This window comes from Bordetella genomosp. 7 (assembly GCF_002261415.1).
Classification (GTDB): Bacteria; Pseudomonadota; Gammaproteobacteria; order Burkholderiales; family Burkholderiaceae_B; genus Bordetella_A.
The window spans coordinates 224,769-280,786 of sequence record NZ_NEVI01000014.1; the positions used below are offsets into that span (position 1 = coordinate 224,769).

Annotated in this window: 55 protein-coding genes and 3 tRNA genes (2 of these 58 cut by a window edge); 29 read left to right on the forward strand and 29 right to left on the reverse strand. The window is 65.9% G+C overall.

Features of this window, described 5'->3' with window-relative positions; genetic code table 11:
* Both CAL18_RS07965 and clpS read right to left on the reverse strand, forming a co-directional pair.
* A protein-coding gene (locus CAL18_RS07965; RefSeq protein ID WP_081745592.1) for an MG2 domain-containing protein crosses the window boundary here: on the reverse strand, window positions 1-1,839 show its 5' portion. 3,336 nt of this gene lie to the left of the window's left edge; 1,839 of the gene's 5,175 nt are visible here — the first part of the coding sequence; its start codon is at window positions 1,837-1,839; the stop codon falls past the left edge of the window.
* A gap of 89 nt (window positions 1,840-1,928) precedes the next feature.
* Window positions 1,929-2,249: an ATP-dependent Clp protease adapter ClpS gene (clpS, locus tag CAL18_RS07970; protein ID WP_026638004.1), complete on the reverse strand. Its 321-nt coding sequence runs from the start codon at window positions 2,247-2,249 to the stop codon at window positions 1,929-1,931.
* Between the two features lie 218 nt (window positions 2,250-2,467).
* Here clpS and CAL18_RS07975 point away from each other — a divergent pair, with 218 nt between their 5' ends.
* Both CAL18_RS07975 and CAL18_RS07980 read left to right on the forward strand, forming a co-directional pair.
* Window positions 2,468-2,713, forward strand: a complete 246-nt coding sequence (locus tag CAL18_RS07975) for a cold-shock protein (RefSeq protein WP_012249572.1) — start codon at window positions 2,468-2,470, stop codon at window positions 2,711-2,713.
* Between the two features lie 118 nt (window positions 2,714-2,831).
* Entirely contained in the window at window positions 2,832-3,320 is a 489-nt protein-coding gene (locus tag CAL18_RS07980) for a DUF192 domain-containing protein (protein WP_026638005.1), read from the forward strand.
* Window positions 3,321-3,376: 56 nt separating this feature from the next.
* On the opposite strand, the gene pcaF is transcribed toward CAL18_RS07980, so the two are convergent.
* The 4 genes from pcaF to xseA all read right to left on the reverse strand — a co-directional run bounded on the left by pcaF (window position 3,377) and on the right by xseA (window position 8,354).
* Entirely contained in the window at window positions 3,377-4,582 is a 1,206-nt protein-coding gene (gene pcaF, locus CAL18_RS07985; protein ID WP_026638006.1) for a 3-oxoadipyl-CoA thiolase, read from the reverse strand.
* A 132-nt stretch (window positions 4,583-4,714) separates the two neighbouring features.
* Window positions 4,715-6,100: a chloride channel protein gene (locus CAL18_RS07990; RefSeq protein ID WP_051423587.1), complete on the reverse strand. Its 1,386-nt coding sequence runs from the start codon at window positions 6,098-6,100 to the stop codon at window positions 4,715-4,717.
* A 155-nt stretch (window positions 6,101-6,255) separates the two neighbouring features.
* On the reverse strand, window positions 6,256-6,834 hold the full coding sequence (gene sodB / locus CAL18_RS07995; protein ID WP_026638008.1) for a superoxide dismutase [Fe]: 579 nt from the start codon (window positions 6,832-6,834) through the stop codon (window positions 6,256-6,258).
* A 152-nt stretch (window positions 6,835-6,986) separates the two neighbouring features.
* The gene (gene xseA / locus CAL18_RS08000; RefSeq protein WP_038851862.1) at window positions 6,987-8,354 is read right to left on the reverse strand and encodes an exodeoxyribonuclease VII large subunit; all 1,368 of its coding nucleotides are present in this window, start codon (window positions 8,352-8,354) and stop codon (window positions 6,987-6,989) included.
* A gap of 344 nt (window positions 8,355-8,698) precedes the next feature.
* Between xseA and CAL18_RS08005 the strand changes: the two genes are divergently transcribed.
* From CAL18_RS08005 to rpsT, 10 genes are all read left to right on the forward strand, one after another.
* Entirely contained in the window at window positions 8,699-9,319 is a 621-nt protein-coding gene (locus tag CAL18_RS08005) for a MotA/TolQ/ExbB proton channel family protein (RefSeq protein ID WP_026638009.1), read from the forward strand.
* A complete protein-coding gene (locus tag CAL18_RS08010) occupies window positions 9,316-9,729 on the forward strand; it encodes an ExbD/TolR family protein (RefSeq protein ID WP_026638010.1) in 414 nt (137 codons plus the stop codon). Before CAL18_RS08005 ends, CAL18_RS08010 begins: the two co-directional genes overlap by 4 nt.
* Window positions 9,726-10,778 (forward strand): tetraacyldisaccharide 4'-kinase, encoded by a 1,053-nt coding sequence (gene lpxK / locus CAL18_RS08015; RefSeq protein WP_094796648.1) that lies wholly within the window; start codon window positions 9,726-9,728, stop codon window positions 10,776-10,778. Before CAL18_RS08010 ends, lpxK begins: the two co-directional genes overlap by 4 nt.
* A 29-nt stretch (window positions 10,779-10,807) precedes the next feature.
* Window positions 10,808-10,993, forward strand: a complete 186-nt coding sequence (locus CAL18_RS08020; RefSeq protein ID WP_026638012.1) for a Trm112 family protein — start codon at window positions 10,808-10,810, stop codon at window positions 10,991-10,993.
* Window positions 10,994-10,996: 3 nt separating this feature from the next.
* Window positions 10,997-11,758: a 3-deoxy-manno-octulosonate cytidylyltransferase gene (kdsB, locus tag CAL18_RS08025; RefSeq protein WP_094796649.1), complete on the forward strand. Its 762-nt coding sequence runs from the start codon at window positions 10,997-10,999 to the stop codon at window positions 11,756-11,758.
* Window positions 11,759-11,851: 93 nt separating this feature from the next.
* Complete coding sequence (adk, locus tag CAL18_RS08030; RefSeq protein WP_026638014.1) at window positions 11,852-12,508, forward strand: adenylate kinase; 657 nt, start codon at window positions 11,852-11,854, stop codon at window positions 12,506-12,508.
* Window positions 12,509-12,585: 77 nt separating this feature from the next.
* Complete coding sequence (locus CAL18_RS08035) at window positions 12,586-13,344, forward strand: 3-hydroxyacyl-CoA dehydrogenase (protein WP_026638015.1); 759 nt, start codon at window positions 12,586-12,588, stop codon at window positions 13,342-13,344.
* A 45-nt stretch (window positions 13,345-13,389) separates the two neighbouring features.
* Entirely contained in the window at window positions 13,390-14,949 is a 1,560-nt protein-coding gene (gene murJ, locus CAL18_RS08040; RefSeq protein ID WP_094796651.1) for a murein biosynthesis integral membrane protein MurJ, read from the forward strand.
* Between the two features lie 141 nt (window positions 14,950-15,090).
* The gene (locus tag CAL18_RS08045) at window positions 15,091-16,095 is read left to right on the forward strand and encodes a FecR family protein (protein ID WP_094796652.1); all 1,005 of its coding nucleotides are present in this window, start codon (window positions 15,091-15,093) and stop codon (window positions 16,093-16,095) included.
* Window positions 16,096-16,185: 90 nt separating this feature from the next.
* Window positions 16,186-16,449 (forward strand): 30S ribosomal protein S20, encoded by a 264-nt coding sequence (rpsT, locus tag CAL18_RS08050; protein WP_026638018.1) that lies wholly within the window; start codon window positions 16,186-16,188, stop codon window positions 16,447-16,449.
* A gap of 103 nt (window positions 16,450-16,552) precedes the next feature.
* Here the strand turns inward: rpsT and garL are convergent, their stop codons facing one another.
* The 6 genes from garL to CAL18_RS08080 all read right to left on the reverse strand — a co-directional run bounded on the left by garL (window position 16,553) and on the right by CAL18_RS08080 (window position 23,336).
* Window positions 16,553-17,320, reverse strand: a complete 768-nt coding sequence (garL, locus tag CAL18_RS08055) for a 2-dehydro-3-deoxyglucarate aldolase (protein ID WP_026638019.1) — start codon at window positions 17,318-17,320, stop codon at window positions 16,553-16,555.
* A gap of 51 nt (window positions 17,321-17,371) precedes the next feature.
* A complete protein-coding gene (gene araD / locus CAL18_RS08060; RefSeq protein ID WP_026638020.1) occupies window positions 17,372-19,120 on the reverse strand; it encodes an L-arabinonate dehydratase in 1,749 nt (582 codons plus the stop codon).
* Window positions 19,121-19,183: 63 nt separating this feature from the next.
* Window positions 19,184-20,296, reverse strand: a complete 1,113-nt coding sequence (locus CAL18_RS08065; RefSeq protein ID WP_283162340.1) for an Ldh family oxidoreductase — start codon at window positions 20,294-20,296, stop codon at window positions 19,184-19,186.
* 50 nt (window positions 20,297-20,346) lie between these two features.
* Window positions 20,347-21,102, reverse strand: a complete 756-nt coding sequence (locus CAL18_RS08070) for a FadR/GntR family transcriptional regulator (protein ID WP_051423598.1) — start codon at window positions 21,100-21,102, stop codon at window positions 20,347-20,349.
* Window positions 21,103-21,254: 152 nt separating this feature from the next.
* Window positions 21,255-22,319 (reverse strand): SMP-30/gluconolactonase/LRE family protein, encoded by a 1,065-nt coding sequence (locus tag CAL18_RS08075; RefSeq protein WP_432759140.1) that lies wholly within the window; start codon window positions 22,317-22,319, stop codon window positions 21,255-21,257.
* An 87-nt stretch (window positions 22,320-22,406) separates the two neighbouring features.
* Entirely contained in the window at window positions 22,407-23,336 is a 930-nt protein-coding gene (locus tag CAL18_RS08080; RefSeq protein WP_026638025.1) for a dihydrodipicolinate synthase family protein, read from the reverse strand.
* Window positions 23,337-23,548: 212 nt separating this feature from the next.
* Between CAL18_RS08080 and CAL18_RS08085 the strand changes: the two genes are divergently transcribed.
* The 3 genes from CAL18_RS08085 to CAL18_RS08095 all read left to right on the forward strand — a co-directional run bounded on the left by CAL18_RS08085 (window position 23,549) and on the right by CAL18_RS08095 (window position 26,637).
* The gene (locus CAL18_RS08085) at window positions 23,549-24,547 is read left to right on the forward strand and encodes a Bug family tripartite tricarboxylate transporter substrate binding protein (protein WP_026638026.1); all 999 of its coding nucleotides are present in this window, start codon (window positions 23,549-23,551) and stop codon (window positions 24,545-24,547) included.
* A gap of 73 nt (window positions 24,548-24,620) precedes the next feature.
* Entirely contained in the window at window positions 24,621-25,592 is a 972-nt protein-coding gene (locus CAL18_RS08090; RefSeq protein WP_026638027.1) for a Bug family tripartite tricarboxylate transporter substrate binding protein, read from the forward strand.
* 88 nt (window positions 25,593-25,680) lie between these two features.
* Window positions 25,681-26,637, forward strand: a complete 957-nt coding sequence (locus CAL18_RS08095; protein ID WP_094817654.1) for a 2-hydroxyacid dehydrogenase — start codon at window positions 25,681-25,683, stop codon at window positions 26,635-26,637.
* Window positions 26,638-26,672: 35 nt separating this feature from the next.
* On the opposite strand, the gene CAL18_RS08100 is transcribed toward CAL18_RS08095, so the two are convergent.
* Complete coding sequence (locus CAL18_RS08100) at window positions 26,673-26,963, reverse strand: DUF3579 domain-containing protein (RefSeq protein ID WP_026638029.1); 291 nt, start codon at window positions 26,961-26,963, stop codon at window positions 26,673-26,675.
* Between the two features lie 111 nt (window positions 26,964-27,074).
* On the opposite strand from CAL18_RS08100, the gene argF reads away from it, so the two are divergent.
* Both argF and argG read left to right on the forward strand, forming a co-directional pair.
* On the forward strand, window positions 27,075-28,016 hold the full coding sequence (gene argF / locus CAL18_RS08105) for an ornithine carbamoyltransferase (protein ID WP_026638030.1): 942 nt from the start codon (window positions 27,075-27,077) through the stop codon (window positions 28,014-28,016).
* Window positions 28,017-28,190: 174 nt separating this feature from the next.
* On the forward strand, window positions 28,191-29,525 hold the full coding sequence (argG, locus tag CAL18_RS08110) for an argininosuccinate synthase (protein ID WP_026638031.1): 1,335 nt from the start codon (window positions 28,191-28,193) through the stop codon (window positions 29,523-29,525).
* Window positions 29,526-29,582: 57 nt separating this feature from the next.
* Here argG and CAL18_RS08115 read toward each other — a convergent pair whose 3' ends face one another.
* From CAL18_RS08115 to CAL18_RS08145, 7 genes are all read right to left on the reverse strand, one after another.
* On the reverse strand, window positions 29,583-31,484 hold the full coding sequence (locus CAL18_RS08115) for a potassium transporter Kup (protein WP_026638032.1): 1,902 nt from the start codon (window positions 31,482-31,484) through the stop codon (window positions 29,583-29,585).
* Window positions 31,481-32,593 carry a sensor histidine kinase gene (locus tag CAL18_RS08120; protein WP_094817655.1) on the reverse strand — a complete coding sequence of 371 codons (1,113 nt, stop codon included), beginning with the start codon at window positions 32,591-32,593 and terminating at the stop codon, window positions 31,481-31,483. The genes CAL18_RS08115 and CAL18_RS08120 overlap by 4 nt, the downstream gene beginning before the upstream one ends.
* 50 nt (window positions 32,594-32,643) lie before the next feature.
* The gene (locus tag CAL18_RS08125; RefSeq protein WP_094796659.1) at window positions 32,644-33,315 is read right to left on the reverse strand and encodes a response regulator transcription factor; all 672 of its coding nucleotides are present in this window, start codon (window positions 33,313-33,315) and stop codon (window positions 32,644-32,646) included.
* A 56-nt stretch (window positions 33,316-33,371) separates the two neighbouring features.
* Window positions 33,372-33,884, reverse strand: a complete 513-nt coding sequence (locus CAL18_RS08130) for an ExbD/TolR family protein (protein ID WP_094817656.1) — start codon at window positions 33,882-33,884, stop codon at window positions 33,372-33,374.
* A complete protein-coding gene (locus CAL18_RS08135) occupies window positions 33,884-34,846 on the reverse strand; it encodes a MotA/TolQ/ExbB proton channel family protein (RefSeq protein ID WP_094817657.1) in 963 nt (320 codons plus the stop codon). The genes CAL18_RS08130 and CAL18_RS08135 overlap by 1 nt, the downstream gene beginning before the upstream one ends.
* A 1-nt stretch (window position 34,847) precedes the next feature.
* Entirely contained in the window at window positions 34,848-35,681 is an 834-nt protein-coding gene (locus CAL18_RS08140) for an energy transducer TonB (protein WP_026638037.1), read from the reverse strand.
* Window positions 35,682-35,824: 143 nt separating this feature from the next.
* The gene (locus CAL18_RS08145; RefSeq protein WP_026638038.1) at window positions 35,825-36,124 is read right to left on the reverse strand and encodes a SelT/SelW/SelH family protein; all 300 of its coding nucleotides are present in this window, start codon (window positions 36,122-36,124) and stop codon (window positions 35,825-35,827) included.
* Between the two features lie 251 nt (window positions 36,125-36,375).
* Here CAL18_RS08145 and CAL18_RS08150 point away from each other — a divergent pair, with 251 nt between their 5' ends.
* The 7 genes from CAL18_RS08150 to CAL18_RS08180 all read left to right on the forward strand — a co-directional run bounded on the left by CAL18_RS08150 (window position 36,376) and on the right by CAL18_RS08180 (window position 42,467).
* Window positions 36,376-37,602: an ATP-binding protein gene (locus CAL18_RS08150; protein WP_094817717.1), complete on the forward strand. Its 1,227-nt coding sequence runs from the start codon at window positions 36,376-36,378 to the stop codon at window positions 37,600-37,602.
* Window positions 37,599-38,150: a response regulator transcription factor gene (locus CAL18_RS08155; protein ID WP_026638040.1), complete on the forward strand. Its 552-nt coding sequence runs from the start codon at window positions 37,599-37,601 to the stop codon at window positions 38,148-38,150. The genes CAL18_RS08150 and CAL18_RS08155 overlap by 4 nt, the downstream gene beginning before the upstream one ends.
* 243 nt (window positions 38,151-38,393) lie before the next feature.
* A complete protein-coding gene (cyoA, locus tag CAL18_RS08160; RefSeq protein WP_094817658.1) occupies window positions 38,394-39,302 on the forward strand; it encodes a ubiquinol oxidase subunit II in 909 nt (302 codons plus the stop codon).
* Window positions 39,302-41,278 (forward strand): cytochrome o ubiquinol oxidase subunit I, encoded by a 1,977-nt coding sequence (cyoB, locus tag CAL18_RS08165; RefSeq protein ID WP_094817659.1) that lies wholly within the window; start codon window positions 39,302-39,304, stop codon window positions 41,276-41,278. The genes cyoA and cyoB overlap by 1 nt, the downstream gene beginning before the upstream one ends.
* Window positions 41,279-41,281: 3 nt before the next feature.
* Complete coding sequence (gene cyoC / locus CAL18_RS08170; RefSeq protein ID WP_094817660.1) at window positions 41,282-41,893, forward strand: cytochrome o ubiquinol oxidase subunit III; 612 nt, start codon at window positions 41,282-41,284, stop codon at window positions 41,891-41,893.
* The gene (cyoD, locus tag CAL18_RS08175) at window positions 41,893-42,261 is read left to right on the forward strand and encodes a cytochrome o ubiquinol oxidase subunit IV (RefSeq protein ID WP_094817661.1); all 369 of its coding nucleotides are present in this window, start codon (window positions 41,893-41,895) and stop codon (window positions 42,259-42,261) included. Before cyoC ends, cyoD begins: the two co-directional genes overlap by 1 nt.
* Before the next feature lie 130 nt (window positions 42,262-42,391).
* Window positions 42,392-42,467: transfer RNA gene (locus tag CAL18_RS08180), tRNA-Val, on the forward strand.
* A gap of 142 nt (window positions 42,468-42,609) precedes the next feature.
* Here CAL18_RS08180 and CAL18_RS08185 read toward each other — a convergent pair.
* From CAL18_RS08185 to rnr, 5 genes are all read right to left on the reverse strand, one after another.
* Window positions 42,610-42,882, reverse strand: a complete 273-nt coding sequence (locus tag CAL18_RS08185) for an HU family DNA-binding protein (protein WP_003812968.1) — start codon at window positions 42,880-42,882, stop codon at window positions 42,610-42,612.
* Between the two features lie 322 nt (window positions 42,883-43,204).
* Complete coding sequence (locus tag CAL18_RS08190; protein ID WP_094817662.1) at window positions 43,205-43,885, reverse strand: Fe2+-dependent dioxygenase; 681 nt, start codon at window positions 43,883-43,885, stop codon at window positions 43,205-43,207.
* Window positions 43,886-43,913: 28 nt separating this feature from the next.
* A complete protein-coding gene (locus tag CAL18_RS08195; protein ID WP_026638046.1) occupies window positions 43,914-45,155 on the reverse strand; it encodes a cystathionine gamma-synthase family protein in 1,242 nt (413 codons plus the stop codon).
* Between the two features lie 61 nt (window positions 45,156-45,216).
* On the reverse strand, window positions 45,217-45,954 hold the full coding sequence (rlmB, locus tag CAL18_RS08200; RefSeq protein ID WP_026638047.1) for a 23S rRNA (guanosine(2251)-2'-O)-methyltransferase RlmB: 738 nt from the start codon (window positions 45,952-45,954) through the stop codon (window positions 45,217-45,219).
* 147 nt (window positions 45,955-46,101) lie between these two features.
* Window positions 46,102-48,579, reverse strand: coding sequence for a ribonuclease R (rnr, locus tag CAL18_RS08205; RefSeq protein ID WP_026638048.1), 2,478 nt, complete (start codon window positions 48,577-48,579; stop codon window positions 46,102-46,104).
* A 138-nt stretch (window positions 48,580-48,717) separates the two neighbouring features.
* Here rnr and CAL18_RS08210 point away from each other — a divergent pair.
* Window positions 48,718-48,802: transfer RNA gene (locus tag CAL18_RS08210), tRNA-Leu, on the forward strand.
* A 104-nt stretch (window positions 48,803-48,906) separates the two neighbouring features.
* On the opposite strand, the gene CAL18_RS08215 is transcribed toward CAL18_RS08210, so the two are convergent.
* Window positions 48,907-49,524 (reverse strand): tRNA-uridine aminocarboxypropyltransferase, encoded by a 618-nt coding sequence (locus tag CAL18_RS08215; protein WP_038851878.1) that lies wholly within the window; start codon window positions 49,522-49,524, stop codon window positions 48,907-48,909.
* Between the two features lie 111 nt (window positions 49,525-49,635).
* Here CAL18_RS08215 and CAL18_RS08220 point away from each other — a divergent pair.
* A tRNA-Leu gene (locus CAL18_RS08220) sits at window positions 49,636-49,720 on the forward strand.
* Between the two features lie 118 nt (window positions 49,721-49,838).
* Here CAL18_RS08220 and CAL18_RS08225 read toward each other — a convergent pair.
* Window positions 49,839-50,279, reverse strand: a complete 441-nt coding sequence (locus CAL18_RS08225) for a GNAT family N-acetyltransferase (protein WP_026638050.1) — start codon at window positions 50,277-50,279, stop codon at window positions 49,839-49,841.
* A gap of 126 nt (window positions 50,280-50,405) precedes the next feature.
* On the opposite strand from CAL18_RS08225, the gene CAL18_RS08230 reads away from it, so the two are divergent.
* Genes CAL18_RS08230 through CAL18_RS08240 form a run of 3 tightly spaced genes read left to right on the forward strand, consistent with a single transcriptional unit; the run spans window position 50,406 to window position 54,358 of the window.
* Window positions 50,406-51,347 carry an AEC family transporter gene (locus CAL18_RS08230; protein WP_094817663.1) on the forward strand — a complete coding sequence of 314 codons (942 nt, stop codon included), beginning with the start codon at window positions 50,406-50,408 and terminating at the stop codon, window positions 51,345-51,347.
* 11 nt (window positions 51,348-51,358) lie between these two features.
* Window positions 51,359-52,645 carry an arsenic transporter gene (locus CAL18_RS08235; RefSeq protein ID WP_026638052.1) on the forward strand — a complete coding sequence of 429 codons (1,287 nt, stop codon included), beginning with the start codon at window positions 51,359-51,361 and terminating at the stop codon, window positions 52,643-52,645.
* 51 nt (window positions 52,646-52,696) lie between these two features.
* Window positions 52,697-54,358 carry an FMN-binding glutamate synthase family protein gene (locus tag CAL18_RS08240; protein ID WP_026638053.1) on the forward strand — a complete coding sequence of 554 codons (1,662 nt, stop codon included), beginning with the start codon at window positions 52,697-52,699 and terminating at the stop codon, window positions 54,356-54,358.
* Window positions 54,359-54,391: 33 nt separating this feature from the next.
* Here the strand turns inward: CAL18_RS08240 and cls are convergent, their stop codons facing one another.
* Together cls and CAL18_RS08250 are read right to left on the reverse strand one after the other, a co-directional pair.
* Window positions 54,392-55,771 (reverse strand): cardiolipin synthase, encoded by a 1,380-nt coding sequence (gene cls, locus CAL18_RS08245; protein ID WP_026638054.1) that lies wholly within the window; start codon window positions 55,769-55,771, stop codon window positions 54,392-54,394.
* Between the two features lie 15 nt (window positions 55,772-55,786).
* Window positions 55,787-56,018, reverse strand: partial view of a hypothetical protein gene (locus CAL18_RS08250; RefSeq protein ID WP_051423590.1) — the 3' end only. It continues 353 nt past the right edge of the window; only the last 232 of its 585 coding nucleotides appear in the window; the start codon falls outside the window, past its right edge; the stop codon is at window positions 55,787-55,789.

The following is a 56,018-nucleotide window of genomic DNA, read 5'->3' on the forward strand; positions in this document are numbered from 1 at the left end:
ATGGCGCAGCGTGTCATCGGCGGCGTCGCCGAACAGAAAACCGGGCCACTGCTCGGCCAGGGGATAGCGGTCGCGGCGCACCTGGAAGCTGGCAAGCAGGCGGTTGCCCGCCGCCGGCGCGCCGTACAGATAGTCGCCTTGCACATCGATGTGCCAGGGTTCGCCCGGCGACAGCACGGCCTGCCGGGATTCCAGCCGCAGCTTCATGCGTTCGGGCAGGAATTCTTCCACCTGGAACCACCACGCTGCATCGGGAACGCGGCTGGCCGGATCCACCCGCAGCTCCAGCAGCCATTTGCCGGTTTGCGCATCGGGCGGCAGGTTGATCGGGTGCTCGACATACCCGCCCGCCTGCCCGGAAGGCTGCCACAACTCGCTGCGCACCACGCGGCCGTCAGGACGCTTCAGGGTGGCGGTAAGCGGCGCCGCCGCAAGCGCGCGGCCATCGGGGTCGCGCGGCAGCACCGACACCTGGAAGGATTCGCCGGGCCGGTAGAGATCCCGGCCGGCATACACAAACAGATTGTTGGGCCTGGACGGATGGCCGCCTATGTCGTATTCGGACAAATCGAGCGCGGGCTCGCCCAGCGCCAGCACGGTCAGCTCGGCTCCGCGCACCGCGCGCAGCAGGCGGGCGCGCGACGAGTCGCCGTCAAAGCTCACATGCCCCGAAGAATCGGCGCGCGTCCGCCCCAACACCTTGCCCGATGCGTCCACCAGCTCGACCTCAGTATCGGTCAGCGGCTGGCCCGAACGCAGCGACATGGTAAAGGCTTCGATGCGATCGGCGTAGCGCCGCGCATGCAGCCCGATGTCGCTGACGTAGAAGTACGTGACCTGGTATTCGTAGCGAAAGCGCCCCGGCTCGCTCATGACCGCCACATAGATGCCCGGCTCGCGCAACTCGGCAATGTTCTCGACCGGAAGATATGTGACATGCCGGCGGTTGGGACGGTCATCGGTCAGGAAACGGCCCTGGTAGACACTGGTGGTCAGGCTGTGCAGCCGGTCCAGGTCCCAGTTGCTGACCGAGCCCTTCAGGCTGCGGTTATCGGCATAGCGCCATTCGTCGTCCTCGTTGTCCTCGCCGTTATCGGCCCGGCTGTCGCGCAGGCCCAGCACCCTGTCGAAAAAGTCCGGCATGCGCTCGGGCGCGACGCGCAGGAACTGCACGTCTACCTCGGGGATATTTACGGTAGTGATGGGAAGGCCGCCGTTCTGCCCGGCCGGCAGCACCACGCCACGGCTGGCAAAATAGAACGAAGGCGGCATGGCCGGAGTCTGCACCGTGCATTGGTGGCCGGCGCCCAGCGTCGCACCCTGCGCACCCGGCATAGCGGCCTGAATCCGCACCGCGTAGCTGCGCTGCGGCTGCACGTAGGGAAAGTACACCATGCGCGGGTTGTCACCCACTACCCAGGCGCCCTGCACCGGCTTGCCCGGGCCGGGGTTCGTATCATTGCCCTTGCCTGCGGCAGCGGAACCGGTCGTGCCGCCTTCGCCCTCGTCTTTGGCAGGCCCCGCGTCCATCACCGAAAAAAAGCTGTCCAGCGATGCCCGGCGATCCACCAGCTGGGTGAAAGTCACGGCCAGGGCCAGGGTATCGTTGTACTCGCGCGCCTGGCAGTCCAGCACGCCAAACGGATCGGCGCGCCCCACCGTGGCAGCCGGCGGCATGGCAGGCGAAGCCGCCGAAGGCGGTTTGTCTGCGGAACTGCCGGCCTGGCCGGAGGTGCCGTACGTGGGCGGCACGACAGCGCGGCCCGCCAGCCACCCCATTCCCAGCGCGACGGCAAGCAATACCGCCAGGATACCGAGTGTTCCCCTTTTCTGACTCATGACATGCCTTATGCAGCGTATGCGGGCGCGGCGCGCCCCGGACCGGCGACAGGCATGCGCCCGCGGCCAAGCAGGTACAGCGGGTCTTTCTATTCTTGTACGGGTTCCATGACACACTGCAGCGGATGCTGGCGCGCGCGCGCGTACTGGGATACTTGCGCGATGCGCGTGGCGGCCACGTCGCGGGGATACACCCCACAGGCGCCGCGGCCTTCATGGTGCACCTGCAACATGATGCGCGTGGCGTCTTCCGGGTTCTTGCCGAAGAACTTCTGCAGGACCTTCACGACGAATTCCATCGGCGTGTAGTCATCATTGAGCAGCACCACTTGATACATCGGCGGCGGCGCGGCGCGGGCGGGCGCCTTCTCCACATGCAAGTCGTGCTGGCTATCCAAGGTGGTACTCATAAGGCGGGATTCTATTGAAACTGGGGCCGACAACGCCAGTACTTAGCCAAAGTTATACGGAGAAATGCGTAGTTTCCATACTTGACTCGTTACAGAAAAGCAGAGCATTATCGGCGCATTCGGGGGCGGGTCGCCGCGGCGACGTGCGCCCGGAAGCCGGAAGGCTCCGGTGTGGCCGCTGCCTTCTGTCAAACATACGATTCAATGAGGCAGTCCGCATGTCTGATACGACCGCAACCGCCGTCCAAGGGGACAATCCCAAATCGACGGGTACCGTCAAATGGTTCAACGATGCGAAGGGTTTCGGCTTCATAACGCCCGATGACGGCGGTGAAGATTTGTTCGCGCATTTTTCGTCCATCCAGATGAACGGTTTCAAGACCCTGAAAGAAGGCCAGAAAGTGGCTTTCGAAATCATCCAGGGCCCTAAAGGCAAGCAGGCACTGAATATTACGTCGGCCTGACGCCCATTATCTGCTGTACAGCGCCGCACGCGGGCCGGCAGGCCGGCGCTGCGGCGTTAATGCCCGGGCGGGGCGCAATGCCCCGCCCTGCTGTTATTGTCCGCCGTTTTCCCGCTACATGTCGACCCATCGCCCGTTGTCTTTGCCTCGCCTGTTGACGGGTGCGGCCGCCGTTGTTGCCTTGTGGCTGGGCCTGCCGTGCCATACAAACGCGCAATCCGGCCCCGTCACCGCCCAGCCGCCGCTGCCCGTGGCCAAGCTCACCGCAGGCATCCACGTCATCCAGGCCGAACTCGCCGATACCGAAGAATCCCGTCGCATCGGACTGATGCACCGGCAGAGCCTGCCCGACAACAACGGCATGCTGTTCGTATTCGACTCGCCGGACCTGCAGTGCTTCTGGATGCGCAACACGCCCCTGCCGTTGTCCATCGCCTTTATCGCCGATGACGGCGTGATCGTGAACATTGCCGACATGGCGCCCCAGACCGACGACGCGCACTGTTCGGCGCGGCCGGTGCGCTATGCGCTGGAAATGGCCCAGGGCTGGTATGCCAGGCGCGGCATCAAAGCAGGGAATCTGATCAAGGGCCTGCCGCGCAATTGAGCGGCCGTCAAACAAAAAGAGCCGGCAAGCCGGCTCTTTTTGCGCATGCCGGACGATTACACGCGCTCGAGCACCAGCGCGATGCCCTGGCCCACGCCGATGCACATGGTGCACAACGCGTAACGCCCGCCGGTGCGGTGCAATTGGTTTACGGCAGTCGTGGCCAGGCGGGCGCCGCTGGCCCCCAGCGGGTGCCCCAGCGCGATGGCGCCCCCGTTGGGGTTGACGCGAGGATCGTCATCGGCAATGCCCAGATCGCGCAACACGGCCAGGCCCTGGGCCGCGAAGGCCTCGTTCAATTCGATGACATCGATCTGGTCCAGCTTCAAACCGGTGAGCTCGAGCACCTTGCGCGTGGCCGGCGCGGGGCCCATGCCCATGATGCGGGGCGCCACGCCGGCGGTGGCCATGCCGACAACCCTGGCGCGCGGGGTCAGCCCATGGCGGGCTGCGCCCCGCTCGTCGGCCAGCAGCAGCGCGGCCGCGCCGTCGTTGACGCCCGAGGCATTGCCCGCCGTTACCGTGCCGCCTTCACGCACGACGCCTTTCAGGCGCGCCAGGGATTCAAGGCTGGTCTGGCGCGGATGCTCGTCTTTATCGACGATGACCGGATCGCCTTTTTTCTGCGCGATCGACACCGGGGTGATCTCGGCGTCGAAAAAGCCTTCCTGCTGCGCGCGGGCGGTTTTTTGCTGGCTCGCCAGGGCGAACTTGTCCTGGTCTTCGCGGCTGATGTTGAAATCGTCCGCCACGTTTTCGGCGGTTTCAGGCATCGAGTCCACGCCGTACTGTGCCTTCATGAGCTTGTTGACGAAGCGCCATCCGATGGTGGTGTCATAGATGGCGGCATCGCGCGAAAAGGCCGTATTGGCCTTTCCCATGACAAAGGGCGCACGCGTCATGCTTTCCACGCCGCCGGCCAGCATCAGGCCGGCTTCGCCGGCACGGATGGCGCGCGCGGCGGTGCCCACGGCATCCAGCCCCGAGCCGCAGAGACGGTTGAGCGTGGCGCCCGGAACTTCGATAGGCAGCCCGGCCAGCAGCGCGGCCATGCGAGCCACGTTGCGGTTATCTTCGCCGGCCTGGTTGGCGCAGCCCAGGATGACGTCGGTCAGTTCTTCCCAATGCACACCGGGATTGCGCGCCATCAGTGCCTTGATGGGAATGGCGGCCAGGTCGTCGGCGCGCACCGGCGCCAGGGCGCCGCCGTAGCGGCCGAAAGGAGTACGGATGGCATCGCAGATGTAGGCATGCACAGTCATGGGTCTGGCTCGACAGTAGATAAAAAGTCTTGGACTCAGCGATGTTACGTCAGGCGCCGGCGGCGCAGTGCGACAGCGGCCGCGCCTGTCCGCATGGCGGACATTGCCCGCCTAGCGAACACCAGCCGGACACTACGGGGCGCGCTCGCGGCCCGCACGCGCCGCGTCGAGCTGCGCCTGGCGGCGGAAGCGCCCTGCGGCAAAGTGGTAGAACGGCTGCGGGCAGAACTGGCGCGCAACCAGCGATGCGGATAGCGAGCCGATCAACAGCCAGAACAGCATTGGCTGGCTGCCGGTCATTTCCATCACGATTACGCTGGCCGTCAGCGGAGATTGGGTGGCTGCGGCCAGGAATGCCGCCATGGATATCAGCACCAGTACGCGCCGGTCGATGTCCCCGCCTGCCAGGTCCCACAAATGCTGGCCGACGCCGGCGCCGGCGGTGAGCGCGGGTGTGAAGATGCCGCCGGGAATACCGGCCCAGTACGACACCACGGTAGCGGCGATCTTCGCCAGGCCGAACGCCGCCGGGCCTTCGGACTCGCCAGCCAGCAGGCCGCCCGCCACGGCGTAGCCCGTGCCGTACACCGTGTGCTGGCTGAGCGCGCCCAATACGGCCAGCGCCAGGCCCATCGCCGCCGCAGTCCAGATCGGGTGCGAACGGATCCAGGCGCGCCATGCTGCAGGCGCCATGCCCGCAGGCCCCTTGCTCAGCAGGCGCCCGAACACACCGCCCAGAATGCCGTTGACCAGCCCGCACAGCAACACCCACAACGCCATATAGTGAGGCAATGCCTCACCCTGGAAGATGCCGAAATAAGGGTTGTTGCCCGCCAGCGCCACGACCAGGAAACCCGAAGCCAGCACCCCTATCAGCACCAGCCGCTGCCAGCGCAACACCGTGCCGCGCCCGAGTTCTTCGATGGCGAAGATCACGCCGGCCAGCGGCGCATTGAACGCTGCGGCCAGGCCCCCTGCCGCGCCCGCGGCCAACAGCTCGTTGGCATGAAAACCCCGCAGCGGCACGCCCAGCCGCTGCCAGAAGCGGCCCCAGGCCAGCATCAGCGCGGCGCCGACCTGAACCGACGGACCTTCGCGCCCGGCCGAAGCGCCGGCCGCCAGACCCAGGAAGGTAAGCGGAATCTTCCACAACGTCTGGCGCAGCGACACCAGGCTCGTCTGCGCCGGCCCGGGCGCCATCGACAACGCGCCGATTACCTGCGGAATGCCGCTGCCCGCCGCATTGGGCGCAAGCCGGATGGTGGCCCAGCGCAACAAGGCAAACGCCGCAGGAATCAGGATGAATGCCGCCCAACCGTAATCGGCCACCCAGGCGCGGTTCCACTCCAGCGCCAGATCGGCCAGTTGGGCAAAAGCCAGCGCGACCAACGCCACCAGCGCGGCGCCGCCCAGCAACAACATCAGGGGCATGCTCTTGCGAGACAGCCGCCGGGTCTGGCGCGCCTTGCGGCGCGCAACGATAAGCAAACGCGAAGACACTGAATGCGATATCGACATGGGGCACGGGGAACAGGAATGCTGCGTCCGGCGCGGCGCAGCCAGGCGCTACCTTACCATCGGGCCGACGGGTCTGGCGGTGTCGCGCCGGCTGCGCCGCCAATAAAAAACGCCCGGCCGGGGCCGGGCGCCTTGCCAGACACTGATGCTCGGGATCAGGCGTAGTTCTTTGCCGCGAAGTCCCAGTTGACCAGCGCCCAGAAGTTTTCCAGGTACTTGGGTCGCGCGTTGCGATAGTCGATGTAGTAGGCGTGTTCCCACACATCACAGGTCAGCAGGGGCTTGTCGTCGGTGGTCAGCGGCGTGGCGGCATTGCTGGTGTTGACGATATCGAGCGAGCCGTCGGCCTTCTTTACCAGCCAGGTCCAGCCCGAACCGAAGTTGCCGGCGGCGGACTTGTTGAAGGCTTCCTTGAAGGCGTCGAAGCTGCCCCATTTGGCGTTGATGGCGTCGGCCAGTGCGCCCGAGGGTGCGCCGCCGGCGTTGGGAGCCAGGCTGTTCCAGTAGAACGTGTGGTTCCAGACCTGCGCTGCATTGTTGAAAATGCCGCCCGACGACTTCTTGACGATTTCTTCGAGCGTGGCGTTTTCGAATTCGGTGCCGGGAACCAGGTTGTTCAGGTTCGTGACGTAAGTCTGGTGGTGCTTGCCGTAGTGAAACTCGAGCGTTTCTTTCGAGATGTGCGGAGCCAATGCATCCAGGGCATAAGGCAGGGGGGGAAGAGTATGTGCCATTTGGGTTCCTTCTTTGTTGAGTGCACGATCAAGCGCTGCCATTGTATCGGCCTTGGCCGGCGTGCGGCAGCTTAACCCTGTTCGGGCGCAGGAATAGCGTCGCCAGGCGGCGATGCGGCGCCCTGCCCTCGCATGTCGGCGCTGTGCGCCGCTCAGGTTTCTGGGCTGTCGCTGCGCGGCTCGACGACATGTACGCGCGCCGCGCCCGCCGCGAACTTCAGGTCGAGCTCCTGCCCGCCCGCCAGCGCCGCGCCATCACGCACGATGCGGCCCTGCGCGTCGCGCGCAATGGCATAGCCGCGCGCCAGCGTGTGCTGCGGATCCAGCGTGCGCAACTGCGCGGCCACCGCCGCGATGCGCGCCCGCCGCGCATCCAGATGTCGCGTATGCGCCTGGACCATCCGGCGCGCCAGCGAATTGAGCCGTTCGCCCGCCCGCCCCGTATCAGGGGTTGCGTGCGCCAGGCGCTGCACCGCGAGATCCAGGCGCGCGGCGCGACGGCCATGCGGCCTGCCCCACGCGGCGGCGAGACGGTGCCGCAACGAGTTCAGGCGCTCGGCCTGGTGCGCCAGGCGGCTCGCCGGCGAGATCAATTGCGCTGCCGCGCGATCCAGCCGCTGGGCCGCGATTTCCAGGCGGCGCTGTTGGGCACGCGCCAGGCGCCGGGCCGCCTGACCTACCTGCCCCAGCAGATCGGCGCGCGGCACGCACGCCAGCTCGGCTGCGGCGGTGGGTGTCGGCGCGCGCAGGTCAGCCACGAAGTCGACAATGGTGAAGTCCGTTTCGTGGCCGACGCCGCTGATCACCGGGATCGGGCTGGCCGCCACCAGCCGCGCCAGCGTCTCGTCGTTGAAGCTCCACAGGTCTTCGATACTGCCGCCGCCGCGTACCAGCAACAGCGTGTCCACTTCCTGGCGTGCATTGGCGGCCTGCAGCTGCGCGGCCAGCCGGGCCGCCGCATCCGCCCCCTGCACCGGCGCGGGATAAATCACCACGGGCACTTGCGGCGCGCGACGCGCCAGCGCGGACAGCACGTCGCGCAGAGCCGCCGCGTGCAGCGAAGTGATGACGCCGATCGCCCGGGGCAGCGCCACCGGGGTGCGCTTGGCGGCCGGGTCGAACAGGCCTTCTGATTCCAGTTGCGCCTTCAGGCGCAGGAACGCCTCGTACAGATTGCCCAGCCCGGCGCGCCGCATGGCGTCGGCCTGCAATTGGTAGTCGCCCCGCGGCTCGTACAGCGACACCCGGGCGCGGACTTCTACCTGGTCTCCCGCGCGCGGCACGAACCCCACCGCCGCGGCGCGGCTGCGGAACATCACGGTGCGCACGGCAGCACGGCTGTCTTTCAGCGTGAAGTACCAGTGCCCCGACGCAGCCTGCGTAAAGTTGGATATCTCGCCACGAACCCACACCACCGGGACATTTGTCTCCAGCAACTGCCCTACTGCTTGGTTCAGCTGGGCGACCGTCATGATATCCCGCGTAAATACGTGGTTTTTTACGGGAAATTCAATTGTCATAAGGCTTTCCGGCGGGATATCTGTCCACAGGGCTTGGCGGGCGGGCCCCGATGATATCTCAACGCGCCGCAGCAATTGCGCCTGCCCGCAGCGCTAGCAAATTCGTATCAAGTGTTTGATTTTCAACAATAAATCGAATCTGCCCTTGCGAGCTCCGCTGGCGCGACCCAGCGCAAAAGCAGCATTTATCCGCCTTTGCCGGAAGTTTTGCACAGAATTATCCACAAAAATTGTGGATAGTTGCATTGCCGGGAAGCGGTCTTGCCACGAGCGGCCCAGGGCCGTTACAGTTCGCCCTTGAGCCTGGCCGCCCGAAGCGCGCGGCCATTCCAGGAGCTTCAGACTTGCTGTCCATTTTCCAAGAGGCCGGCTGGCCGATCTGGCCGCTGCTCGCCACGTCCGTGCTGGGCCTGGCCCTGATCGTCGAACGCTTTCTCTCGCTGCGGCGCAGCCTGGTCATGCCCCGCGGGCTGGCCGACCAAGTGGCGGAAATGCAGCGCAACGGGCAGGACGCGCCGGAAGCCCTGTCGCGCCTGGAACGCAACTCGCCGCTGGGCCGCGTGCTGGCCGAGGTGCTGCGGCATCGGCACCAGCCGCGCGAGGTACAGCGCGCCGCCGTCGAGGATGTGGGGCGCGCAGTCGCCCACGATCTGAACCGGTACGTTGCGGCCCTGGGTACAGTGGCGGTCATTGCGCCGCTGATGGGTCTGTTCGGCACCGTGGTCGGCATGATCGAAATCTTCGGCTCGTACACGCCCACAGGCGGCGACCCCGCGCAGCTCGCCCGGGGCATTTCCATCGCGCTCTACAACACCGCGTTCGGCATTCTCATCGCCATTCCGGCAATGATCGCCCACCGCTACTTTCGCGGACGCGTCGACAGCCTGGTCAACGCCATGGAGCAGATTGCCGCCCGGGTGGCGCGCGCAGGCGCGCTGGCGGCGCCGGGCGGCCGCCAGCCATGAATTTCCGGGGCACGCGCGGCAATGCCGACGATCTCGAGATCAACCTGATCCCGCTGATCGACGTACTGCTGGTCATCCTGATCTTCCTGGCCGCCACCACGTCGTTTACCCGCTACACGCAACTGCAGGTCCAACTGCCCGAAGCGGCCATAGAGCTCGAAACGCCGCCGGCCATCGAAGTCGCCATCAGCCGCGACGGCCGCTACGCGGTCAACGGCACGCTGGTGGATGCGCCCGACGCCGCCGACATGGCGCAGGCGCTTTTGCGGGCCGCCGCCGGCCACAGCCAACCGCTGTTGCTCATCAACGCCGATGCGCAGGCCACCCATCAATCGGTGGTCAATGTCATGGAAGCCGCGCGCATGGCCGGTATCGGCAGGGTCAACTTCGCGGCCCAGAACGCCCGGTGAAAGCCGTCGACCGCGCCGCATTCGCACAGCGCCACTGGCAGCGCAACAGCTGGCTGGCCCGCTTGCTGCAACCTCTGGCCGCTATCACGGGCTGGCATGTCGAGCGGCGGCGCGCCCAATTTCGCGCCGGCCGGCGAGCCGTGTACCGCGCGCCGGTGCCGGTGGTGGTCATCGGCAACATCTACGTAGGCGGCACGGGCAAGACGCCGGTGGCCATCGCCACCGTACAGGCGCTGCGCGCAAGCGGCTGGACGCCGGGCGTAGTCAGCCGCGGCTACGGCGCGCAGGTCGGCCCGCAGCCGCGCGTCGGCCAGGGCGAGCTTGCGCCGTCCGACTTCGGTGACGAGCCGGCGCTGATCGCGCGCACGACCGGGGCGCCGGTGGCCGTTCATCCGCGCCGTGCGCTGGCCGCCCAGGCGCTCCTGGCGCGCCACCCCGAAGTGGACGTGATCGTGTCCGACGACGGGCTGCAACATCTTGCGCTGGCCCGCGACATCGAAATCGTGGTCCAGGACGAACGCGGCCTGGGCAACGGCCGCCTGCTGCCGGCCGGCCCCTTGCGCGAGCCGGCCTCCCGGCTCGAATCGGTGGACGTCATCATCACCAATCGGGCGCCCGGCACGCCCCCGGCGCATCATGCCGGCGGGCCCCGGCGCGCCGACATGTGGCTGCAACCGGCCGACGCCCGCCACCTTTCGAGCGACACGCGCCGTCCGCTTGCCGACTTTGCCGATGTGGCCCTGTTCCCTTCTGTGGCCGCGGCGGCCGGGATAGGCAACCCACAGCGCTATTTCGCAACACTGCGGGCGGCGGGGCTGCGGCCCGATCCCTGCCTGGCCTTGCCGGACCACTACGATTACCGGCGATCGCCCTTCGAATCGGTCGGCGCCGCAGCCATCCTCATCACATCCAAAGATGCGATCAAATGCCGCGGCCTGAACGACCCGCGCCTTTGGGAAGTGCCCGTAGAAGCGCATTTTTCCGATCCGGAACTATTCCACTGGCTGGCGGCACGCCTGCGACACGCAATCGGCGACGCCCCGCGCTGAGGCGCCCCAAACTGCTTTAGAATCGCGGCATGGAATCCCGTTTACTCGATACGCTCGTGTGCCCGCTATGCAAGGGCCGCCTCGACTTCGATCGCGCCCAGGCCGAATTGATCTGCCGCGCCGATCGCCTGGCCTACCCCGTGCGCGACGGCATTCCCGTCATGCTCGAGTCGGAAGCCCGGCAACTCGATGCCGCGCGGCCTGACGCCGGCTGAACCGTGAGCTTTGTCGCCCTGATCCCGGCCCGCATGGCATCCACCCGGCTGCCGGACAAGCCGCTGGCCGATATCGTCGGCAAGCCCATGGTTGTGCGCGTCGCCGAACGCGCCGCGCGATCCGGGGCCGCGCGCGTCTGCATCGCCACCGACGATCATCGCGTGGCGCAGGCCGTCGAATCGCATGGCCACCAGGCCCTGCTTACCCGGGCCGACCATCCCACGGGCACCGACCGGCTCGCCGAAGCCATCGAGCACCTGGGCCTGGGCGACGATGCCGTCGTGGTCAATGTGCAGGGCGACGAACCCCTGATCGACCCTGCGCTTATCGATGCCGTCGCGGCCACCCTGCACGAACATCCCGACGCGGCCATCGCCACTTGCGCCTGTCCGGTGGCCGACGCCCGGTCGCTGTTCGACCCCAATGTGGTGAAGGTCGTGTGCGCCGCCGACGGGCGCGCCCTGTATTTTTCGCGTGCACCGATCCCCTGGGCGCGCGACGCCCTGGCGGCCCGGCCCGAAACCCTGGCTCCCGGCCTGCCCGCCCTGCACCATATCGGCCTGTATGCCTATCGCGCCGGCTTCCTGCGCAGGTTCCCGGCGCTGCCGCAAGGCATGCTGGAACGCTACGAAGCCCTTGAGCAACTGCGCGCGCTCGAGCACGGCCACGCAATTGTCGTACACCGCACGCCGCACGCCCCCATGGCGGGCGTCGATACCCCGGCCGACCTGGAACGCGTCCGGCAAATTTACGCCGCCTTATAAGGGGTTTCCCTTGATAGACGCGGCAACATGGGGTGCTGCGTTGCGGCATAATCTTTCCCGGTCAAAAAAATCACCCACCATTCAGGAGCACCCATGCGTCTCATCCTGCTAGGACCTCCCGGCGCCGGCAAAGGCACCCAGGCGGCCTTCGTCACCCAGCACTACGCGATTCCGCAGATCTCCACCGGCGACATGCTGCGCGCGGCCGTGAAAGCAGGCACGCCCCTGGGCCTGGAAGCCAAGAAGGTCATGGATGCGGGCGGCCTGGTGTCCGACGACATCATCATCGGCCTCGTCCAGGACCGCCTGAAGCAACCCGACTGCGCCAACGGCTACCTGTTCGACGGATTCCCGCGCACCATTCCGCAGGCCGACGCACTCAAGAGCGCCGGCGTGGCGCTGGACTACGTCGTTGAAATCGAAGTTCCCGAAGACGACATCATCGAACGCATGAGCGGGCGCCGCGTGCACCCTGCCAGCGGCCGCAGCTACCACCTGCGTTTCAACCCGCCCAAGCAGGAAGGCCTGGACGACATCACCGGCGAACCCCTGGTGCAGCGCGACGACGACCGCGAAGATACCGTGCGCAATCGCCTGGCCGTGTACCAGAAGCAGACCCGCCCGCTGGTGGACTACTACTCCTCGTGGGCGCAGGCCGGCGACGCCAAGGCGCCCAAGTATCGCAAGATCTCCGGCGTGGGCGCCGTCGAAGACATCAAGGCCCGCCTGTTCCAGGCGTTGGCCAGCTGAGCCGCGCACCCGGCAACCTCCCGCGCCGCGACACGTTCGCGGCGCCACCCCATGCAACCGTTTCAGAGATTCCCCCCATGGAAATAGCGAACAAGGTATTTATCGTCACCGGCGGCGCATCGGGCCTGGGCGCCGGCACGGCGCGCATGTTGGTGGACAACGGCGCCAAGGTCGTCATTGCCGACGTACAGGACGAACCCGGCCAGGCGTTGGCCAAAGAGCTGGGCCAGCGCTACGTGCACTGCGACGTCACCCAGGAAGCCGACGGCCGGCAGGCCGTGGCGGCCGCCCTTGAACTTGGGCCGCTGTTCGGCCTGGTCAACTGCGCCGGGGTTGCGCCGGCGGCCAAGATCGTGGGCAAGAACGGCGCTCACCCGCTCGATCTGTTCCAGAAGGTCATCGCGATCAACCTGGTGGGCAGCTTCAACATGATGCGCCTGGCCGCCGAGGCCATGAGCGCCAACACCCCCGAGGCGACCGGCGAGCGCGGCGTGCTGATCAATACCGCCTCCGTGGCCGCGTTCGACGGCCAGATCGGCCAGGCCGCCTACGCCGCGTCCAAGGCCGGCGTGGCGGGCATGACGCTGCCCATCGCGCGCGACCTGGCCAGGACGGGCATCCGCTGCATGACCATCGCCCCGGGTATTTTCGGCACCCCGATGATCTTCGGCATGCCGCAAGAAGTGCAGGATTCACTGGCCGCCAGCATCCCCTTCCCCGCACGCCTCGGCCGCCCCGAAGACTACGCAAAACTCGTCCACAGCATCATCACCAACGACATGCTCAACGGCGAAACGATCCGCCTCGACGGCGCGATCCGCATGCCACCCAAGTAACAGGGCCCGCGCGCGCCCTGGCGGCGCGCGCTTGCACCAACACTCATGGGTCTATTCCGCTCGGCCGCCACCGTCAGCAGCTTTACGTTGCTGTCGCGCATAACCGGCCTGCTTCGCGACATCCTGATCGCGCGCGCCTTTGGCGCGGGGCCGCTCACGGATGCTTTCTGGGTTGCGTTCCGCATCCCCAACCTGTTGCGGCGGCTGTTCGCCGAGGGCGCCTTCGCGCAGGCATTCGTGCCCATTCTGGGCGCGGCGCGCAATGAGCGCAGCCTGTCCGAAGTCCGCACCCTGCTCGACCGCGTAGCCTTGCTGCTCACGCTGGCGCTGATGACGATCACCCTGCTGGGCATCCTGGCTGCGCCCTGGGTCGTCACTGCCATGGCCAGCGGCATGCGCGATGCCGCGCGGGGCGCCGAGTTCGGCGCAGCCGTGTGGATGACGCGCGTGATGTTCCCGTACATCGTGTGCATGTCCCTGGTCGCGTTCGCCTCCGGCGTGCTCAACACCTGGCGGCGCTTCGCCGTTCCGGCCTTCACGCCCGTGCTGCTGAACCTGTCCATGATTGCCGCCTGCCTGTGGTTGGCGCCGCGCATGCAGGTGCCCATCTATGCACTGGCCATCGGCGTCATGGCGGGCGGCGTGGCCCAGCTGGCCATCCAATGGACGGCGCTGGCGCGCCTGGGCCTGCTGCCCCGGCTGCGCACCAGCCCGTCCCTGGCGTGGCGCGATCCCACCGTGCAGCGCATACTCAAGCAGATGGCGCCCGCCACGCTGGGCGTCTCGGTCGCCCAGATTTCACTGCTGATCAACACCAATATTGCAACCTGGCTCACGCCAGGCAGCGTGACCTGGCTGTCGTTCGCCGATCGCCTGATGGAATTTCCCACCGCGTTGCTGGGGGTCGCGCTGGGCACCGTGCTGTTGCCCAGCCTGTCGGCCGCGCACGCGCGGCAGGACGACGCCGCCTATTCGTCATTGCTCGACTGGGGCCTGCGACTGATATTGCTGCTGGGCCTGCCGGCCGCCATGGGGCTGGCCCTGCTGTCGGACGGCCTGGTGGCCACGCTGTTCCATTACGGCGCCTTCAACGCCGGCGACGTGGCGCAGACCCGCCTGGCCGTCGTCTGCTATGCCGCCGGACTGATCGGCATCCTGGGAGTGAAGATCCTCGCCCCCGGTTTCTACGCGCAGCAGGATATCCGCACGCCCGTAAAAATCGCCATCATGGTGCTCGTGGCCACCCAGTTGATGAATCTGGTCCTGGTGCCCGCGCTGGCCCACGCGGGCCTGGCCCTGGCCATCGGCCTGGGCGCCACCCTGAACGCCCTGGCGCTGCTCATCGGGCTGCGGCGCAGGGGGCTGTACCGACCCCAGGCGGGCTGGCCCGCCTTCGTGCTGCGGCTGGTTCCGGGTCTGGGCGCCCTGGCGGCCGTGCTTGTTTACGCAAGCCGTCACCTGGACTGGGTGGCCCTGCAGGCCGCCCCCGCCCATCGGGCGCTATGGCTGGCCGCCGTCTTGTGCGCCAGCGGCGCGGCTTACTTCGCCACGCTGTTTGTCTGCGGCTTCCGGCCACGCGATTTCGCCCGGCGTCGCAACCCCTGAGGTCTTACAAAGTCACGAAAATTGCAGTTTTCGACCAGACCTGTAAATAAACGAGAACTTTTCGCGCTATCATGTAATTTAAAGTAAAAAAAGCATTACTATCTGCGAATGCAAGTGCTTGGTCGCCGTCCGGGGTTGCTTATGGCACCGACTTCTCCCTCCAGCCAGCCGTCTCCCTTGTCTGACCAGGTGGTCAACTGGCTGCTATTGTTGCGTTCCGGCCGCGCAACGCAGCGCGATTACGCCGATTTCATGGCCTGGCGCCAGGCCAATCCGCAACACGACAGCGCATGGCAGCAGCTAGCCGTCACGCTGGGTGGCGGCGCTTTCGGACGCTTGGGTGATACGTACCCGGAAGGATATGAATTCACTCCCCCTGCCGCTCAGGAAGCCCCGGCGCATGCCGCCCCGGTTTCCCCCGCGCGCCGCCGCTTCCTGGCGGGCGCGACCCTGCTGGCCGCGGGGGGCGCCTCGGCCGCCTATATTGGCAATTTCTACTACCCTCTGGGCGGCCTGGCCGCCGATGCGACCACGGGCACTGCCGAGCGGCGCCGTTACAAACTGTCCGACGGCAGCGAACTGCTGCTCGACGCGCGCAGCGAGGTGGACCTGACCTTCACCCCCGGCATGCGCCTGTTGAAACTGCGGGCGGGGGCCGTCATGGTCGCCGCCAGCGCTTACGACGACCGCCAGTTCGTCGTCGAGACCGCCGAGGGTATCGTCCGCTCGGCGGGCAACCGCTATATGGTGCGCCAGTTGCCGCACCGCACCCTGGTGGTGGCGCACGAGGACCCCGTGGCCATCGAAACCCGAGCAGGCATGCACAATGTGCTTGCCCCGGGCATGGGTGTGCGCTTTGATGCCGTGCGCGTCGGCGCGGCACGCGCCGACCTTGCAGCGGCGGCCGCCTGGGAAAACGGCATTATCGACGCGCGCGGCCAACCCCTTGCCGATGTGGTGGACATCCTGCGTCCCTACTACCGTGGCGCCTTGCGGGTATCCATGGCAGCCGGCGGCCTGCCTGTATCGGGGCGATTTCCGCTGGACGACGTGTCCGCTACACTGCGTAGTCTGGAGGCCGGCATGCCCATCACGGTGCGCCGCTACACGCCATGGTTCATATCCATCGGCGTGTCATCGGCCTGAGCCCAGTGACGCTCTTGCCGCAAATACCTTGCAATCTTCGGCAGACTTGTTAGAATATTGGACTTTGCCGAATTCACTACATATCGCAACATGGCCAATACCGCCCAAGCACGCAAACGCGCTCGTCAATCGGTGCAGCGCAACAAGCACAATTCCAGCCTGCGCTCGATGCTGCGCACCGCCATCAAGCGCGTACGCCAAGCCATTGCCGCCGGCGACAAGGCGGCGGCAGGCGAAGTGTTCCAGAAAGCTACCAGCGTGATCGACCGCGTGGCTGACAAGAACATCATCCACAAGAACAAGGCCGCTCGCCACAAGAGCCGCCTGGCCGCCGCCATCAAGGCGCTGGCGTAAGTCATTCTGCCGCCCCATCGCGGGGCGGCATGAATACGGCAATACAAGGGGACGCTCGCGGGCGTCCTTTTTGTCATGGCGCGGTGCTTGCCGCCCCCTTCGTTTACGTGGGAAACGCCTCGCGCAAGGCAAATGTCGCCTGCTTGAACACGCCCAGGTCAGTGCCCACCGCAACGAAGTGCATACCCATGTCAAGGTAGCGGCGCGCATCCGCCGCCACGGGCGCCAGGATACCCACCGCCTTGCCCTGGGCCTTGACGCGCTGGTACAGGTGGCGAATGGCCTCCTGCACTTCGGGATGCCCGGGATTGCCCAGATGGCCCAGCGCTGCCGCCAGATCCGAAGGGCCGATGAATACGCCATCCACGCCTTCGACTGCGGCAATCTCGTCCACCGCCTCGATGCCGGGCCGGCTTTCGATCTGCAGCAGCACGCAGATGTTGTCGTTGATCGTGTGCAGATAATCCGGCACGGAGCCGTACCGGTTGCTGCGCTGCATGCCTGCCACGCCCCGCATGCCTTGCGGCGGATAGCGCGTGGCTGCCACCGCGCGGCGTGCGTCGTCTTCGGATTCGATGAACGGGATCAACAAGTTATAGAACCCGATATCGAGCAGGCGCTTGATCTCGACTGGATCGTTCCATGACGGACGGCCCACCGGCGCGCTGTCACTGCCCTGCAGCGCCTGCAACTGCTGCAGGAACATCGGGATGTCGTTGGGCGAATGCTCGCCATCGAGCAACAGCCAGTCGAAATTTGCCAGGCCGGCCAGTTCGGCCGTGATGTGGCTGGACATGCACATCCAGAAACCGATCAGCCGTTCGCGCGCCAGGATGCGTTGCCGGAAGCGGTTGGGTAACGGTGAGATCATTGCTTTTCCTTGGGATAGCGGGCTCAGTCGGGTTCGGCGCAGCGTTCCCGCTTAATGGATTTCGGGCTCGGGCGCTTCCCCGCCCGCCTGCGGCTCGGTCTGCAGGAAGTCGAAGTCACAGCCGACGTTGGCCTGGCTGACATGCTTCAGGTACAGCACGCCATAGCCACGTTCGAAACGCGGCGGCGGCGGCTGCCAGGCCGCCTTGCGTTGCGCCAGTTCCGCGTCGCTCAGCTGCACGTCCAGACGCCGGTTCGGTACGTCCAGTGTAATCATGTCGCCGTCGCGCACCAGCGCCAGCGGCCCGCCTATGTATGACTCGGGCGCCACGTGCAGCACGCATGCGCCATAGCTGGTGCCGCTCATGCGCGCGTCCGATATACGCACCATGTCGCGCACGCCCTGCTTGAGCAGCTTCTGCGGAATGGGCAGCTGGCCCCATTCGGGCATGCCGGGCGCGCCCTGCGGGCCGGCATTCTGCAGCACGATGACGCTATCGGCGTCGATGTCGAGCTGCGGGTCGTCGATGCGAGCGGCCATGTCGTTGTAGTCGCGGAACACCACCGCGCGGCCCGTATGGACCTGCAGGCGCGCCTCCATTGCCGGCGGCTTGATCACGGCGCCATCGGGCGCAAGATTGCCGCGCAACACCGCCAATCCGTCGCAGGCCACCAGGGCACGGTCGCGCGAGCGGATCACATCGTCGTTGAATACGCGCGCGCCCGCGATATTCTCGCCCAGCGTGCGCCCGTCGACGGTCTGCTGACTGGTGTCGAGCAGGTCGCCCAGCTGCGCCATCAGCGCCCGCAGTCCGCCCGCATAATAAAAATCTTCCATCAGGTACTTGCCGGCCGGGCGCAGGTCGGCCAATACCGGCGTCGTGCGCGCCAGGCTGTCAAAGCGCGCCAGATCAAGCCCGAACCCGCATCGCCGCGCCATCGCGATAAGATGCACCACCGCATTGGTCGAACCCGACAGGGCCAGCGCCACGCGCACGGCGTTATCGAACGACGCGGCCGTCAGCAGGCTGGAAGGCGTGATGTCGTGCCACACCATGTCGACGATGCGCTTGCCCGACAGCGTGGCCATTTGCGCATGGCGCGAATCGGGAGCGGGAATCGACGAATAGCCCGACAGGCACATCCCCAGCGCTTCCACCGCGGCGGTCATCGTGGAAGCCGTGCCCATGGTCATGCAATGACCCGGCGAGCGCGCGATACCGTCTTCAATGCCTTGCCAATCGTCTTCGGTGATGTTGCCGGCGCGCAGTTCGGCCCAGTACTTCCAGGTGTCGGATCCGGAGCCCAGCGTATTGCCGTTCCAGTTGCCGCGCAGCATGGGGCCGGCCGGCACGAAAATCGTGGGCAGGTTCATCGAGGCCGCGCCCATCAGCAGGGCCGGCGTGGTCTTGTCGCAGCCGCCCATCAACACACAGCCATCCGCGGGGTAAGAACGCAGCAGTTCTTCCGTTTCCATGGCCAGCAGGTTGCGGTACAACATGGTGGTCGGCTTCTGGAACGGCTCGGACAGGCTCATCGCCGGCATTTCCACCGGAAAGCCGCCCGCCTGCCAGATGCCGCGCTTGACCTCTTCCACACGCTGCTTGAAATGGCTGTGACAGGGGTTGATGTCGCTCCAGGTGTTGATGATGGCGATGACCGGCTTGCCGGCGTAGTCGGAGCGGTGATACCCCATTTGGGCGGTGCGCGACCGGTGGCCGAATGAACGCAGGTCTTTGACTCCATACCAGCGATGGCTGCGTAGATCTTCGGGACGTTTGCGCTGAGAGTTGTCAGTCATGTCGGGCGGATCCTTCGATAGGTCGTCTGGATGGGGGGCGGGCGCCGGTACGTGCCTGGCGCGTCAGGCGCCCAGCAGATACGGTACGTTGCTGCGCTGGCAGATCGCGCGCAGGCGTTGATCCAATGCGGCCGGCAGCGGAATGCCCTCGCGCAGGCGCCGGTCGCGCTCGGCGGCCTCGGGGTCGCCCGCCACCAGCACGGGCTGCGTGGGGTCCGCGGGCGGCGTATCGCGCAACGTGTCCAGCACGTCGTCCACCTCATCTTCGAACGAGCCCGACTCGCGAAACGCGTCGGGATTGAGCGCCAGGAAGAAATGCCCGATGTCGTCCGGGTCTCCGGGCCGCCGCGTCCGGGCGTGGCGTGCCGCCATCGCGCTGCCACCGAGCGTGCCGCCCAACAGCTGCGCCATCACGGCCAGCCCGTAACCCTTGTGGCTGCTCATGTCGGGCGTGCCGCCCAGCGGCGTCAGCCCCCCTTCGGGGCGATCGAAGATGTACTGCATGGCCTGCGTCGGATCGGTCACGCTATGACCCTGCCCGTCCACCGCCCAGCCTGCGGGCAAGGCCTTGTCGTGGAACTCGTACACCTTGACCTTGTTGGCGGCGACGGTGGTCGTGGCCATGTCGAGCACGAAAGGGTCGTTCTGCGCGGCCGGCGCGGCGAACGCAATGGGGTTGGTGCCCAGCACCGGCATCGATCCATGCGTGGGGACCATGATGAGGGTGGTCGCGCTGCTGGTGACCAGGCCGACCACGCCGCGCTGTGCGGCCATGCGGGCGTAGACGCCAGCCGCGCCGAAGTGATGCGAATTGCGCACCGAAACCGCGCCCACCCCGTATTCGAGCGCCTTGTCCACCGCCAGCTGCATACCCTGGGCCGCCGCCGGGTAGCCCAGGCCGCCCATGCCGTCGAGCAAAGCCGTCGAGGCCGCTTCGCGCACCAGGCGCGGACGTGCGTCAATGCGCAGGGTACCGGCATGCAACTTGGATTCGTAGGACGGCAACATCGAAATGCCGTGCGAATCGATGCCTAGCAGGTCGGTCTCGGCCATGAGCCCGGCCGTGAGGGCGGCCAGGTCGTGGGCCATGCCCCAGGCCACCAGCACCATGAGTATCTGTTCGCGCACCTGCTCGGCGCGCACCCGGGTCACGAAGTCATTGCCGCTGGACTGCACTGAGGTCTCCTGGCTATGCATTTATTGATGGGCGCAGCGTGGGCGAAACGTCAATCGCGCTCGCGGTCGACGAGGCGGTGGCGCGCCTGCCCCAGGTGAAACTGCATCGCCACGCGGGCCCGCTCGCCGTCCTGTTCGCGTATGGCGCCCAGGATGGCGGCATGCTCGTCGGCGACGCGCTGCGCGCGCTGGCGCGAGCCCGTGCGCGTCAGGCTCAGCGACAGGCGCATGAAGCCACTGATGGATTCATGTATGGATTCGAGCACACCCAGGTAATAATCGTTGCCGGTCGCCTGCGCAATACTGGCATGAAAGGCCAGGTCCGCTTCGGGCGATACGTGCCCGCGATCCAGGGCATCGACGAATGCCGCATGCGCCTCGGCAATGGTGCGCAATTCTTCATCGGTGCGGCGCAGGGCAGCCAGCCGCGCGGCATCGCCTTCGAGCGCCATGCGGATTTCCTGGGCCCGAAGGTAGGCGCCCACGTTGCGCACGTCGCTGAACGTCTTGAGCCGCGGCGCGGGCTGCTGGCTGACAAAGGTGCCCAGCCCCTGGTGCGCGGTGATCAGCCCATCGGCACGCAGGCGCAGCAACGCCTCGCGGACCACCGGCCGCGAAACGCCGAATCGCTCGCAGATTTCATGTTCCGACGGAAGCTTGTCGCCGACATTGAGATTGCCGGCGGCGATCTGCTCGAAGATCTGGCCGTACAGCTGGTCGGCCAGCCTTACACGCTGGCCGCGCTCCAGCACCAGCGTGCCGATGGCGGCCTCTCCTGTGCCAGCCTGCGGCTGGGCGGCGGCCATGCCGTCGCCCGCCGGCGCGACGCGGGCCGTTCTGTTGCGTTTCACCTTGCTTCCCTTTGAACGTAGCGCACAACCTGTACGAATCACTCGCGGCGCATGGGCGTGGCGCCCAGGCGCACACACCTATATACCATTTGTGAAGCACCGCCTGCTCAACCACCCGGCGCTCCCTGCGTGTTGACGTACAAGGCATACACAGAATGCGACGAAGCCATGAACAGGCGATTGCGCTGCGCACCGCCGAAACACAGGTTGGCGCAGCGTTCGGGCAGATGGATATGGCCGATCCGCTTGCCCTGCGGCGAAATCACCATGACGCCGTCCTTGCCTTCGCCCATGCCCCAGCCGCACCACAGATTGCCGTCCACATCGCAGCGCATGCCGTCCAGCGTGCCGCCCTGGGCATCCAGGAAGACCCGGCGGTTGGCCAACTGCCGGCCGCCATCGGCCACGTCGTACACATGGATCAGGCGGTTGGGCGTGGCGCGCCCCTCGACCACATAAAGCAGGGCGCCGTCCGGCGAAAAGCACAGCCCGTTGACGCCTTTCAGGTCGGTGATCATGGCAGCGCCCTCGCCCGTGGCCGGATCGATGCGATAAACGGTATGCGGCAGCTGCGCCTGGGCCTTGCGGCCTTCATAGTTGCCGCCGATGCCGAAAGGCGGATCGGAAAACCAGACGGCGCCATCGGTATGGCAGATGACATCGTTGGGCGAGTTCAGCGGCTTGCCCTGGTAGCTGTCCATCAGCACCGTTATCGAACCGTCGTATTCCGTGCGCGTGACGCGTCGGGTAAGGTGTTCGCAGGTGACCAGGCGGCCCTGGCGGTCGCGGGTGTTGCCGTTGGCGTAATTCGACGGCTTGCGAAAGACGCTTACGTTGCCAGTTTCCTCTTCCCATTTCATGATGCGGTCGTTGGGAATATCGCTCCAGAGCAGGAAGCGCCCGTCGCCGAACCATACGGGGCCTTCCGCCCAGCGCATGTCCGTGGCAATGCGCTCGACGCCGGCATTGAACAGGCGGTATGGCTCGAATGCCGGATCCAGCACCTGGATGGCCGGATCGGGATAAACGGGCGATGGCCGCCACGCCAGCGCCGCGCCCGGCAACGCGGCCAGGGCGGCCGCGCCGGCGGTGGCCAGCAGGCGCCGGCGTGAAGCGTCGGCCAAATCGCCGCCGCCGGGGTTTTTCTTGCAAGCATTGCCGCGTGGCCGCATATCGGCATCATGCATCGCGTGTCTCCGGTATAAAGCGCTGCGTGGAAAAACCTTGCGCCGGCGCCCGTCTATCGCGGGCTTGCCCGATCAGGCCGGCACGACTTCCTTGTCCCACTGCAGCAGTGCGCGCGCCACCGGGGCCACGCGCTGGCGATCCTGCTCGGACAAGCCGGTCACCAAGGGCAGCATCGGCCCCATGTCGGCCACGCCCGCCAGCGTCACGGCGTCGTGCAGCACGCGGATGGGGCTGATCTCGTCGCGGCAGTCTTCCATGCCCAGGTACTGTGCGCGCACCTGCTCGGCCTCGTCGAAGCGCCCGGCGTGCAACAGCTGCAACATGCGCATCGCGCCGCGCGGAGCGATGCACACCGAGCCCGACGTAAAGCTCTTGAGCCCGAATTTGCGGAAATGCGTAATGGCCGGCCGCTCGCCGCTGCCGCTGACCAGCCAGCGCGGGTCGATGGCCCGCAGCAGAGATTCGAGGTAGGGATCGTCGGCCGGATCCGGGCACACGACCGCATACTTGAGCGCGACGATGCGCTGTTCTTCGATCAATCGGGCAAGCGTGGCCGGCGCCAGGTAGCCGGAACTCTTCAGGTACACCACCACCGGCTTGCCCAGCGCATCGCTGAAGCGCCGGATCCCATCTGCCAGCCCCGCATCGGTATAGGGAAACGACATCGGCAGCAGCATGGCGGTGGGAAATTCGCGGCTGCGCAGGATGGCGGCCTGGTCCATCAGCTTGCCGAAGTCGGGCCCGGCCGACGGCAGCACCCAGGTGTCCGCCCCCGCGCTTTCGGCCAGGAAGTCGACCACGCGCGCGTATTCACTGACGCTGATGTTGTAGAAATTGGCATTGCCGCCGTACATCACGCTGCGCACGCCGCCTTGCTCCAGGTGGCGCAACAGCGCGCGGTTGGCTGCCTCGTCCGGCGACAAGTCGGCCTGGCGCGCAAAGGGGGGCACGGCAATCACGGATCGCTGCAGGTCGGCCGTGCTGACCGGTGTGGTTTTCATGGCGGAATTCTCCTGGATGCCAGAGGTAAGACAAGTGTCCAAAAAAGTATACTTGGTTGACAAGTGAATGCTCAATACATATATTTGTTTGACAACATGAATTACCGGCGGCACAGGCAGAAGCGCCGCGCAGGCCTTCGCGCCCCACCGCGCGGGCGCTGGCTTTTCCCACCACAAGACATGCGCCTTCCGAGCGCCAGGAGACACCCGCAATGCTTGCAAAACCCGCGTTCCGTTCCGCAATGGCCGCGCTGGGCGCTGCCGCCCTGTTTGCGGTGGCGCCCGCAGGCGCAGCCGACGACTACCCCGCCCGCCAGGTCACCATCCTGGTGCCCTTCCCCGCCGGCGGCACCACAGACATCGCGGCGCGGGTCGTGGCCGCCGAACTCGGCAAAGCCTGGAACCAGCCGGTCGTGGTCGACAACCGCGCCGGCGCCGGCGGCAACGTAGGCACGGCCGAAGCCGCTCGCGCCCGCCCCGATGGCTATACCCTGCTGATGGGCACCGTCAGCACCCACGCCATCAATCAGTCGGTCTATGCCCGGCTGCCCTATGATCCGGTAAAGGATTTCACGCCGGTCACCATGGTCATACCGGTGCCCAACATCCTCGAACTCAATCCCGCGTTCGCGGATCGCAACAACATCCGTTCGGTCGCCGACCTGATCGCGTACCTGAAAGCCAACCCCGGCAAGGTGAACATGGCGTCCACGGGCAACGGCACCTCCACTCACCTGTCGGGTGAACTGTTCATGGCCATGACCGGCACCAGGATGACCCATGTGCCTTACAAGGGCAGCAGCCCCGCGCTCACCGACGTCATGAGCGGCTCGGCCGACCTGATCTTCGACAACCTGCCCTCGTCGATGGGCTTCCTGAAGGCAGGCAAGTTGCGGCCGCTTGCCGTCACCAGCGCCGAGCGCTCACCCGCCCTGCCCGATGTTCCCACGATGGCGCAGGCCGGCGTCGACGGCTACGATGCATCCAGCTGGTTCGGCCTGCTGGCGCCGGCAGGCACTGCCCGGCCCATCGTCGACAAGGTGCAGCGCGATGTCGCGAAGATCCTGCAGGACCCGGCCGTGCGCGAGCGCTTCGTTGCCCTGGGTGCGCAGCCGCAATCCATGACGCCCGCCGAGTTCGGGCAGTTCATGGCGCAGGAAACCGCCAAGTGGGCCAAGGCGGTGCAGCAGTCGGGCGCGCGGGTCGACTGACCCGCTTAATTTCCAGGCCGCTGGCGCGCGTGGCCGGCGGCTGTTCCCAACAACACGCGCACCAGGAGACATCGTGAACAAACTGATCAGTGCTATCGCCACTGCCAGCCTGGCCTTGCTGGGCGGCCAGGCCGCGCACGCGGCCTCGTATCCCGACAAGCCGGTCACCGTGATCGTTCCGTTCGTGCCGGGCGGCTCGTCTGACATTACGGCGCGCTCGGTGCTGCCGGGCATGCAGAAGCAGCTGGGCCAGACGTTCGTGGCCGAGAACAAGCCGGGCGCCAACAGCGCCATCGGCGCGCAGGCCCTGGCCCGCGCTCCCGCCGACGGTTACACCATGATGGTGGGCTCGATCGGCACCTTCGCCATCAACGAAGCGTTGTACAAAGAACTCGCCTACAACCCCAGCAAGGACTTCCGGTACCTGACACAGGCCGTGCGCAATCCCAACGTGCTGGTCGCGCCGCCCTCGTTTGCGCCCAACACGGTGGCCGAGCTCGTCGAGTATGCGAAAAAGCATCCTGGCGAAGTCTCTTACGCATCGTCGGGCACGGGGTCGTCCGATCACCTGTCGGCAATCCTGTTCCGCCAGCGCACCGGGACCACGGGCGTCGATGTGCCCTACCGCGGCGGCGCTGCGGCCATCGCCGACCTGCTGGGCTCGCAGGTCAATGTGTCGTTCCAGAATCTGGGCGCGGTTCAGAAGCACGTACTGGCAGGCAAGCTGAAGGCGCTGGCCATTACGGGCGAAAAGCGCGCGCCCGACCTGCCCGATGTGCCCACGCTGGCCGAAGCCGGCATTCCCGACATGGTGGTGTATTCGTGGCAGGGCTTTGCCGTGCCCAAGGACACCCCCGCGCCCGTGGCAAAAACGCTGTCCGACGCCCTGCGCAAGACGCTGCGCGAGCCCGATGTCACCAAGACGCTGCAAGGCCTGGGCTTCGAGGTTGTGGCCAATTCCCCCGAAGAATTCACCGCCTTCCAGCAAGCCGAGGTCAAGCGCTGGAAACAGGTGATCAAAGACGCCGGCATCCAGTTGCAGTGACACGAGGCTCGCGCCCGGGCCGGCATGCACAGGCCGGCCCGTAATCAAGTAGCATTTGAGCTTTCCTCCCTGATAGCGCTTACACGACATGGCCTCCAAGCATCGCATCCTGCAGGTCGGCTCCCTGGCCGGTTCTCCGTCGGCCAACCAGCGGCTGGCCGACGCCTATGACGTCCTCGAACTCTGGAAGCACACCGACCGCAAGGCTGCGCTGGCCGAGTACGGCAAGGGCATCACCGCCCTGGTCACCTCGGCCACCATGGGCGCCAACGCCGAATTGATCGAGGCGCTGCCCGACCTGAAGTCCATCTGCAGTTGGGGCGTGGGATACGAAACCATCGATCTGCAGGCCGCGCGTGCGCGCGGCGTAATGGTCAGCAACACCCCCGACGTACTCACCGACTGCGTGGCGGACCTGGCCTGGGGCCTGATCATCGCCGGGGCGCGCCGCATGACCCTGGGCGACCGCTACGTGCGGGCGGGACGTTGGGGCCAGGTCCACGGCAACATCCCCCTGGGCACGCGCGTCAGCGGCAAGAAGCTCGGCATCGTGGGGCTGGGCCGCATCGGCCAGGCCATCGCCCGGCGTGGCCAGGGCTTCGACATGGATGTGCGCTACCACAACCGTCGCCCGCGCGAAGACTCGCCGTACGGCTACGAAGCGACGCTGGTCGAACTGGCGCGCTGGGCCGACTTCCTGGTGGTGGCCACCGTGGGCGGGCCGCAGACCCGGCACCTGGTCAACCAGGAAGTCATCGAGGCGCTCGGTCCCAAGGGCATCATCGTCAACATCGCGCGCGGCCCCGTCATCGACGAACAGGCGCTGGTCACCGCGCTCGAAAATGGCAAGCTGGGCGGCGCCGCGCTGGACGTCTTCGAGCACGAACCCAACGTTCCGGACGCCCTGAAAACCAGCGACAACACCGTGCTGCTGCCCCACATCGGCAGCGCGACGTATGAAACCCGGATGGCCATGGAAGACCTGATGCTGGAAAACCTGCAGTCGTTCTTCCAGACCGGCAAACTGGTGACGCCGGTCGAGTAAGCCAGCCGGCCGTGCCGGCCGGCACGGGGGCCGCGTCAGACTTCGCGCTCTTCGGTCCTGAGGTTGTTGTCGTGGGCAAAATCGACCACGAACTTATATGCCAGCGGTTCTAGCTCGCGCAGACGCTGGTCGACCACGATGCCGCGCACGCCGTCGATCATGACGGGCACCACATACGGAGAATACGTCAGGTGGCTGCCCGTGGATCCCGGTGGCCGGAACTGCGCCATGACGCCGGCCAGACGTTCGGCCCAGTCGCTCGGCCGGAACCGGGCGCCACTTTCGGTAACGCCGTGGATAACGAATTGTTTGACGCGAGTTGCCATGTATTTTTCACCACGGGCTGCGTGTGCAGGGTCCAGACTGGCCAGGCACCAAAGATGCGGCCCGCGCCGCGAATTGTATATGATTGCTCTTTTGGCCCTGCCGTCTCGACCATGACACCTCCCACGCACCAGACCGGCCCCTTGCGGCACTTCCTGCAGTTCCGGGACTTTTCTCCGGCCGAAATCGCCTATGTGCTCGACCGCGCCCGCCTGATCAAAGACAAGTTCAAGCGCTACGAGCCCCATATGCCGCTGCACGACCGCACCCTGGCCATGGTGTTCGAAAAAGCCAGCACCCGCACCCGCGTGTCATTCGAGGCGGGCATGTACCAGATGGGCGGCTCGGTCATCAACCTGACATCGAACGATTCGCAGCTGGGCCGGGCCGAGCCCGTCGAAGACACGGCGCGCGTGATTTCGCGCATGGTCGATATCGTCATGATCCGCACCTTCGAGCAAACCCGCATCGAGCGCTTTGCCGCGCATTCCCGGGTGCCGGTCATCAACGGACTTACCAACGAATACCACCCCTGCCAGATCCTTGCCGACCTGTTCACCTTCATCGAACATCGCGGGCCTATCGCAGGCAAAACCGTGGCCTGGATCGGCGACGCCAACAACATGTCGTATACCTGGCTGCAGGCAGCCGAGATGCTGGGTTTCACCCTGCACGTCTCGTCCCCGCCGGGCTACGAACTCGATCCGGCGCGAGTGGGCGCGCCGCCTGCCGGCGTGCTGCGCCAGTTCGCCGACCCCATCGAGGCCTGCCGCGGCGCGCACCTGGTCACCACCGACGTCTGGACCAGCATGGGCTACGAAGCCGAGAACGACGCCCGCCGCGCGGCCTTCGCCGACTGGTGCGTCGACGCCGAAATGATGGCTGCCGCCGACCCCCAGGCAATCTTCATGCACTGCCTGCCGGCCCATCGTGGCGAGGAAGTCACCGGCGAAGTCATCGACGGCCCGCAAAGCGTGGTCTGGGACGAAGCCGAAAACCGGCTGCACGTCCAGAAGGCCCTGATGGAATTCCTGCTGCTGGGCCGCGTCGAATAGCGCCCGCGCGGCATGGGCCGGGCCGGGCTGCCGCTGCCCGCACCCGGCGCCAACGCAACGGCCGCCTGGCCGGCTGCGAACGCAAACGCGCTAAAATCCCTGCTTCAACCGCGGCGAGCGCGCACCCCGCGCCCCGCCACTGCCCTGTCTGTCCGTAGGCGCTTAGAACTCACAATGACCACTATCCTTCCCCACCTTCCCGTCGGCCAGAAGGTCGGCATTGCCTTTTCGGGCGGCCTGGACACCAGTGCTGCGCTGCTGTGGATGCGCAACAAGGGCGCGATCCCGTATGCCTATACGGCCAACCTGGGCCAGCCCGACGAGTCCGACTACGACGCCATCCCCCGCCGCGCCATGGAATACGGCGCCGAGAACGCCCGCCTGGTCGATTGCCGGGCCCAGCTGGCTGCCGAAGGCATCGCGGCCCTGCAGGCCGGCGCCTTCCACATCAGCACCGCCGGCATCACGTACTTCAACACCACGCCCATCGGGCGCGCCGTCACCGGCACCATGCTCGTGGCCGCCATGAAAGAAGACGGCGTCAACATCTGGGGCGACGGCAGCACGTACAAGGGCAACGACATCGAGCGTTTCTACCGGTACGGCCTGCTCACCAACCCCGACCTCAAGATCTACAAGCCCTGGCTCGACCAGCTGTTCATCGATGAGCTGGGCGGTCGTGCCGAAATGTCGCAATACATGCAGCAGGCGGGCTTCGACTACAAAATGTCGGCCGAGAAAGCCTACTCCACCGACTCGAACATGCTGGGCGCGACCCACGAAGCCAAAGATCTCGAACATCTGAATTCGGGCATCAAGATCGTCCAGCCGATCATGGGCGTGGCATTCTGGCGCGACGACGTCTCGGTCAAGGCCGAAGAAGTCCGGGTGCGATTCGACGAAGGCGTACCGGTTGCGCTCAATGGCGTCGAATACCCCGACCTGGTCGAGCTGCTGCTCGAGGCCAACCGCATCGGCGGGCGCCACGGCCTGGGCATGAGCGACCAGATCGAAAACCGCATCATCGAAGCCAAGAGCCGCGGCATCTACGAAGCCCCGGGCATGGCGCTGCTTTTCATCGCGTACGAACGCCTGGTCACCGGCATCCACAACGAAGACACCATCGAGCAGTACCGCGAAAACGGCCGCAAGCTGGGCCGCCTGCTGTACCAGGGCCGCTGGTTCGATCCGCAGGCCATCATGCTGCGCGAAACCGCACAGCGCTGGGTCGCGCGCGCCGTTACCGGCGAAGTGACGCTGGAACTGCGCCGTGGCAACGACTATTCCATCCTCAATACGGAATCGGCCAACCTGACCTACAAGCCCGAGCGTCTCACCATGGAAAAGGGCGATTCGACCTTCTCGCCCGCCGACCGCATCGGCCAGCTCACCATGCGCAACCTCGACATCATCGACACGCGCGAGAAGCTCCACACGTACGTCCAGACCGGCTTGCTGGCGCCATCGGCGGGCGCATCGCTGCCCCAGCTGAAAGACGCCAAGAAGTAAATTCCCCCGCGCACCCGCGTGCCCGTTCCGGGCGCGCGGAGCCGCATCGCAGGCAAGCTACAGCTCTACCTGCATCCCCATTTCTACCACCCGGTTCGGCGGTATCTTGAAGAACTTGGTGCTGCGCATTCCATTGCGCGCCATGAACGAAAACAATGCGCGGCGCCAGCGCTGCATGGCGGGCCGGCGCGCGGCCACCACGGTCTGCCTGGACACGAAGTACGACGTGCGCATAGGTTCCAGGTCAATTTCGGGACAGGCCTGCGCCACCCGCCGCAGCACGGCGGGCACATCGGGGTCTTCCTTGAACCCGTACTGCGCCACCACCTGCCAGCACGACGTGCCTATGCGGTCCAGCACATAGCGCTCGTCCGACGACACGTATGGCACGTCAGCCACCTGTATGGTCAGGAACAGTACTTGTTCATGCAGTACCTTGTTGTGCTTCAGGTTGTGCAGCAGCGCGGCGGGCACCACGCCGGGATTCATGGCCATGAAAACCGCCGTGCCGGGCACCTGGGCCGGCGGAAACTGCGCAAGACCCAGCATGAACTCCTTCAGGGGCTGATGGTCGCGCTGCTGCAGGGTGGCCAGCAATTGCCGGCCGCGCCGCCACGTCATCATCATCGTGAACACGGCCACCCCCACCAGCAGCGGCAGCCATCCGCCTTCGTGAATCTTCAACACGTTGGCGCCGAACAGCAGCAGGTCTACGATCAACAGTACGCTCAGCCCGGCCAGCCACAATGCCCGCCGCGCGCCGGCGGAGCCGCGCGGCAGCACCGCAAAAGCCAGTACCGTGGTCACCAGCATGGTGCCTGTTACCGCAAAGCCATAGGCGGCTGCCAGGTTTTCCGAGTTCCGGAATAACGCCACCAGCGCCAGCACCGCCACCAGAAGCATGGCGTTGACCTGCGGCAGGTAGATCTGCCCTTTCTCCGCCGCCGACGTATGCAGGATCTGCATGCGCGGCCAGAAGCCGAGCTGCACCGCCTGCCGCGTGACGGAAAATGCCCCGGATATCACCGCCTGCGATGCCACGACGGTGGCGATCGTTGCCAGCGCCACCAGCGGCGCCAGGGCCCAGCCCGGCGCCATCAGGAAGAACGGATTGCGAATGGCCTGGGGATCGCGCAACAGCAAGGCGCCCTGCCCGAAATAACAGAGCGCCAACGCCGGCAGAACCATCGCGAACCAGGCGCGCCGGATGGCGGGCCTGCCGAAATGCCCCATGTCGGCATACAACGCCTCGGCGCCCGTCAAGGCCAGCACCACGGCCCCCAGCAGCAGGAAGCTGCCCAGGGGAAACTCTTCGATCAGCCTGAGCGCCCAGATGGGGTTGAGCGCCTGCAACACCTGGGGCGCCTGCCAGACCTGCCACCCGCCCAGCGCCGCAAGCGAGGCGAACCACAGCGCCATCACGGGCCCGAACAGCTTTCCCATTGCGCCCGTTCCATGCGACTGGATGGCAAACAGCGACACCAGCACGGCAAGCGAGATCGGCACCACCCAGGCGTCGAACCGGTGCGACACCACGCCTATACCTTCGACGGCCGACAGCACCGAAATGGCCGGCGTGATCATGCTGTCGCCGTAGAAAAGCGCTGCGCCGAAAATGCCCAGCACGATCAGCGCCCAGCGTGTGCGGCCTTGCCGGCCGCGCACCGCCAGTTCCAGCAGGGCCAGCGTGCCGCCTTCGCCGCGGTTGTCGGCCCGCAGCACAAGCGCCACGTACTTGACCGACACCACCAGCATCAGCAGCCAGAACAATATGGACAACACGCCCAGCACATGCGCCGGGGCGAAGTCGCCAAAACTTGTCAGGCAGGCGCGCAACGTATACAGGGGGCTGGTGCCGATATCGCCATACACGACGCCCAACGCGCCCAGCATCAACATCGCTCCGGGAGTCGGCGCCTGCGCATGGCCCGACAACGGGCCGGGCCTGGGTGAAGTCATGATGCGCGGTCGTGGCGTGTCAGTTGCGCCCCTTTGCGGGGTCCGGGAAACACCACCGACAGGCGCGTGCCGGCATATTCGGGCCGGCTGGTGAGCTTCCACCAGGCGCCATGCGCCTGCGCGATCTCGCGCACGATGGCCAGTCCCAGCCCCGAGCCCCCCGCCGTGCTGCCCGGCGAGCGATAAAAAGCCTCGAATACCCGCTCGCGCTCGTCGCGCGAAATGCCGGGCCCGTCGTCTTCGACGGTCAAGGTCGGCGGGTTGACTCCCACCGTCAGGGTGATGCGTCCGCCGCCCTTGCCATAACGTACGGCGTTGTCGATCAGGTTGCCCAGCAACTCATCCAGCAGCAACGGGTCGCCGTCGATCCACACCGGCTCGTCGGGCGCCGCCAGGTCGATGGCGAACTGCGCCGCCCGGGCTTGGGGTATCCATTCAGCGCCACTGGCCCTGACCCATTCACACAGATCGATGCGCACGAAACTGTCTTGCGGGCGCACGTTGGGGTCGGCGCGCGCCAGCACCAGCAACTGCTGTCCCAGGCGTATCATGCGGTCGCTGACCGCCTTGATGCGTTCGGCGCGCGCACGCACATCGTCGGGCAAGGGCCGCGACAGCATCAGTTCGGATTCCAGGCGCAGCCCGCTCAACGGGGTGCGCAACTGGTGCGCCGCGTGGCCGATGAAGCGGCGCTGCGCCGCCAGCGAGGCATCCAGGCGGCGCAGCAGGTCGTTGGTATGGGTGACCAAGGGCTCGATCTCAACCGGCACGCCGGCCACTTCCAGCGGCTGCATATCGTCGATGGAGCGCTGCCGGATTTCATCGGACAGATGGTTGACCGAACGCAGCCCCGAACGTATACCCTGCACGATCACCCCCGCGAACACCAGCACCAGCACGGCCTGCCCCACGACCATCAGCCAGAAGAAATCCTCCAGCATCCAGCCGGCCATATCCAGTTTGTGGCTGATGACCCAAGTGGCGAGCAGGTCCAGCGCCACCAGCAGCAGGATGGGCGGAAGCAGACGTTTGACCAGATAGCGCGCCAGCGAACCGCGCCGAAGACGCCAGCGCACGGTGGCAGCGGTTGCAGTGGGAGAGTCGTGCATGGTGGGGGTCGCCGGCCGGGCCGGTGCGCAGCCGTGCCGGCCGGGCCTGTTCACGCCTGTTCGGTATCCAGCAGGTAGCCGAAGCCGCGCACCGTCTGGATACTAGCGCCGGTGCCCTCCAGCCGCTTGCGCAGGCGGTAGACGTAGACCTCGACGGCGTTCTCGCTGAAATCGGCATCCCAGGCCGACAGCGAATTGACGATCTGCCGCTTGGTGACCACCCTGCCCGCGCGCGCCATCAACATTTCGAGCACGGACAATTCGCGCACCGACAGCGACAGGCGCTGGCCGTTGGCGCGCACTTCGCGTCCTACCGTATCGAATACAAGTTGGCCGGCCTCGATCAGGGGCTGAGCCTGGCCCGCGCGGCGACGACCGAAGGCGCGTACACGCGCGGCAAGTTCGGGAAGATCGAAAGGCTTGGTGACGTAGTCGTCGGCGCCCGCATCAAGACCGGCCACGCGGTCGTCCAGGCCGTCGCGCGCCGTGACAATGAGCACGGGGATCTGGTTGCCGTCCTGGCGCAACTGGCGCAGTATGTCCAGGCCGCTGCGGCCCGGCAGGTTCAGGTCGAGCAGCAGCAGGTCGTAAGGCTGCCCCGCGAGCGCGCCCGGGGCCTTGTCTCCGTCGGCCAGCCAGTCGACCGCGTAGCCTTGGTCGGCGAGGAACTCCTGCAGCGCATGGCCCAGGGTGGTGTCATCTTCGATTACGAGGACTCGCATGTGGCGATTCTAACGCGAAGACAAAGAAACCGGCGCAAGCCCCTCGCCCGATACGATCATTTTCCCGCAGCCGGTGCTGCGGCAGCCGGGGCTGCGGCAGCCGGTGCTGCGGCGCCGGTGCCGGGCACGCCGGTGTCCGCCGCCGCGCCGTTGGGCTGCGGCGCCGTGATGAAACCGATGCGCGACAACCCCGAGCGGCGTGCGGCCGCCATGACCTTGGCCAGCGTCTCGTAGCGCGTATTCAAATCGGCGCGTATGCGAAGTTCGGGCTGCGGCTTGTCCTGCGCCAGCGTCGCGAAGCGGTTGGGCAGGTCCTCGATGGCAACCGGCTGTTCATCCCAGAACAACGCGCCCGCGGCGTCGATAGCCAGGTCGACGGTCTTGGGCTCTTCCTGCACCTGCTCCGAGCTGACCTGCGGCATATTGATGCGGATCGAGTGCGCCATCAGCGGCGCCGTGATGATGAAGATCACCAGCAGCACCAGCATCACGTCGATCAACGGCACCATGTTGATCTCCGAGACAGCGTGACTGCCCGGACCCTTGCTGTCGAAGCTGCCGAAAGCCATTACTGCGCTCCCCGGCCGGATCCGGCATGGGGCTGGCGCCGCAGTGCGCGCACCTTGCCATCGGACACGGCGACTTGCTGGCCCGTGCTCAGGAAGGCGAACAGGTCATGCGCGAAAGCGTCCAGGCGCGACAGGAAGACGCGGTTGCCGCGTACGAACGCGTTGTATGCCAGCACGGCCGGGATTGCCACCGCCAGGCCCAGGCCGGTCATGATGAGCGCCTCGCCCACCGGCCCGGCGATGCGGTTGATGGTCACGCCGTCGGCCAGTCCGATGCCCACGAGTGCGTGGTACACGCCCCATACCGTGCCGAACAGGCCGACAAACGGAGCGGTCGACCCTACCGAAGCCAGCACGGTCAGGCCGTTTTCCAGCTTGGCGGTCTCTTCATCGATGACCTTGCGCATGGTTCGCGTCACGAATTCGCCGTTGGCCCCCGTCTCTTCGAGCTTGGTGGCGCCGAATTTCGCATGATGCGCCTGCGCATGCATCGCATGGCTGGTCAGGTGCGAGAACGGGTCGCGCGCCCCGTGCGTCACGATTTCATTCTCGACCTGCTCCAGCGAGCTGGAATTCCAGAACTTGTTCAGGAACTCCGCCGAGCGGCGGCGCATGCGCACGTTGCTGACGAACTTCACCAGGATGAGATACCACGTCACCAGTGACATTACGATCAGGATGACAAACAAGGCCTTGCCGACAAAATCGCTCTGCGCGATGAAATGCAGGAAGCCCATGTCTGCCGGCACCGGCAGCGGCGTCGGCGGCGTCGTGGCAGCGGCCTGCGCCAGCGCCGGGGCCTGGCCCAGGGCGTCGGCCGCCTGCTGCGCGGCGGGCAGCGCCGCGGATGCGCCCGGCTCCACCGCGGCTGCCGCCGGGGCGGCCGCTGCCGGGGCGGCGGGCGCAGCGGGGGCGGTGCTCGCCTGCGCCACCACAATGGCGTTATGCATAGCGTTGGACATCTCAGTTCCTCATCACGAAATCGAACGGTAATTTGGCCTTGGCCGGGTACGCCACGCCATTGCGCATCAAGGGCTTGAACCGCGCCTTTCGAGCGGCGGTCAACGCCGACTCGTCAAGCCGCTCGTAGCCCGACGACTGAGCAACCGACGCGCGCTCGACCAGCCCACGGGTATTGATCTCCACCAGCACCACCACCCGCCCCTCTTCACGCAGGCGCTTGGAAGTCATGGGATACACGGGCATGGGCCGTCGGCCCATATATTCCACGCTGGACACCATGATCGGTTCGTCGGGCGGCGGCCCCTGCACGGGCGCCTGGGTCACCTGCTGCTCGCCCTGGGGCGCACCGGCCGGCGGCGGCGGCGTCTTGGGCGGCTCGACGGGCTTCTCGACCTTGGGCTGAGGTTTGGGCTTGGGTTTGGGCTTCGGCTTGGGTTTGGGTTTGGGCGCCGGCTCGGGCGCTTTTTCTACCACCGGTTCCGGCTCGGGCTCGATGATAGGCTCCGGCTCCGGCTCGGGCTCGGGCTCGACCACCGGCTCGGGCTCGGGAATAGGTTCAGGTTCAGGCTCGGGTTCGGGTTCGGGCTCAGGTTCCGGTTCGGGCGGCGGCGGCTCGACGACGGGCTCCGCCTGGGCCATCTGCGGCACGGGCGCCTCGATGACGCTGACCATGACGGCTTCGGGTTCCAGCAACTTGGGCGGGCTCTCTTCGGGCATCCAGACAATGGCAGCAACCACCGCCATGTGGGCCGCCAGCACCGCCATTGCGGCGCCAGCCCGTAAACCCAGGGATGTATGCGAACGAGTAGACCAACCGTGTTGAAGACGTGGCATGAATCAGCCGAAATGCGTCAGTGTCGGCCGGCCGCGCAACCGGCACCACGCCGGGGAACGCCGGGGCCGGCGAATTCCAAGTCCGACATAATATATTAAATGCGAATGATTCGCACATACTTTTTGAATGCGGCCACGGCCGCTCAAGCGTCCGTCCGCGTGCGGTCAATATGGCCCAGGTCCCGGCCCGGATCCAGGCAATCGCGCACCCGCTGCTTGAGCACCTTGGCGTCCGGGAACCCTCCGTCGACCGTGCGGTCCCAGATGACGCGGTCGTCGTAATGGATGCGGAACACCCCGCCCGTTCCGGGCACCAGCGCGACCGACGCAATATCGGTGCCAAAGGTCGACAGCAATTCTTGCGCCATCCATGCGGCCCGCAACAGCCATTGGCATTGGGTGCAGTACGTAATGCCGATGCGGGGACGATTCCGTGCGTTCATGAAAACTCCAGGAAAAACCAACAGGCGCGAGCCGCGCCCGCGACCGCAGTATGCGCGTATGGCCGCCGGCGGAGCAAGCGTTTCGCTGCAGCGCAGCAAGCGGCCGCAAATCGCAATACAATGCAGGCACGGCGCTCGCTGCACGGGTGCGCGCCTGGCGCCGCCGCACGGCGGGCCTTTACACCGCGGGCTCCCTCGCCCGCCCGGCCTGCCGGCTGCACTGCCGCCTGCGCCGGCCCCTGGTTCTCGACATGTCCGGTAGTTCCTCCAACTCATTCCTACGCACGCTGTGCAGCCTGCGCTGGCTGGCTATCGCGGGCCAGGCGGCGACGGTGCTGGTGGCAAGCGGCCCGCTCGGCCTGAACCTGCCCCTCGGGCCGCTCTGGAGCGGCGTCGCGGCGCTCGTGGCATTCAACCTGTACGCCATCGTGCGCGTGCGCCGCAGCCGTGGCCAAACCGGGCCGGCCGTCGCGTTCGCCCACCTGCTGGTCGATATCGTCGTATTGGCCTGGATGATCACCTGGAGCGGCGGCATCCACAATCCGTTCGGCCTGATGTTCATCATCCTGATCGCGCTGGCGGCGCTCGCATTGCCGCGCGGATGGGCGTTGGCCGCCGCCATGGCGTGCCTGGCCGGCTACGCAGCCTCGGCCATGCTCGGGCAGCCGCTGCAAGGGCAGCACGATCCCTATTCGCTGATACTGTGGGGCATAGGCGCCAGTTTTTTCATTTCTGCCATGGTGGTCCTGTATTTCTCGACCCGCCTGGCGGCGGACCTGCGCAGCCGCGAACGGGAACTGGCCGCGCTGCGCGAGCGCTTCACGCGCAATGAAGGCATCGTGGCGCTGGCCACGCACGCGGCCGCCATGGCCCACGAACTGAACACCCCGCTGGCTACCATGGCCTTGCTAGCAGATGAAATCGCCGCCGAAGCGCAAACAGATGGCCTGCGTGCCGACGCCGCCTTGCTGGGCCAGCTGCTGGCGCTTTGCCGCGAGCGCATACGCAACCTGGCGGTGCCCACCGAAGTCGATCTGGTGCGGGTAGTCAGCCAGTGGCGCCTGGTGCGCCCCACCATAGACCTGTGCCGCACCGGCGAGCTGCCCGCCAGTCTCAGGGTGGAACCTGCCATTGCCCACCTGCTGCAGGCGCTACTGAACAATGCCGCCGACGCCGGCGAAGCCGCCGGCAGCGCGCGCGTGGACCTGCATCTCGAATACCGCGACGGCGCGCTCCAGGGCGAAGTCCGCGACCATGGCCGGGGATTCGACCCCGACCATGCCCTGCTGCCGGCCACCAGCCTGTTTCATAGCGGCAAGCCCGGCGGGCTTGGCGTAGGACTCGCTTTATCGCACGCCACCGTAGAACAATTGGGCGGCGAAATGACCATGACCGCGGCCGACGGAGGAGGCGCCCGCATCCGTTTTTACCTGCCGTTTGCGCCCCGCGCGCCACGCGCCACCGGAACACCAGCATGAACCCATCCGAGCTCGGCCTGTTGATCGATGACGACGAAATCTACGTGCGCACCCTGCAGCGCAGCCTGGCGCGCCATGGCCTGGAAACCCGTATAGCCACAAGCATTGCCGAAGCCCTGCGCGTCGCAGAAGAAATCCTGCCGGCGTTCTCGCTGGTGGATCTGCGGCTGGGCGAAGATTCCGGCCTGACCCTCATCCGCCCCCTGCGCGCGCTGCGCGCCGACATGCGCATCCTGCTGGTAACCGGTTATGCAAGCGTGGCCACTGCAGTAGAAGCGATCAAGCGCGGCGCCGACGACTACCTGCCCAAGCCGGCCACCGCGCCGATGATCCTGCGCACCCTGGGCCTGGCCAAGCCCGAATCCGTCGCCATCGAATCCACCATGACGCCGCTGCACCGGCTGGAATGGGAACACATCCAGCAGGCGCTGCACGAATGCGGGGGCAACGTGTCGGCCGCCGCGCGGCTGCTGGGCATGCATCGGCGCTCGCTGCAACGCAAGCTGGCCAAGAAGCCAGGCCCCGAACGCGACCTTTCCGTGGGCTGATACATCTTCTGCCGGGTGCGACGCGTTGTCGCACCCACCCGGCGGCTCCGCGAGTCGCCTCCCCTGCGGCAACCCAGGGTTTCCCCCCATAGCGGCGGATGGCCGCCGAAAAGATGCGACTTTTCGTCGCATGTTTGCGCCGCAGCAAACTATTAGCATGGCGCCTCACCGCAAATTTGCGTTCGCGCAAAGCGTGCGCTGCGACCTTTTGCCTATCACGGCGATCCACCCTCAAGGCTGTACGTGAAACACCCCCACCTTGCCACCTGCGGGCGCATGCTCGGCATCGGTGCGCTCATGCTGCTCGGCGGCTGCACCATGGAAGTGCTCGACCCCAAGGGCGACATTGGCGCCCAAGAAAAGACCCTGATCCTGACCGCCCTGGGGCTGATGCTCCTGATTGTGGTGCCCGTCATCGCGATGACGCTGTACTTCGCATGGAAGTACCGCGCCTCGAACACCAAGGCGGTGTACATGCCGCGCTGGGCGCACTCGACCCGCATCGAAGTGGTGGTGTGGACGATCCCTTGCATCATCGTCGGCATCCTGGCCGTACTTACCTGGCGCTCGTCGCACGCGCTGGACCCCTACCGCCCCATCGAATCCACCGTCAAGCCCATCAATATCGACGTGGTGTCGCTGGACTGGAAGTGGCTTTTCATCTACCCCGACTACGACATCGCCACCGTCAACGAGATCGCCTTCCCTGTCGACGCGCCGGTGCAGTTCCGCATCACGTCGGCGTCGGTCATGAACTCGTTTTTTATTCCGCAGCTGGGCAGCCAGATCTACTCGATGGCCGGCATGGAAACCAAGCTTCACCTGATTGCGCGCGAAGCCGGCACCTACGCAGGCATTTCGGCAAACTACAGCGGCGGCGGATTCTCCGGCATGCGCTTCCAGGCCATCGCCACCTCGCAACAGGGTTTCGACGACTGGATCGCCCAGGCGCGCGCCGCCGGCAACCCGCTGACCCCGCAAACCTACGAGGCCCTGGCCCAGCCCAGCACGCATGCCGCCGTGACCCGGTATTCCAGCGCTCCTACCGGCATGTTCGACTACATCATGCATAACCAGATGAGCAAGATGGCCGGCCTGGATCCCGCCACCTGCACGCCCACCTCAAAGAATCTGATAGCAGGAAACAACTGATGTTCGGCAAACTGACCCTAGACGCCGTTCCCTACCACGACCCCATCATCCTGGGGACGCTGGTCGCGTGCGTGATCCTGGGAGCCGCCCTGGTAGGCGCGGTGACTTACTACGGCAAGTGGAAGTATCTATGGACTGAATGGCTGACGTCGGTCGACCACAAGCGCATCGGCGTCATGTACATCATCGTGGCGCTGGTCATGCTGCTGCGCGGCTTCGCCGATGCGATCATGATGCGCACCCAGCAGGCCGTGGCCGCCGGCGATGCAGCCGGCATATTGCCGCCGCACCATTATGACCAGATCTTCACCGCGCACGGCGTGATCATGATCTTCTTCATGGCCATGCCTTTCATCACCGGCCTGATGAACATCGTAGTGCCCCTGCAGATCGGCGCGCGCGACGTGGCCTACCCGTTCCTGAATTCGCTGAGCTTCTGGCTGTTCGGCGCCGGCGTCGTGCTGATGATGCTGTCGCTGTTCGTGGGCGAGTTCGCCGCGACGGGCTGGCTGGCCTATCCGCCGCTGTCGGGCCTGGATTACAGCCCGGGCGTCGGGGTCGACTACTACCTATGGGCGCTGCAGATATCAGGGCTGGGCACGACGCTCAGCGGCATCAACTTCATCGTCACCATCCTGCGCATGCGCGCGCCGGGCATGGGTCTGATGAAGATGCCCGTCTTTACCTGGACGGCGCTGGTCACCAACGTGCTGATCGTGGCCGCCTTCCCGGTGCTCGCCGCCACGCTGGCGCTGCTGACCGCCGACCGCTACCTGGGCACGCACTTCTTCACGAATGATCTTGGCGGCAACGTCATGATGTACGTGAACCTGATCTGGATCTGGGGTCACCCCGAGGTTTATATCCTGATCCTGCCGTGCTTCGGCGCGTTCTCGGAAATCGTCGCCACGTACTGCAAGAAGCCGCTGTTCGGCTACAAGTCGATGGTATACGCCACCGCGGCGATCGGCGTCCTGTCGTTCCTGGTGTGGCTGCACCACTTCTTCACCATGGGGTCGGGCGCCAACGTCAATGCGTTCTTCGGCATCATGACGATGATCATCTCGGTGCCCACGGGGGTGAAGGTCTTCAACTGGCTCTTCACCATGTACCGCGGGCGCGTGGAAATGACCTCGCCCATGCTGTGGACCGTGGGGTTCATGGTCACCTTCGTCATCGGCGGCATGACCGGCGTGCTGATGGCCATTCCCGCCGTATCGTTCGTGCTGCACAACAGCCTGTTCCTGATCGCGCACTTCCATAACGTGATCATCGGCGGCGTGGTGTTCGGCTGCATCGCCGCGATGACGTACTGGTTCCCCAAGGCCTTCGGCTTCAAACTGAACGAGCGCCTGGGCAAGTATTCGTTCTGGTGCTGGCTGGTGGGCTTCTACCTGGCCTTCATGCCGCTGTACATCCTGGGCTTCAAGGGCATGACCCGCCGGTTGAACCATTACGACAACCCCGACTGGCAACCCTATCTCATCGTCGCCCTGGTCGGCGCCTGCTTCGTGGCGCTGGGCATCTGGTTCCTGCTGCAACAAGTCTTCGTCAGCATCCGCGACCGCAAGCAGAACCTGGACATCACGGGCGACCCCTGGGGCGGCCGTACGCTCGAATGGTCGATTCCGTCACCCGCGCCGTTCTACAACTTTGCGCACGTGCCCCATGTCGAGCACCTGGACCAGCACTGGGAAAACAAGGAAAAAGGCGTGGCACACGTCCGGCCGGCCAGCTACGAAGACATCCACATGCCGCGCAATACGGCGGCCGGCGCCTACATCGGCGCCTTCGGCCTGGCCATGTGCTTCGGCCTGATCTGGCACATCTGGTGGATGGCCATCGTGGGCCTGGTCGGCATGATCGGCAGCTTCATCGTGCGCGCCTATGACCGCGACATCGATTACTACGTGCCCGCGGCCGAAGTCGAGCGCATCGAGTCCGCCCATTTTGCCAATCTATCGAAAGCCGCCTGAGCCATGACCCAAGCTGTCACCACCCTGCCCCATGGGGCCGGCCACGCCGGACACCATGACGACGGATCCAAGACCGTGTTCGGATTCTGGATCTACCTGATGAGCGACTTGCTGATCTTTTCAGTATTGTTCGCCACGTTTGCCGTGCTGTCGCAGGCCACCGCAGGCGGCCCCAAGGGCAAAGAGCTGTTCGACCTGAAGTTCGTACTTACCGAGACCATGCTGCTGCTGGTCAGCAGTTTCACCTTCGGCATGGCCATGTTGAACATGCATGCGGCCAACAAGCGCCGCGTCATCGGCTGGCTGTGGGTCACGTTCCTGTTCGGAGCGGGCTTCATCGCCATGGAAGTGTACGAATTCCACCACCTGATCAGCATCGGCGCGGGCCCGCAGCGCAGCGCCTACCTGTCGGCCTTCTTCATGCTCATCGGCACCCACGGGCTGCACGTCACGTTCGGCCTGGTGTGGATCGTGGTAATGGTGGACATGCTGCGCCGCCACGGGCTCGATTCCACCAACACCCGCCGCCTGGCATGCCTGAGCCTGTTCTGGCACTTCCTGGACATTGTCTGGATCTGCGTGTTTACCTTCGTCTATCTCATGGGAGCGCTCTGATGCCGCACCATACGACCTTTGCCGGCCACGACCGGGATCACGACGACAGCGCCGCCCATGGCACCCTGAAATCGTACCTGGTGGGCTTCGGCCTTTCGATCATCCTGACGTTGCTGTCGTTCGGCCTGGTGATGGCCGACGCCGTGCCGCAGCGCCTGGCGCTGCCCGGCATCGTGCTGCTGTGCGTCGTGCAGCTGCTGGTGCAGCTGGTGTACTTCCTGCACATGGGCGCGTCGCCCTCGCAACGCGACAACCTCTCGGTGTTCGTGTTCTCGGTATTCGTCATAGCCATCATCGTGGGCGGCTCGGCCTGGGTATTGCACAACATGAACGCCAACATGATGCATCCCATGCCCGCCGGCATGTAACCGCTGACCGCCGCAGGCAAGATGCGGCAAGTGTGCGCCGGCAGCTACGGCGAATGCATTTGCGGCATGCCTGCGGCTCCGGTATACTGCGCAGCGCGTTGCTGCCATGCAGTCGCGCGAACGGCAGAGGGGGTGCTTAGCTCAGTTGGTAGAGCGGCGCCCTTACAAGGCGTAGGTCACAGGTTCGACCCCTGTAGCACCCACCACCCCCCGCATCAAGGCACCCGGCATCGGGTGCCTTTTTGTTTGCAGTGTGGCCAAAAATACTAAAGCCCTTGAGGCCGCGCCAGGCGCCGATCAAGGGCTTCAGGGTTGCGGCGCCCCGGGCGCCGCACGATGCGTCGTCAATCAGTTGACGGCGTCTTTCAGGGCCTTGCCGGGACGGAACTTCGGCACCTTGGCCTTCTTGATCTTGATCGTTTCGCCCGTGCGCGGGTTGCGGCCCGTGCGAGCGGCGCGCGCCGAAACGGCGAACGTGCCGAAGCCCACCAGCGTGACCGTACCGCCCTTCTTGAGCGTGGTCTTGACAGCACCGATCAGGGCGTCAAGCGAACGGCCGGCAGCAGCCTTGGAAATATCAGCCTTGCTGGCGATATGATCGATGAGTTCGGTTTTGTTCATTCAGGTTTACCCCTCACGGTATTTGGTTCTGTCGGGCGCGCCGCGGCTTTCGAGTGTGGATCTCGGGTGCCGGCAGGCGGAAGAACGGACGAGTGGAATGCTTCTGGGCACTACCAAGCGCAACTGCAAAATTGCTGCGTCGCGGAGACTTTGCCGCACGCTATGGCGGCGAAGTGTCAGCGACGCAGAGACGTATTAGGCCTTGCGCCGAAGCGGCTGTCAAGAGGAAAACTAGCCAAGAACCGCGCCAATACTGGCTGACAGAGGCGCGCCGCATAAGTACATTTGCGTTCGCGCATGCCGCGCCGGCAGCACGCGTATTTCAGACTTCGGCCCAGCGGCGCAGCAGATTGTGGTACACGCCGGTGAGCTGCACAATGGACGGATGCCCTGCCGCGTCCTGGTTCAGGCGCTGGATCGCCACATCCATGTCCAGCAGCAACGCGCGCTGGCTGTCCTCGCGCACCAGGCTCTGCATCCAGAAAAACGCGCTGATGCGAGCACCCCGCGTAACCGGATTCACCTTGTGCAGACTTGTACCCGGATACAACACCATGTGCCCGGCCGGCAGCTTGACCGCACGCGGCCCGTACGTGTCGTCCACCACCAATTCGCCGCCGTCGTACGACGCCGGATCAGAGAAAAACAGGGTGGCCGACAAGTCGGTGCGCACCCGTTCGCTGGAGCCGGGCACGGCGCGCACGGCATTGTCGACGTGATAGCCGAAAGCCTCGCCACCTTCGTAGCGATTGAACAACGGCGGGAATATCTTGCGGGGCAGCGCCGCCGACATGAAGAGATTGTTGGCCGACAGCCGCTGCAGAATCTGGTTGCCCAACTCCTGGGCAAGCGGATGCTGCTCGGGCAGCTGCCTGTTGCGCTTGACCTGGGCCGACTGGTGGCCGGCGGTGGCGCGGCCGTCTACCCAGTCGGCCTCTTGCAGGCGACGGCGGATCTGCGCCGCTTCCTCGGCGCTGAAAACTTCTGCAATGTGTATAAGCATGACAAGCCTGCGAGCAGGACGGCGCGAATTACGCCAGACAGGCCGATAGCGCCTGGTCGAAGTCGTGCAGCAGGTCCGCCTGGTCTTCAATGCCCACGGACACCCGGATCAGGCTGTCCGAAATCCCCATCTCGGCGCGACGCGCCGCCCCCATCTCGTAATAGATGGTGTGCGCCGCGGGTAGCGCCAGGCTGCGCGTGTCGCCCAGATGCGTGGCCATCAGCACGACCTTCAGGCGATTCAGGAAATCAAAACAATCCACGCCCGCAGCCAGCTCAATGCCCAGAAGCCCGCCATATCGTTGTCCGAAAAGTTCGGCGGCCCGCTGGTGCTGTGGATGGCTGGGCAGGCCCGGGTAATGCACTTTCGACACGCCCGGATGCGCGTCGAGCATGCGGGCCAGGGCCAGCGCATTGCTGCAATGCGCCGCCATGCGCAGCGCGAGCGTCTCGGAACCGATGGCGATGCGATGCGCCGAATCGGCCGACAAGGTGCCGCCCATATCGCGCAGGCCCTTTTTCTTGATCTGCAACAGCCCCCAGCCGGTAGGCGGCCCCTTGCGGTAGCTGTCGTGGATGTTCGGATAGTTCGACCAGTCGTACAGGCCGGTGTCGGTGATGGCGCCGCCCAATGCATGACCATGCCCGCCTATGTATTTGGACAGCGAATTCATCACCAGCGACGCCCCCACCGAGCGTCCCTGCAGCAACCAGGGCGAGGTCAGTGTGTTGTCGACCATATACACCAGCCCCCGCTCGCGGCAGAGTGCGCCGATGCCGGCCAGGTCGGCCAGCTGGGTGCCGGGGTTGGCGATGGTTTCGGTAAACACCATGCGGGTATTGGGCCGCAGTGCGGCCCGCACCTGCGCCACGTCGGTGGGATCCACGTAGCTGACTTCGACGCCGAGTTCCGACAGCGTGCCCAGCAGGCTGTTCGTGTTGCCGAAAACATAGTGGCTGGACAACAGGTGGTCGCCCTTGCGCAGCAGTGTCGAAAACACCGCGGCCAGCGAAGCCATGCCCGTGGCGAAGGTAACCGTGCCGGCGCCCTGCTCCATGCCGGTGATCTTCGCTTCCAGCGCGGTGGTGGTGGGCGTGCCCTGCCGTCCGTACGTAAAGCCTGCCTTGCCCTGGAACACGGCGGCCAGTTCGCGCGCGTCTTCGTAGGCGAACTCGGACGACGTATGGATGGGCTGGTGCACAGCGCCATGCTCAACGGCGCGCTGACGGTCGGAATGAAGAATGGCGGTGGTAAAGCCGATCTGGTGCATGATGAAATAGGAATCTAGGCGGCGCGTTGCGCCACAAGGGAATGGGCCCGGCGCAGAAAGTTTACTCCTGGCGCTGGCGCACGGCCTCGTACAGGCATACGGCGCTGGCCACGCTGACGTTCAGGCTCTCCACCGATCCCAGCATGGGGATGTTGACCAACTGGTCGCAGGTTTCGCGCGTCAGGCGGCGCATTCCCTCGCCTTCGGCTCCCATTACCCAGGCCAGCGGCTGGCGCGCATCGACGGCATGCAGGCTGTCGGTGGCCTGGTCGTCGGTGCCCACCACCCATATGCCGCGCTCTTTCAGCGCGCGCAAGGTGCGCGCAAGGTTTGTGACGGTTATGTACGGAACCGTATCGGCGGCGCCGCACGCCACCCGCTGCACGGTGCTGTTCAACCCCACCGCCCGGTCGCGCGGCGCCACGACTGCGTGCACGCCCGCGGCATCGGCCGTGCGCAGGCAGGCGCCAAGATTGTGCGGGTCGGTCACGCCGTCCAGCACCAGCAACAGCGCGGGCCCCTCTATCGTGTCCAGCACTTCGTCCACGTCCACGGCCAGCTGACGTTGGTCGGCCAGGGCGACCACGCCCTGGTGGCGGGTGCCGCGCGCCAGGCCATCGAGCCGCTCGGCAGACACCGGATGCACGCGCCGCCCCGCGCGTTCGGCCTGCTCCAGGAATGCCAGCATGCGCTTGTCGCGACGCGATGCCTCGACGTAGATGTCTTTGACTGAGTCGGGCGCGTGGCGCAACCGCGCCACCACCGCATGAAATCCCGCCAGGACTTGGGCCGACGCCATGAAACTTTCACCTTAATCTTGGGTAACGGAAGGCCGGCCGCCAAGGGCCGGCTGCCCCGGCGCGCCCGGGGACATTTCCGCCATGTTACTGCGTGCGCAAGCCGCGCGCCGGCGGCGCGCCAAGGCACGCCGCCGGCCTGGGGAGCATCAGCGCCGCGTGCGCGAGGCTGTCTTGGTGGCCGCGCCGCGCTTCTTGGCCGCTGGCGCCGGCTTGGCAGCCTTCTTGGCCTCGGCGCGCCGCTGCTTGGCGGTCTGGCCCTTCAGCGCCTCGGGCTTGGGCGCGGCGGCCTTCTTGATCTTGCGCGGCTCGTCGGGGTTGCGCGAAGCTGCCTTGCGCAGCGCCTCGAAGCTGGTGCCCTTGACCAGCCGGAACTCGATGCGGCGCGCTTCCAGATCGACACGCGACACCTGCACCTGCACCTTGTCGGTAAGCCGGTAGCGCATGCCTGTGCGCTCGCCGCGCAGTTCATGCAGCGATTCGTTGAACTGGAAATACTCGCCGCCCAACTCGGAAACGTGCACCAGGCCTTCCACGTGCAAGGTGTCCAGCGTCACGAACACGCCGAAACTCGCCACGCCGGTCACCGTACCGCTGAAATCCTCGCCCACGCGCTCTTTCACGAACCAGCACTTCAGCCAGGCCTCGACATCGCGCGAAGCCTCGTCGGCGCGCCGTTCGCTGGCCGACAGCAGCAGGCCGAGCTTTTCCCAGGTGGCGTGCTCGTGCTCGCGCTGGGTGCGGCCAATCACCACGGGCTGGTCCTCAAGACCCGGGACGTAGCGCTTGCCGGCCAGCAACGCCTTGATCACCCGGTGCGTCAGCAGGTCGGGATAACGACGGATGGGCGAAGTGAAATGGCTGTAGGCGGGATACGCCAGGCCGAAATGGCCGACGTTCTCGGGGCTGTAGATTGCCTGCTGCATCGACCGCAGGCACATCGTCTGCAGCAGCTGGAAGTCCGGCCTGCCGCGCACGCTGTCAAGAAACTCGCCGTAATCCTTGGCGGTGGGGTCGTCGCCGCCGCCAAGCGCAAGGCCCATGGTGCGCAGGAACTCGCGCAGCGATGTCAGCCGTTCGGGCGTGGGGCCTTCATGGATGCGATACAGGCCGGGATGCTTGCTGCGCACCATAAAATCGGCCGCGCAAGTGTTGGCGGCCAGCATGCATTCTTCGATGAGCTTGTGCGCGTCGTTGCGCACCACGCCCACGATCTGTTCGATGCGGCCCAGCTCATTGCAGACGATCTTCGTCTCGACGGTGTCGAAATCGATCGCCCCGCGCTTTCTGCGCTGTTGCGACAGCAGCTGGTAGAGCTCGTGCAGATGGCGCACGTGCGGCATGAGGTCGCCCAGCGCATGCGCCACCGGGCCTCCCGGCTGCTGCAGCGCCTCCCAGACCTGCGTGTAGGTGGTGCGCGCATGCGAATTCATCACCGCGTTGTAGAACTGGTAGGCAGTGACGGTGCCCGCCTTGGCCCCGCTGGCCGGTATCACCATGTCGCAGACCAGCACCAGGCGGTCGACCTGCGGGTTCAGCGAACACAGGCCGTTGGACAGCGATTCCGGCAGCATGGGGATGACCCGCCTCGGGAAATACACGCTGGTGCCGCGCTCGATCGCGTCGCCGTCCAGCGCATCGCCCGGGGTCACGTAATGGCTGACGTCGGCGATGGCCACCAACAGCCGCCAGCCGGGGCGCTTGCGCGCAGCCGTGCCGAGCTCCACCGGCTCGCAGTACACGGCGTCATCGAAATCGCGCGCATCCTCGCCGTCGATGGTGATCAGCGGCACGTCGCGCAGGTCGATGCGGTCTTTCAGGTCCGCCTTGCGCACCACGTCGGGCAGCCGCGCCGCCTGGCGGGCGGCAGGCTCCGAGAACTCGACCGGCACGTCGAACTTGCGCACCGCAATTTCGATTTCCATGCCCGGGTCGTCGATTTCGCCCAGCACCTCGGCGACGCGGCCCAGGGGCTGTGTATGGCGGGTGGGCTGCTCGATGATCTGCACCGACACCACCTGGCCATGCTGCGCCCCGTTGGTATCGCTGGGCGGAATCAGAATATCGTGCTTGATGCGCTGGTCTTCGGGCACGACGATAGACAGCCCGTGCTCATGCAGAAAGCGGCCCACCAGCTTGTTGGTGCGCCGCTCGATCACCTCGACGATCGTGCCTTCGGGCTTGCCGCGGTATTCGCCCGAAGGCTTCACCAGCACACGGTCGCCATGCAGCACCTTGAGCATCTCGCGCGGCGACAGGAACAGGTCCGGCCCGCCATCATCGCGCAGCAGGAAGCCGAAACCATCGCGATGCCCTTGCACCTTGCCGGCCACGAAATCAAGCTTGGTGGCAAGCAGCAGCACCCCCTTGCGGTTGGGCATCAGCTGGCCATCTCGCTCCATGGCCGCCAGGCGGCGCTCGAAACCCACCAGGGTTTCCGGCCGCAGCACATCCATGCGTTCGGCCAGCTCGACCGGCGACAATGGCGCCCCCGCCGAACGCAGGGTTGCAAGAATAGCCTCGCGGGACGGGACGTCGGGGTCGAAATCCGGAGGCGTTTCGGGCAATACGAATCCTGATCTGCCGTTGTTATTGTTGTTTGAATCTTTGTTCGATCGTTTTGCCAAAGTTGGAAATCCTGTATATAATCTTTTGCTTCTGTGGTCTGCCCAAGGCTGATCACTGCAGCGAGACCTTATGGTAAACCACGTAGCGCGTTGCCAGTAATTGCAGCGTATCACACTACACCGTAAGTTTTGCTCAGTGCCCAGGTGGCGGAATTGGTAGACGCGCATGGTTCAGGTCCATGTGCCGCAAGGTGTGGAGGTTCGAGTCCTCTCCTGGGCACCACGGAATTCCGGCAATTCGGCACAACCGAATGCCAACCCAGCCCCCGGCAGCCTCAGGCTCCCGGGGGTTGTTTTTTGTCCACTGCGCCTGCTGCGCCCCGCTGCTCAGTCCGTATCTTGCCGTCCGCGCAGCGCGCGCGGGCCGGCGCGCCGCACATGGTCGCGCTCGTAGCGCGCACGCCCCATGGCGGAAATCTGGCCCGCCACCAGCGCCTCGAACGGCTTGAGCAGCGCGTCGTATGAGCGCGGCGACTCCAGCGCCTGCAGCGCGGCGGCAATCGCCTCGATGGTCGACAGCGCGCCCGGCTCCCCCGCATGACGCACCCGGTAGCGCGAGGTCAGCCCCGGCGGCAACGTGACGCGCGGCAACTCGGCCAGGCTGGCGTGCCTGGCAAGCAATTGGCGCGCGTGGCGCCAAGTACCGTCGGGCACCACCAGCACGCGTGGCGCCGCGTCCGGTGGCGTCGCGCCGGGCGTCAGCGCCTGCGCAGTCTCGCCGGGAAAAAGCAGGCAGGGTTCATACCCGGGAATCCGCCACAGGCCGGGGTCGAATTCCGTTCCTGCGTGCAGGCCGGCATTGCGCAGGCCCAGCACAGCCAGGCGCGCGGTATTGAGCGCATGACGCGCCTCATCCGGATGTTGCAGCACCACCACGCGCGTGCGGCTGTCCAGGTCCGGAATCAGCGGACACAGGCAATGCGCCTGCGGCCGCTGGCAGCGCATGCAAACGGGCCGCCTTCCGGCGCCCAAGTTGCGCGCCGTCTGAAAAGTGTGCATAATGCGCGTCCTCTGATATTCAAACGCGATTAAACAACACCGCGCCCGAATAACAGCGCCCAGGTGGCGGAATTGGTAGACGCGCATGGTTCAGGTCCATGTGCCGCAAGGTGTGGAGGTTCGAGTCCTCTCCTGGGCACCAATTACTACATCGCGTTTACCTGCGCGATGCGCCAGAAACCCGATCGTCCTGCCGGACGCTCGGGTTTTTTTATTGCCCGGCGCAGGTCTGCGCCGGTGCTGCCGGGCGGCCCGCTCGCCTAGCCGGCCAAATTTCGGCTCATGGCAACGTGGCTGATACCGGCTTCCATGAATTCGTCTCCCTGCGCGACAAAGCCGTGGGCTTCGTAAAAGTGGCGGGCGTGGGTCTGGGCGTGCAGCACCAGCATCCGATGCCCATCGCCCCGCCCTTGCGAAATCAACGCATCCAGCACCTGCCCGCCGACTCCGGCGCCGCGCAACGCCTTGCGCACCGCCATGCGGCCGATGTGGCCGTCGGGCAAGAGCCTGCCGGTTGCGACCGGCGTGCCCCGCTCATCGTAGGCCACCGCATGCACGGAAACGGCGTCGTTGTCATCGAGTTCGATGTCGGGCGCAACGCCCTGCTCCACCACGAAAACTTCGTGTCGTACCACATAGGCGTCATCGCGCAGGCGGTCCCAGGTTCCCAGAACGATGCGGATGGCGGGCGAAGTCGGCATGGCAGATCTCCAGAAGTCGATGAGGGCGTTCGCGCCCACGCACAGGCGTAGATTTTCGCAGGCAACGCGGCTGGCGCAAACCCGCCGGCACAGTAGAATGTGCGCTCTTTTCGCCCCCGCCATTTCATGGACGCCGTCGTCACCGCCGCCCTGCCGGTATTTGCCCTGATCCTGACTGGCTGGCTGGCCGCCCGCCTGGGGGTGCTGGGCGCCGCGGCAACCGACGCCCTGAACCGCTACGTTGTTTATCTGTCTCTGCCGGCCCTGCTGTTTCGGGCAATGGCCAACGCCGACACCGGCCAGGTGCCGTGGGGGTTCGTGGCGTCGTTCGCGGGCGGCATTGCGATCACGTTTGCCGCGGCATGCCTGCATCCCGGGCGACGCCGCCAGGGCCTGACCGACCTCGCCATCGAAGGGCTGGCGGCTTCGTACACCAACGCGGGCTATATGGGCATTCCGCTGTGCCTGGCGCTGCTCGGGCCCGCCAGCCTGGCTCCGGCTGTCATCACCACCCTGTTGACGGCCTGTGGCCTGTTCGGCGTGGCAATCGCCCTGATCGAGTTCGATCAGCATCGTGGCCGCCACTTGGGCATCACGCTCGCGAAAGTCATGCGCGCCCTGGCGCGCAACCCGCTGCTGATCGCGCCGCTGCTCGGGCTGGCCTGCGCCGGGTCCGGTGTTTCGCTGCCCGTGGGGCTGGATCGTTACGTGGAATTGCTGGGCGCTTCTGCCAGCCCCTGCGCACTGGTCACGATAGGTTTGTTCCTGGCGCAGGCGCGGCCCGGCGGCCACAATGCCACCGTTGCGCGACTGGTCGCGGGCAAGCTGTTGCTGCAGCCGGCTGCCACGGCACTGTTTGCGTTTGTCATATTCCCCCAGCCTGCGCTATGGGCGTGGTGCGCCGTGCTGATGGCCGCCCTTCCCATCGGCACCGGGCCTTTCATGCTGGCCCAGATGTACGGCCGGGACGCCCGCGCCGCATCCCGGGCCATCCTGGTTTCCACCTTGCTGTCAGTGGTGACCGTCAGCCTGCTGGTTGCCTGGATCAGCACCCGCGAACTCTCGTGACCGTCGTTCCCATGCTGCTGCCCGCTTTCATCTTCATCGCTACGCTTACCTTCGTCATCTGGCAGCCGCGCGGCCTGGGCATCGGCTGGAGCGCCAGCGCCGGCGCCGCGCTGGCGCTGGCCACCGGCGTGGTGCACCTGGCCGACGTCGCGGCGGTCTGGCAGATCGTATGGAACGCAACGGCCACCTTCATTGCCATCATCATCACCAGCATCATCCTGGATGCGGCGGGTTTCTTCGAATGGGCGGCGCTGCACGTGGCCCGCTGGGGCCGGGGCCGTGGGCATTGGCTGTTCGCGCTGGTCGTGCTGCTGGGCGCGGCGGTGTCGGCGCTGTTTGCCAACGATGGTGCGGCGCTGATCATGACTCCCATCGTCATGGAAATGCTGCTGGCGCTGGGGTTCGGGCCCGGCGCGACGCTGGCTTTCGTCATGGCCGCGGGATTCATCGCCGACACGGCCAGCACGCCGCTGGTGGTGTCCAACCTGGTCAATATTGTCTCGGCGGATTTCTTCGGGATCGGTTTCGGCCGCTATGCGTCTGTAATGGTGCCCGTCAACTTTGCGGCCGTAGCCGCCACCCTGGCGGTACTGTTTCTATACTTCCGCCGCCACATTCCGGCCCGCTACGATGTGTCGCAGCTGCCCGCTCCCCGCTCGGCAGTGCGCGACCCCGTCACGTTCCGCGCCGGGGTGGCAGTGCTGGTGCTGCTGCTTGGCGGCTTCTTCGTGCTGGAGCCCCTTGGCGTCCCTGTCAGCGCCATCGCCGCCGCCGGCGCGCTCATCCTGCTGCTGGTGGCCGGACGCCAGCACATCGTCGGCACACGTCGCGTCATGCGCCAGGCGCCCTGGCACATTGTGGTCTTTTCGCTGGGCATGTACCTGGTGGTGTATGGCCTGCGCAATGCCGGCCTTACCGCGCACCTGGCGGAACTGCTCGATGCCTTTGCCGAAATGGGCATATGGGGCGCGGCGCTGGGCACGGGCGTGGTGACGGCCTTTCTCGCCTCGGTGATGAACAACCTGCCCGCAGTGCTGGTGGGCGCGCTGGCCATTGCCGACACCGGCGCCACCGGCGCGGTGCGCGACGCCATGATCTACGCCAACGTCATCGGCACCGACCTGGGCCCCAAGATCACCCCCATAGGCAGCCTGGCCACGCTGCTTTGGCTGCATGTGCTGGCCCGCAAGGGCTTGCGGATCACCTGGGGCTATTACTTCAAGACGGGCATCGTGCTCACGCTGCCGGTGCTGCTGGTGACGCTGGCTGCACTGGCAGTGCGGCTGACATACTACTGATCTCGCCGCATCTGGTGGTAAGGTTGCCGTCATCCTCCACAGGAGACACACATGAGCTGGATGTTTGGCCGCTATACCACCTTCGTCCTCGTGATACTGGGCACAGCGCTGTCGGCGAGTCTCGCATTCGCGATTTCGCCCCACTGGCTCTGGGCTGTGGTTCCGCTGACGCTGTTGACCCTGCTGGGCGTCTATGACCTGATCCAGCCGCGGCACGCGATTCGGCGCAACTACCCCATCCTGGGCAATCTGCGCTTCTTTTTCGAGTTCATCCGGCCAGAGATCCGCCAGTATTTTCTGGAAGACGATACGCAGGCCACGCCGTTCTCGCGCGCACAGCGCTCTATCGTTTACCAGCGCGCCAAGCAGGAAATCGACAAGCGTCCATTCGGCACCCGCGAAGATGTGTATGGCGAGCGCTACGAATGGGTCAACCATTCGCTGGTGCCGGCGCGCATTGCGGATGCGGATTTCCGCGTCATGGTGGGCGGGCCGGAATGCACCCAGCCGTACTCGATGTCGGCGTTCAACATTTCTGCGATGAGCTTCGGCGCGCTTTCGGCCAACGCCGTCATGGCGTTGAACGAAGGCGCACGCCTGGGCGACTTCGCGCACGACACCGGCGAAGGCGGTATCAGCCGGTATCACCGCAAGGCCGGCGGCGCGCTGGTGTGGAACATCGGCTCGGGGTACTTCGGATGCCGCGACGAAAACGGCGCCTTCTCCGAACAGGCCTTTGTGCGCAACGCCTGTACGCCCCAGGTAAAAATGATCGAGATAAAACTGTCGCAAGGGGCCAAGCCGGGCCACGGCGGCATCCTGCCGGGCGCCAAGGTCACTGCCGAAATCGCCGAAGCGCGGGGTGTCGCGCCCGGACAAGACTGCAACTCGCCGTCCAGCCACAGCGCGTTTGATTCTCCCATTGGCCTGCTGCACTTCGTGCAGCGCCTGCGCCAGCTGTCCGAGGGCAAGCCTGTGGGATTCAAACTGTGCGTGGGCCATCCATGGGAATGGTTTGCCATCGCCAAGGCCATGCTGGAAACCGGCATCACGCCCGACTTCATCGTTGTCGACGGCGCCGAAGGCGGCACCGGCGCGGCGCCGGTCGAGTTCGTCGACCACGTCGGCACCCCATTGCGCGAAGGCCTGCGCCTGGTGCACAACACTCTTATCGGCATCAACCTTCGCGATCGCATCCGGCTGGGGGCCTCGGGCAAGATCATCACCGCCTTTGACATGGCTCGCGCCATGGCCATGGGCGCCGACTGGTGCAACTCGGCCCGCGGCTTCATGTTCGCCATCGGCTGCATCCAGGCCCAGGCTTGCCATACCGATAAATGCCCTACCGGAGTCACCACCCAGGATCCGGGGCGCCAGCGGGCCCTGGTGGTGCCGGACAAGGCCCAGCGCGCGGCGAATTTCCATGGCAATACGCTGCAGGCGTTGGCCGAGCTGCTGCAGGCTGCCGGCCTGACGCATCCCAGCCAACTGCGCCCGCACCACATTGCCCGTCGCGTATCCACCAGCGAAGTGCGGCTGCTGTCCGCGCTGTATCCGGAGCTTGAGCCGGGCGAACTGCTGCGCGGCGAATTCCGGCACAACGTGTTCAAGGTGGGCTGGTCGATGGCTCGCCCCGATTCATTCCAGCCGGCGCATGACGTTACCGTCGCCCTGGCCGCGCTGCATCGCGAACAAACCATGCACGCGCACTGAGTCAGCGCGGCCGCCCGGGGCCCGGCCGGCCGCCTATAGCCAGCGTTCGAACAGGCGCGAAAAAAACTCCATGAACCGATCATCGGCGCCACGCGCACGCCATTCCTGCAGGGTGACCTGCTGCGCGGCGGCCACATCCCGTTCGAACAGGGCTTCCATTTCGGCGCCAAAACGCGGCCCCAGAATCACGGCATTGACTTCGTAGTTCAGCGCAAAACTGCGCCAGTCCATATTGCTTGACCCCACCGTGGACCACACCCCGTCCACGACGGCCGTCTTGGCATGCAGCAGCGCATCGCGACGTTCGTAGATTTTCACGCCGGCCTCGAGCAGGTCTTCATAGTGCGATCGACCGGCATGGAACACCAGCGACGAATCGCTGAACCCGGGCAGCACCAGCACGACGTCCACGCCCCGGCGCGCGGCATTCATGAGCACTTCGATGAACGCCGGGTCCGGCACGAAGTACGCCATGGTGATGTGTATGGACGTCTGCGCGCTTTCGAAGGCCGACATCAGCGTCAGGTACACCGTATAGCCGTCGCTGCGATCGGGCTGATTGGCCAGGATGCGCACCGCGAGGTCGCCCTGCCTGGGCACCTGGGGAAAAAAATCGGTGTGCTCAAGCGGCGGCCCCTTCTGCGATTCCCAGCCCGCGAGCAACACGCGTTCCAGTTCGGCCACCGCGGGCCCCTCAATGCGGATATGCGTATCGCGCCACGGCTGCGACTCGCGGCCATCCTTGCCGGGATTCGACCCCGACGAATATACGCTGCTGACATTCAGGCCGCCCAGATAACCCACCTGACCGTCCACCACCAGGATCTTGCGGTGATTGCGCTGATTGGGCGACCATCCCGCACGCGCTCGCACCGGATTGACCGGGTTGAACACGACAACCTGCACACCCGCCTCGCGCATGCGGTCGAACAGGGTATCGGCCGTACCCAGCGTGCCCACCGCGTCGATCATCACCGCCACGGCGGCGCCGCGCTGACGGGCGGCGATCAGCGCGTCGGCAAAGCGCCGCCCTTCATCGTCGTCGTCGAAGATGTAGGTTTCCATGTGCACGTAGCGCCGCGCGTGCGCAATGGATTCGAGCATCGCGCGGTAGGTGGCGGGCCCATCGGCCAGCAGATGCACGTCGTTGCCGGCAACTAGCGGAGCTCCGCTGATTGCTTCTTCAACTGCCTGGTGCCGTGCCAGGAAATCCCTGTTGCGCGCATCCGGCGCACGCGCCGCGATGGCCTTTCCGCGTTCGTAGCTGGCCCAGCCCGAATCGGCCGACAGGCCCGCCTGCACCTTGCGGGCCTGCCGCTGCTCGGAGTCTGGCACGCTCGCACACGCCGCCAAGGCGCCCGCCGCGAGCAGGCACATCAACCTTGCCGCAACTCTCGAGTAGCCGGCGTTCATGGGGAATGTCGCGGCTCAGGGTTGCCACTGGGTGCGGTGCGACACCGGCGCGCGGCGGGCGGCCGGGCGCCTTTGCGCCTCGACATCCGTCCAGCGTCCGCCGCGCCACCGACCGTGCTCCCGGTCTACCTGGAACCCGCCCGCGTCGCGCAGCAGCGCCATCACCGCTTCTTCTTCGTCCGGCTCCACCTGTACGGCCAGCAATACTGCCTGGTCGGCTGCGGGCACGGTGCGCAGACGCTGGTCG

Bases quoted from the DNA above. Each gene is read 5' to 3' on its own strand.
- clpS (WP_026638004.1), bottom strand. From the start codon at position 2,249: ATGAGTACCACCTTGGATAGCCAGCACGACTTGCATGTGGAGAAGGCG.
- CAL18_RS07975 (WP_012249572.1), top strand. From the start codon at position 2,468: ATGTCTGATACGACCGCAACCGCCGTCCAAGGGGACAATCCCAAATCG.
- CAL18_RS07980 (WP_026638005.1), top strand. From the start codon at position 2,832: ATGTCGACCCATCGCCCGTTGTCTTTGCCTCGCCTGTTGACGGGTGCG.
- pcaF (WP_026638006.1), bottom strand. From the start codon at position 4,582: ATGACTGTGCATGCCTACATCTGCGATGCCATCCGTACTCCTTTCGGC.
- CAL18_RS07990 (WP_051423587.1), bottom strand. From the start codon at position 6,100: ATGTCGATATCGCATTCAGTGTCTTCGCGTTTGCTTATCGTTGCGCGC.
- sodB (WP_026638008.1), bottom strand. From the start codon at position 6,834: ATGGCACATACTCTTCCCCCCCTGCCTTATGCCCTGGATGCATTGGCT.
- xseA (WP_038851862.1), bottom strand. From the start codon at position 8,354: ATGACAATTGAATTTCCCGTAAAAAACCACGTATTTACGCGGGATATC.
- CAL18_RS08010 (WP_026638010.1), top strand. From the start codon at position 9,316: ATGAATTTCCGGGGCACGCGCGGCAATGCCGACGATCTCGAGATCAAC.
- CAL18_RS08020 (WP_026638012.1), top strand. From the start codon at position 10,808: ATGGAATCCCGTTTACTCGATACGCTCGTGTGCCCGCTATGCAAGGGC.
- adk (WP_026638014.1), top strand. From the start codon at position 11,852: ATGCGTCTCATCCTGCTAGGACCTCCCGGCGCCGGCAAAGGCACCCAG.
- CAL18_RS08035 (WP_026638015.1), top strand. From the start codon at position 12,586: ATGGAAATAGCGAACAAGGTATTTATCGTCACCGGCGGCGCATCGGGC.
- murJ (WP_094796651.1), top strand. From the start codon at position 13,390: ATGGGTCTATTCCGCTCGGCCGCCACCGTCAGCAGCTTTACGTTGCTG.
- CAL18_RS08045 (WP_094796652.1), top strand. From the start codon at position 15,091: ATGGCACCGACTTCTCCCTCCAGCCAGCCGTCTCCCTTGTCTGACCAG.
- rpsT (WP_026638018.1), top strand. From the start codon at position 16,186: ATGGCCAATACCGCCCAAGCACGCAAACGCGCTCGTCAATCGGTGCAG.
- garL (WP_026638019.1), bottom strand. From the start codon at position 17,320: ATGATCTCACCGTTACCCAACCGCTTCCGGCAACGCATCCTGGCGCGC.
- araD (WP_026638020.1), bottom strand. From the start codon at position 19,120: ATGACTGACAACTCTCAGCGCAAACGTCCCGAAGATCTACGCAGCCAT.
- CAL18_RS08070 (WP_051423598.1), bottom strand. From the start codon at position 21,102: ATGGCCGCCGCCCAGCCGCAGGCTGGCACAGGAGAGGCCGCCATCGGC.
- CAL18_RS08075 (WP_432759140.1), bottom strand. From the start codon at position 22,319: ATGCGGCCACGCGGCAATGCTTGCAAGAAAAACCCCGGCGGCGGCGAT.
- CAL18_RS08080 (WP_026638025.1), bottom strand. From the start codon at position 23,336: ATGAAAACCACACCGGTCAGCACGGCCGACCTGCAGCGATCCGTGATT.
- CAL18_RS08085 (WP_026638026.1), top strand. From the start codon at position 23,549: ATGCTTGCAAAACCCGCGTTCCGTTCCGCAATGGCCGCGCTGGGCGCT.
- CAL18_RS08095 (WP_094817654.1), top strand. From the start codon at position 25,681: ATGGCCTCCAAGCATCGCATCCTGCAGGTCGGCTCCCTGGCCGGTTCT.
- CAL18_RS08100 (WP_026638029.1), bottom strand. From the start codon at position 26,963: ATGGCAACTCGCGTCAAACAATTCGTTATCCACGGCGTTACCGAAAGT.
- argF (WP_026638030.1), top strand. From the start codon at position 27,075: ATGACACCTCCCACGCACCAGACCGGCCCCTTGCGGCACTTCCTGCAG.
- argG (WP_026638031.1), top strand. From the start codon at position 28,191: ATGACCACTATCCTTCCCCACCTTCCCGTCGGCCAGAAGGTCGGCATT.
- CAL18_RS08115 (WP_026638032.1), bottom strand. From the start codon at position 31,484: ATGACTTCACCCAGGCCCGGCCCGTTGTCGGGCCATGCGCAGGCGCCG.
- CAL18_RS08120 (WP_094817655.1), bottom strand. From the start codon at position 32,593: ATGCACGACTCTCCCACTGCAACCGCTGCCACCGTGCGCTGGCGTCTT.
- CAL18_RS08125 (WP_094796659.1), bottom strand. From the start codon at position 33,315: ATGCGAGTCCTCGTAATCGAAGATGACACCACCCTGGGCCATGCGCTG.
- CAL18_RS08130 (WP_094817656.1), bottom strand. From the start codon at position 33,884: ATGGCTTTCGGCAGCTTCGACAGCAAGGGTCCGGGCAGTCACGCTGTC.
- CAL18_RS08135 (WP_094817657.1), bottom strand. From the start codon at position 34,846: ATGTCCAACGCTATGCATAACGCCATTGTGGTGGCGCAGGCGAGCACC.
- CAL18_RS08140 (WP_026638037.1), bottom strand. From the start codon at position 35,681: ATGCCACGTCTTCAACACGGTTGGTCTACTCGTTCGCATACATCCCTG.
- CAL18_RS08145 (WP_026638038.1), bottom strand. From the start codon at position 36,124: ATGAACGCACGGAATCGTCCCCGCATCGGCATTACGTACTGCACCCAA.
- CAL18_RS08150 (WP_094817717.1), top strand. From the start codon at position 36,376: ATGTCCGGTAGTTCCTCCAACTCATTCCTACGCACGCTGTGCAGCCTG.
- CAL18_RS08155 (WP_026638040.1), top strand. From the start codon at position 37,599: ATGAACCCATCCGAGCTCGGCCTGTTGATCGATGACGACGAAATCTAC.
- cyoB (WP_094817659.1), top strand. From the start codon at position 39,302: ATGTTCGGCAAACTGACCCTAGACGCCGTTCCCTACCACGACCCCATC.
- cyoC (WP_094817660.1), top strand. From the start codon at position 41,282: ATGACCCAAGCTGTCACCACCCTGCCCCATGGGGCCGGCCACGCCGGA.
- cyoD (WP_094817661.1), top strand. From the start codon at position 41,893: ATGCCGCACCATACGACCTTTGCCGGCCACGACCGGGATCACGACGAC.
- CAL18_RS08185 (WP_003812968.1), bottom strand. From the start codon at position 42,882: ATGAACAAAACCGAACTCATCGATCATATCGCCAGCAAGGCTGATATT.
- CAL18_RS08190 (WP_094817662.1), bottom strand. From the start codon at position 43,885: ATGCTTATACACATTGCAGAAGTTTTCAGCGCCGAGGAAGCGGCGCAG.
- CAL18_RS08195 (WP_026638046.1), bottom strand. From the start codon at position 45,155: ATGCACCAGATCGGCTTTACCACCGCCATTCTTCATTCCGACCGTCAG.
- rlmB (WP_026638047.1), bottom strand. From the start codon at position 45,954: ATGGCGTCGGCCCAAGTCCTGGCGGGATTTCATGCGGTGGTGGCGCGG.
- CAL18_RS08215 (WP_038851878.1), bottom strand. From the start codon at position 49,524: ATGCGCTGCCAGCGGCCGCAGGCGCATTGCCTGTGTCCGCTGATTCCG.
- CAL18_RS08225 (WP_026638050.1), bottom strand. From the start codon at position 50,279: ATGCCGACTTCGCCCGCCATCCGCATCGTTCTGGGAACCTGGGACCGC.
- CAL18_RS08230 (WP_094817663.1), top strand. From the start codon at position 50,406: ATGGACGCCGTCGTCACCGCCGCCCTGCCGGTATTTGCCCTGATCCTG.
- CAL18_RS08235 (WP_026638052.1), top strand. From the start codon at position 51,359: ATGCTGCTGCCCGCTTTCATCTTCATCGCTACGCTTACCTTCGTCATC.
- CAL18_RS08240 (WP_026638053.1), top strand. From the start codon at position 52,697: ATGAGCTGGATGTTTGGCCGCTATACCACCTTCGTCCTCGTGATACTG.
- cls (WP_026638054.1), bottom strand. From the start codon at position 55,771: ATGAACGCCGGCTACTCGAGAGTTGCGGCAAGGTTGATGTGCCTGCTC.